We start from the raw sequence: 56,954 nt of genomic DNA on the forward strand, positions 1-56,954 counted from the left end.
CCACCATCTCCAGATAAAAAGTGCCGCTAGCGCTGATGAAATAGGCGGGCACAGCTCCTAAAACAATAGCTACTGTGTTTTTACACAGCCTTCGGCTATAGTCGCTGCATGGCCAAAGACAAAACCATCTACACCTGCAATGAATGCGGTGGCACCTGCCCCAAGTGGCTGGGCAAGTGCCCGCACTGCCAGGCCTGGAACACGCTGATCGAATCCGTGGCCGAGCCGGTGGCATCGACCAAAAACAACCGCTTTGCCGCGCTGGCCAAAACCGCCGAGGTCATGGCCCTGGCCGACATCGAAGCGACGGACATGGACCGCACGCCCACCGGCCTGGACGAGCTGGACCGGGTGCTGGGCGGCGGCATTGTGGAGGGCGGTGTGGTGCTGATTGGCGGCGACCCCGGCATCGGCAAATCCACGCTCTTGCTGCAGGCGCTGGATGCGCTGCAACGCTCCGGCCAGAAGACGCTGTACGTGACCGGCGAGGAGAGCGGGGCGCAAGTGGCGCTGCGTTCGCGCCGCTTAGGGATTGTGAACAGCCAGGTGCAGGTGCTGGCCGAAATCCAGCTGGAAAAAATTCTCAGCACCCTGCAAACCCACCGCCCACACATCGCGGTGATCGACTCGATCCAGACCGTGTATTCCGACCAGCTCACCTCGGCACCCGGCTCGGTGGCACAGGTGCGCGAATGTGCGGCCCACCTGACGCGCGCGGCCAAGGCATCGGGCGTGGCCATCGTGCTGGTCGGCCACGTCACCAAAGAGGGCGCGCTGGCCGGGCCGCGGGTGCTTGAGCACATGGTGGACACGGTGCTGTACTTCGAGGGCGATACGCACAGCAGCTTCCGTCTGGTGCGCGCCATCAAGAACCGCTTTGGCGCAGTCAACGAGATTGGGGTGTTCGCCATGACGGAGCACGGCCTGAAGGGCGTGAGCAACCCCAGCGCCATCTTTTTGAGCCAGCATCCCGAGCCGGTGCCCGGCAGCTGCGTGATGGTGACGCTGGAAGGCACGCGCCCGCTGCTGGTCGAGATCCAGGCGCTGGTGGACAGCGGCGGCCCCAGCCCACGCCGCCTGAGCGTGGGCCTGGACAAGGACCGCCTGGCCATGTTGCTGGCCGTGCTGCACCGCCACGCGGGCATCGCCTGCATGGACCAGGACGTGTTCGTCAACGCGGTGGGCGGCGTGCGTATCAGCGAACCGGCGGCTGATCTGGCGGTGTTGCTGGCCATCACCTCCAGCCTGCGCGGCAAGCCGCTGCCCAAGGGCTTCATCGCCTTTGGCGAGGTGGGTTTGGCCGGTGAAGTGCGCCCCGCGCCGCGCGGGCAAGAGCGCTTGAAAGAAGCCGCCAAGCTGGGTTTCAGCGTGGCCATCGTGCCCAAAGCCAACGCCCCCAAGAAGCCCATCGAAGGCCTGACCATCCACGCGGTGGAGCGTGTGGAGCAGGCGATGGAAGTGGTGCGGGGGCTGACCTGAAGTCTTAACGTGAAAGTTAGTTGGCGACGGCGCGCACGGTGGTCAGTGCCGATGGCAGGTCCGCTCGCTTCCATGCCTCCATGCCGCCGCGGTACCACAGCACATGGGTGTAGCCGGCTTGCCTGGCGCGCAGTGCGGCGTTGGCGGACAGCCAATTGCGCCCGTTGCCAAAAATCACCAGCGGCCGGTCGGCATTGGGTGCCAGTAGTTTCAGCAGTGCGGTAAACCGGCTGTGGAATGCAGACGCCAGCTCCGGGGCATCAAAGGCATTGCCGCCAAAAAACAGGGTCGACGTGCTGGGGATGGTTTCTTCGGCACCGCTGATGTCGATGGCCGCAGGCGGCGTATCGGATTTCAGCATACGGGCCAGCTCCTGGGTGCCGACCGTTTGCACACCTTGTACTTGCATCAGGGGCATATCCATAGGCTTCTCGATGCGGTAGACCTGGGCCGTGCCAAAGCCGCCACCAAACTCTTCGCTGGCATAAAACTTTTCGGTCGGCACCTGGAGCTGCGCAAGCTTGGCACGGTGCTCTGCCTCAGCCTCGGTGTAGAAATGCCGCAGGTCAAAGCTATTGGCCATTTCTGCGGTGCATAGCTGCACGGGCCGGTCCAGGATATGGTTGCAGCTGTAGACCGCCGCCAGTACCGCGTTGGCAATACTGGGCTGTTTGGACGACCATCCCGCTCCCGCACCGGCGTCGCGCACTGCCAGTGCCTTGCTGTCGTCGAGGCCTTGCAGGGCGGTCACGTTGTCTTTGCAACGCGCGCTGATGCAGTGCTGCTGGGCGACGGCTTCCAGGTAGGCGGCGGGGTTGGCCAGCAGCACCGTTTGCGCACGGCCCAGCAGTTGGGTGGATGGCTGGAACGCACTCGGCAGCACCAGCGTGACCAGGTCGTTGTGGGTGATGACCCCCAGGCTGAGTGCATCCGTATCCGGGTACGGCGTGCAGTCTTTGGGAAGTGTTTGGCCCGACTTGCAGTGAAAGATGGGTGCGCGGGGGTTGCGGATGTTGTCCGGCACCACCATCAACCCGTTGCTGTCGTCCATCTGGTAGAGGGCGGTGTTCACGATGCTGGCGTTGAACTTTGTCCCCATGGCGGTTTTCAGCAGCGCATATATCTCGGGGTTGGCCTGCATCTGCAGCGATCCGTCGCTACCGTTGTGAGCGCCATGGATGCCGATGTAGGTCCAGCCAGGGTCGAACGCGTTGGAAAACCGCCGCTCTTTGCCGCCCATGAAAAGCAGCGAGCATGCAGAGCTGCAAGAGCCTGCCGCCACGGTGTTGTAGCCCTTGTTGGCAATCAGCTTGCTGATGCGCAGGCCATCCCACAGACTACCCCCTGGCGAGTTGACCAGCACCACGGTGTCGATGGCGGGGTCGGTAAAGGCCTGGTTGAAGTTCAACCAGTCGTCGCCGCCCACGATGTCAGTGGCAAATAGCTGGTGGCCTCGCTTTTCAAGCGTCATCCCGTGTGCGTGGAGCGACAGCAGCATTCCAAAAATAGTCAAAAAAGCGCGTATCGATCGTGTCATAGGCTGGCCGGTGGCCTCTTGTTTGCAGTGTGAGTCTCAAAAGACTGTACTCCCAGCCCAGTTTGGCCAAGGTCTCCAAGAAGCCGATCGAGGGTCTGACCATCCACGCGGCGGCCCGATTGCTGGAGTGCGTGGATGCCTCCGGGTGTTTGAAAAATGCAGTTTGCCGGGCTACTGCCGCGCCGACCGTCCCGCCACCACCGCCCCCAGCACCATCAGCACGCTGGTGGCCAAAAACACCGCCCGCATGCCGATGTGCCCACCCACCAGCCCGCCCAGCAGTGGCCCGGCCACCTGCCCGGCGTACTGCGATGAGGTGGCGTAGCCCAGCACGCCGCCCGCTATGGCGGCTGGCACGCTGTGGCGGATCACGCTGGTGATGCAGGGCAGCAGCCCGGCGAGGGCTGCGCCCATCAGCAGCGGTAGCACAATGAGCTGCCAGACATCGGTGACAAAGGCTTGCGGCACCAGCAGTACCGCGGCGGCCAGCAGGCAGCCGACGATCACCCGGTGGTAGCCCACGCGGTCGGCCAGCTGGCCCAGGCGCGGTGCGGCCACGATATTGCCCAGGGCACCCGCCGACATCGCCAGACCGGCATACCAGGTAACCGGCCCCTCGGGAGGCAGCAGCTGCGCGATGTAGACGGTGATGATGGGCTCGACCGACATGTGCGCCAGGGTCAGCAGTAGCCCGGTGAGCAGCATCGCCAGCACCGGGCGGCGGTCGGGAATCTGCGCCCACAGGCTGGCGCGCGGGGGCTGTACGCCGGAGGTCGTGGGCGGGCGCACCGGGCGCTGCTCCTTGATCAAAAAGCAGGTGGCCAGAAAGGCGATGAAGATCACCCCGCCGGCCAGGAAAAAGGTGGCGCGGATGCCGATCAGCGGCGGCAGGCTGCCACCCACCAGCGGCCCCAGCAGGTTACCCGCCATGAAACCCGACGACAGCGTGCCCAGCGCCCAACCGGTGCGCGCCTTGGGTGTTTGCGTGGCCACCAGCACCATCGACCCGGAGGCGTAGCCGCCCACCAGTCCGGCCAGCAGCCGCAGCCCTACCAGTTGCCAGGCGGTGGCGACCACGCCGATCAGCCCCATGGTGATGGCCATGCCCAGGCTGGCGCGGACCAGCATCAGCTTGCGGCCATAGCGGTCGGCCATGCGGCCCCACAGCGGTGCGGCCAGCCCGGCGCTGAGGAAGGTGGCGGCAAACGCCGCGCCCGACCACTGCGCCAGCGCTGCGTGGCCCTGTACGCCCAGTTGCTCCAGGTACAGCGGCAAAAACGGCAGCAGCAGGGTCATCGCCACCCCGGTGGTGAAGGAGCCAAACAGGCAAACATACAGGTTGCGCTGCCAGTGGGGAAATTCGGCATCAACCGGCAGGGGCATGGTGAGGGTGGGCATGCTTGAAATTTTAGGAGTGGCAGGCCCCCGCCACGCTGCCGATTGGCGATTGCCGCCCCCGCCATCCACGGGGGCTGGGCTGCGAAAGCAGCATGGTGTGGTGGTGGGGCGACCAGCCCGTAAAATTGAATGCTCAATCCCCCACAACGCCCAAGGAACCGCAATGTCCCCGCTACCCCCTTCGATGTCAGACCGCGACGGCAAAATCTGGATGGACGGCCAGATGGTCGAGTGGCGCGATGCCAAGATCCACGTGCTGACGCACACCCTGCACTACGGTTGCGGCGCGTTCGAAGGCGTGCGGGCCTACAACACGGTCAACGGCCCGGCCATCTTCCGCCTGCAGGAGCACACCGAGCGCCTGTTCAACAGCGCCAAGATCCTGCGCATGCAAATCCCGTTCACCCAGCAAGAAGTGAACGACGCGCAGTGCGCCGTGATCCGCGAAAACAAGCTCGAATCCGGCTACCTGCGCCCGCTGACCTGGATCGGCGACAAGAAGCTGGGCGTTTCCCCCAAGGGCAATACCATCCACCTGATGGTCGCCGCCTGGCCCTGGGGTGCTTACCTGGGCGAAGAGGGCATGCGGCGCGGCATCCGCGTAAAGATTTCCAGCTACACCCGCCACCATGTCAACATCACCATGACCCAAGCCAAGGCGGTGAGCAACTACACCAACTCCATCCTGGCCAACATGGAAGCCGTGGACGACGGCTACGACGAAGCCATGCTGCTGGATGCCAGCGGCTTTGTGTCCGAAGGCGCAGGCGAAAACCTGTTTGTGGTCAAGGGCGGCGTGGTCTACACCCCCGACCTGTCGGCCGGTGCGCTGAATGGCATCACCCGCAACACCGTGTTCTACATCTGTAAAGATCTGGGCCTGGAAGTGGTGCAAAAGCGCATCACCCGCGACGAGGTCTACATCGCCGATGAAGCCTTCTTCACCGGCACCGCCGCCGAAGTCACACCCATCCGCGAACTCGACCGCATCGAACTCGGCCGCGACGACTACGTCGGCAGCCGCGGCCCGATCACCGAAAAAATCCAAAGCGCCTTCTTTGACATCGTCAACGGCCGCAACCCTAAATATTCACATTGGCTTACAAAGGTCTGAACATGTCCATCGAACTCCTAGCCAAAGACCTGAACGCCCAAGGCGGCGTGTTCTGTCCCAGCCAAAAAGCCCACATGGCCCTGTGGAACAGCCACCCCAAGGTCTACCTCGACGTAGCCCACACGGGCGAGGCCAAGTGCCCTTACTGCGGCACCGTCTACGCACTGAAGGCCGGTGAACACTTCGGCGGTGGCCACTAATTCCCTCGTCATCGCCCCCCAATGGATTGGGGACGCGGTGATGACCGAGCCGCTGATGCGCCGCCTGCAGGCGCGGGGCGAGCGGCTTACCGTGGGCGCGCTGCCCTGGGTGGCGCCGGTGTACCGGGCCATGCCGCAAGTGGCCGAGGTGGTGGAGTTTCCGTTCCAGCACGGGGGGCTGCAGTGGCAGGCGCGGCGGGCCATGGCGGCGCAGCTCCAGGGCCGGTTTGACGCGGCCTATGTGCTGCCCAATTCGCTGAAAAGCGCGCTGATTCCGTTTCTGGCGCGCATCCCACGCCGTGTGGGCTACTTCGGTGAAGCCCGCATCGGCCTGCTGACCGAGCGGCTTAAAAACCCGCCGCGCGATGAGCGGCCGCCGATGGTGGCCTTCTATTCCGCGCTGAGCGGTGAAACCGGTTTGGACGGCGACCGTCCGCAGTTGAAAATGGACCCGCGCGTCGTCGCGCAGTCTCTGTCCGATCTGGGCCTGCAGCCGGGCGGCTATGCGGTGTTTGCGCCGGGGGCCGAGTACGGCCCGGCCAAGCGCTGGCCCGCCGGCCACTTTGCCGCCCTGGCCCAGGAGCTGGACGTGCCGGTGGTGTTGCTGGGCTCGGGCAAGGAGCGGGCGCTGTGCGAAGAGATCGCCGCACCGGTCAATGCAATGCGTCCGGGCTGGGCCCTGAACTTTGCAGGAAAAACGACGCTAGCCCAGGCTTTGTCTGCGATAGCAGCCACTAAAACCATAGTGAGCAACGATTCGGGCCTGATGCATGTGGCCGCCGCCTTCGGTGTGCCGCAGGTGGCTATTTTTGGCTCCAGCAGCCCGCTGCACACACCGCCGCTGAACGACCGCGCCCAGGTGCTGTGGCTGAAAAACGATGCCAGCTACCAGCCGCCGCTGGACTGCGCGCCCTGCTTTCAGCGCGATTGCCCGCTGGGCCACACACGCTGCCTGGTGGACGTGACACCGCAGCGGGTGCTGGCGGCGCTGTAGAACAGCGTTCTCACATCCAGCCTTCCGTTTCCACGGAAAGTCTTTCTTGCCCGTGGCTGAAGACCAGCCGCTGGGCGCTGACCTTGATAACCCAGGTTTCCTGCGCGTGCGGCGCCACCACGGTCAGGGCCTGCGGGTCGAACACGGCAGCGCAGAAACCTTCCGGGCTGCGCGCCGAGGGGTAGCGTATCCATTGCACCGGCTTGGCAGGGGCCAGCGCCAGCGCGGCCAGGGCCTGGCAGGCGCGGATGTCGGTGGGGTGCTTCCAATGCGCGGCCAAATCGTTCCAGGGCGGGCTGTCCAGGTTCAGGCAGTGGCCGGCCACCACGGCGTGGAACAGGGCGTAACTGCCCAGCAGCGCGCAGGGCTGCAGGCCCTCGCTGTCCACCAGAAAACGCCAACGCCAGTAGCCGATTTCGGCACAGGCCACCTCGGGGGAGTCGGCGCCGTACCAGATCCCCGGTGCCTGGGCGGGCCGAAAGCGCGATGGGTAGGGGGCGGTAAAGCGAAACGGCGTGTTCAGCAAGGGGTGCAGGTGCGCGGTATCGGGCGGCAGGGGCGGCAGGCTGTCGGCCAGGATCTGCTCCAGCACCAGCAGCTCATCCAGCGTGTCGACCAGCCGCAGCGTGGCTACGGCATCCAGGGAGTCCACGGCGCGCCAGACATCGCTTTCCAAACCATGCTCGTGCTCCGCCAGCGACTGGGTGATCCAGTCGGGGTCGATGTCCACCGGGCTCATATTTTGGTCCGCATGCTGTCCAGATAACCGGTCACGAGGACCAGGCCTTGCACGGTCTGCATCAGTTCTTTGGGGGTGCCGTTCAAGGCCTTGTTGTGGCTGGTCAGCCAGGCGAGGCGGCGCTGCGGGTCGTTGCCCACCATCGCGTCCAGCGCGCTGAAGGCCCGCACCAGCAGTGCGGCCAGCTCGCCTTCCTTGCTGTTGGGCTGCAGGGGCCGGCCGCCCATGCCGATGCGCGAGATCGAGGCTTCGCTCAGGCCAATCACCTTGCCCAGCACCGTGCCGGTAAAGCCCAACAGGGTGGCGGCTTTCAGGGTGGCTTTGGCCAAGACGATGCCGGGGTCAGGCTGGGTGGTCGGATTGGGCGCGGTGGCGAGCATGGACATTCCTGGAGTTTCACATGAAATAATATCAATAAATTATGCAATTTGCAAGCAATTGCTTCGACCCGGTCGCTTAGTACACGTATGCTATATTTTTAGTAGCTACTTGTGCAGACGGAATAAGAGCTAGCGGCTTGTTGGATGCCTAAATACGGTCAATCCGCAAATACCGTCTGGTTGCGTCCCGCCACTTTGGCCTGGTAGACGGCGGTGTCGGACTGGTGTACCAGCCGTTGCAGCAGCGCCGGGTCGTGGGCCAGGGTGGCGGTGGCCACGCCGATGCTGACGGTGATCGGTTGGCCGCCGTCCTGCAGGCTGCGCACGTGTTCGTGCACCCGCAGGGCGGTGTGGGCGGCGCCCGGGCGGTCGGCGTTGGGTAGCCACAGGGTGAATTCTTCGCCGCCGTAGCGCACGGCCAGGTCGCTGCTGCGGATGCTGGCCTGCAGCTGGCGGGCCAGGGTGGCCAGCACGAGATCGCCTTCGTCGTGGCCGTACTGGTCGTTGACAGCTTTGAAGTGGTCTACATCCACCATCAGCACCGAGGCGCAGGCACCCGGCTCGGCCAGGGCCTGCCAGTGGGCGACGGCCTGGGCCAGGGCGCGGCGGTTGCCCAGGCCGGTCAGGGGGTCGGTCTGGCTGAGTTCGGCGAGTTCACGGTTTTCCGACTCGACCACGTGGGTGTGCTGGGTCAGCTTTGCGTGCATGGCCCGCAGTTCGGCATTCGCCAGGGCCAGGTCGGCGGCCAGGGTTTGGGCCCGGGCGCGGGCCTGCACCAGCTCGGCTTCAAACCGGCTGCGCTCCAGCGCCACAAAAAACACCCAGTAGCAGCCCTCGGTACCACCGTCTGGGCCGTCTTCACCGTACAGGCCGCGCTGGCAGTTGACCATCACGGGCACGCGCGGACCCTGCGCGCCGCACAGGTGCAGGTAGATTTCGCGCACCCCGCCCTGGTTGAGCATCATGGGCCAGACGTGGGTTTGCAAAAAGATGCGGCTGGCCGGGGGCATCAGCATGTCCATGGTCTGCTGCAGCCACTGCGCCTCGGTGCCGCCCACCACCGCCAGCAGGTCGGCATTGGCCGCCAGGATCCGGCCATGGATATCTGTCACCAGCACAGGGCAGGGCAACTGGTTCAGCGGTGCCGCGCAAGCTTGGGTGTCAGGCGGCAACAGGTTGTGCATGACGGAGGTAATTCCGGATCGCAGCGATGACCTCGACCGGGTGGCTCATGTGGCCGCAATGGCCGGTGATGTCTAGCACTTGCAGCGTACTGCCTTGCAGATGCTGGTGCAGGTACTCGCCCACCGATGGCGGTGCCAGCGCATCCACCCGGTGCTGCAAGACCAGGCAGGGCCGGGTCACTTTGGGCAGATCAGCCCGGTGGTCAGCAAAAAAGGTGGTTTGGGCAAACACCCGGGCGACGACCGGGTCGGTGGAGCAAAAGCTGTCGCTCAACTCGGCGGTGGACACACTGGCTGCGGCACCACCGGCTTCGCCCGATGCGACAGGTGCCAGGTACTGCGCCCAGCCGATGTAGTTTTGGTCCATCAGCTCCAGCAGGCCTTCCAGGTCCTCGCGCTCAAATCCGCCCAGGTAGCCGGGTGGGTGGTTCAAAAAGCAGGGCGAGGGGCCCAGCAGCACCAGCCGGTCGAACAGACCTGGCAGGGCAATCGAGGCCAGCATGCCGACACTGCAGCTCACCGAATGGCCGATAAAGGTTACGCCGCTGTGCAGGCCCAGCGCGTCGCAGACTTCCAGCAGGTCTTGCGCATAGCCGTGCAGGCTGCTTTAGCGCTGGCTGTCAAACGCCGCCAGGTCCGACTTGCCGCTGCCCACGTAGTCGAACAGCACCTGCCGGTAGCCGTCGGCAAACGCCGGGGTGATGCGGCTCCACATGGTTTGCTGGCAGCCAAAGCCGTGGGCCTACAGCAGCACCGGGTCGCTGTCGCCCAAGACATGCACATTGTTGCGTTGCAGGATGTCCAAAATGCACTCCGAATGCCCTGTGGATAAGCCCTCATCCTAACGTAACAATACGCAACATCAGCGAAACCTATAGCAGGTCAGGGATGCCAGCACCCCCCAGTTTTATCCGCGTACGGCCGCTGGATAGTCGGTGTAGCCCTCGGGTCCCTGGCTGTACCAGGTGGCAGGTACATCGGGGTTCAGTGGCAGGCCATGGGCGAAGCGGTAGGGCAGATCGGGGTTGGCCAGAAACGGGCGGCCAAAGGCCACACCGTCGGCCTCGCCTGCGTCCAGAGCGGCCTGGGCCCGGGCCTGGCCGTAGTCCGAGTTGAGAAACAGCGGGCCGCGGAAGGCCTTGCGGATCACCGGGTGCACGGGGGCCCGGTCGGCTTTGCCGAAGGTGCCGTTCAGCGGCGGCTCGCGCAGTTCCAGGTAGGCCACGCCCACGCCGTCCAGCGCCCGGGCGGCGGCCCCGAACAAGGCCTCGGGATCGCTGTCGTTCGCACCCTGCGAGTCGCCGTTGGGCGACAGGCGCACGCCGGTGCGTCCGGCCCCGACGGTGTCGGCCACGCGCTGGGTCACTTCGGTCAGCAGGCGGATGCGGTTTTCTACCGTGCCACCATACGCGTCGTCGCGCAGATTGCTGTTGTCACGCAGAAACTGGTCGATCAGGTAGCCATTGGCGGCGTGCACCTGCACCCCGTCAAAACCTGCCGCCATGGCGTTGCGGGCGGCGTGGGCATAGTCGTCCAGCAGGCGCTTGATCTCGTCCAGGGCCAGGGGCCGTGCTTCGGCATAGCGCTGCTTGCCGCTGTAGGTGTGGGTGTCGCCGGGGGCCGTGGTGGCCGAGGCCGAGACCGGCTGCGCGCCGCCCAGAAAGCTGGGATGCACGATCCGGCCCATATGCCAGAGCTGCATGTGGATGCGCCCGCCCGCGGCGTGCACCGCGTCGGTCACCGGTTTCCAGGCCTCGACCTGCGGGGCAGTCCAGATGCCGGGGCCATAGGGCCAGCCCATGCCTTCGCGGCTGATGCCGGTGGCCTCGGTGATGATCAGGCCCGCCGTTGCCCGCTGCGCGTAGTAGGTGGCCATCATCGCGGTGGGCACATGTTCGCGGGTCGCCCGCCCGCGGGTCAGGGGTGCCAGCAGGATGCGGTTGGGGGCAGTGAAGTTGCCGATCTGGATGGGGTCGAACAAGGAGGGCATAGGGGCCATTTCAAAAAGAGGGTTGTACCGGTAGGGACAGGCCGCACGCGGGCGGGCCTGTGTACTTTAGGTGGGGGGCTGCGGGGGTACCGGTAGGGCCTGGAAATGAACCGCTGTGTTGGTGGATTGGAAACAATCGTGTGTCCAGACCTTTGCCACTCTTGCGTCAGTCCCCGTAAGACGCAAGCTCGATCAGATTGCCATCCGGGTCGCGAAAGTACACCGAGGTGATCGGCCCCAAGGCTCCGGTGCGTGGCACCGGGCTTGGCTCGATGGCTCCATCGCAGAGCCCTGCGAAAGGGGTCCGGTGGTCTGTCTGCATGGTTTCACGTGAAACGGAAATTTGCTATTATTTAAATAGCTACTAGCGTAGGCGCTAACTACGCTAGAGGCATTTTTTACTTAAATTTTGCCGTACGTGTTCAAGCCAGCTGCTGGTCGGTCGAAGGCCGCTTCCACAGGTTGATGCCGCCGTCTACTGCGTGCTGGTCGATGGCGGCCAGTTCGGCGGCGCTGAAGTCCAGCTTCTGCAGGGCACCCACCAGTTCCACGATCTGCTCGGGGCGGCTGGCTCCGATCAGGGCCGAGGTCATGCGCGGGTCGCGCAGCACCCAGGCGATGGCCATCTGCGCCAGGCTTTGGCCGCGGGCCAGGGCGATGTCGTTCAGCGCGCTGACGTGGGCCAGGTTTTTCGGACTCAGGTGCTCGCTCTTGAACGAGCCGCCACCGGGCTGGTTGATGCGGGCGCTGGCGGGAATGCTGTTGAGGTATTTGTTGGTCAGCAGGCCCTGGGCCAGCGCGCTGAAGGCGATGCAGCCCATGCCGTTGTCGGCCAAGGCATCCAGCAGGTCTTCTTCGATCCAGCGGTTCATCATGCTGTAGGACGGCTGGTGAATCAGGCAGGGCACGCCCATTTGCTTGAGCAGCGCGGCAGCTTCGCGGGTTTTACCGGCCGAGTAGCTGGACACGCCCACGTACAGCGCCTTGCCCTGCTGCACGGCGCTGGCCAGTGCGCCCATGGTTTCTTCCAGCGGGGTGTCGGGGTCGAAGCGGTGCGAGTAAAAGATGTCCACATACTCCAGGCCCATGCGTTTCAGGCTTTGGTCCAGGCTGGACAGCACGTATTTGCGCCCGCCGCCGCCCTGGCCGTAGGGGCCGGGCCACATGTCGTACCCGGCCTTGCTGGAGATCACCAGTTCGTCGCGGTAGGGCCGGAAGTCGCGGCGCATGTGCTCGCCAAAGTTGCTCTCGGCGCTGCCGTAGGGCGGGCCGTAGTTGTTGGCCAGGTCGAAATGGGTAATGCCCAGGTCAAATGCGGTGGTCAGCATGGCGCGCTGGGTGGCCATGGGCGTAGTGTCGCCAAAGTTGTGCCACAGGCCCAGGGTGATGGCGGGTAGCTTCAGGCCGCTACGTCCAGTGCGGCGGTATTGCATTTTGTCGGCGTAGCGGTCGGCTGCGGCGTGGTAGCTCATGGGTTTTGTCTCCGGCGTGTTGTGGATAGGGTTGCAGCATTCTAGGGAAGAATGCCTGCATTCGTGCGCGCTCCGCACTATCTCTGGGCCGGGTGCACACTGCGCAGCGCTGGAGCTTGCACGGCGACTGAGCCAATAAAGTGGCCGTCGGTTGCCACGGGCCCGCTGTGGTTGGCACCGAAATCGAGCGCCCATACCTGGCATGTTGCCAGTTGTGCCCCTAGCTGTGGGGACCATTCGGTCAAGCCCAGGCCCAAACACTTCAGGCAGGCTTCAAACTGCGTCCACGCCTGCATAAACGCGACCGGACAGTCCGTCGCAGGGGTAGCCTGCAGCCAGGCGGTAGCCTGCGGACCGAGGTAGTCGCGCGCCACGCAGAGCCAGTCCGGATAGGCTTCGGCAGCGTTTTCTATGCGCACCACATCGACCCCAACGCGCGCACCCTGGGCAATGGCGGCCAGGCTGAGTCCCGGGGCGTGGCTGACAGACAGACCCAGGCGCTCCCGTGGCGCATCCACCGCAATGGCCTGGCTCGGTGGTGACACCAGCGCGATCGATGCGGCCGGTTGGTCCAGGAAGGCCCCCAGCGTCTGGCGAAGGGCATCGCGCACCAGCCCGCGGGCTACCGTACGCTGCGTGGTGACCGGTGTGGCCACGCCGACGACTGTGAGCGCCTGGACCGAGCGGATGTCCTGCAGCGCCACGGGCAGGCTGTGCGGCCCGCTCCGCACCGCCAGAACCTGGGTGGCGGGCAGCATGTCAGCTGCGGGCAGGAGCCGCAGGGCAGCCCTTCCAGCTGGTGGCAGCGGGTATGAACTCACCCTTCATCACCAGGGTCAACGCGCCGAGTTGGGCGTTGTCGGCCACCACGGCGCTGTACAACACCGCACTGCGCGGCCCCATGTACACCCGCTGGCCGATGGTGACATGGTCGATCTTCATCACGCGGTCTTCGAACAAATGGGTCTGCGGACATGCCAGGGCGTTCAATTCGCTGTAGTCGCCGATCGACACACAATCGAATTCCGTGATGTCGGTGGTGTCCAGATACACCCCTTTGCCGATATGGCAGCCCAAAAAATTCAAGGCCACCGGGAGTAACGGGGTTCCGCGCAGGTAGCGCAGGAAATTGGGCACCGCAATGCCTTCGTACAAATTCGTGATGGCCTCGGACAGCCAGACAAACGGTGTCCACATGGGGGTACTGCATTTCTTGTAGCGCCGAATGAACAACCACTTGAGTGCAGCGACGAAAAAGAAGGTGCCCACGCTATAAAAAATAGCGGCGGTGGTGAGGTAGACCAACACGGCCATCCAGTTTTCATCGCTGGCGAAGGGCATGGCGTTCAAAATCACGACATAACCCACCGCTGTGACGATCGCGTGCGGGGCAACGATGCGAAAAGCCTCAATGGCTCCGCGCGCCAGGCGGCGAATGGGCGAAGGCCGGTAGGTCAGACTTTCCGCAAACCCGCTGGTGGTTTCGCGCGCGGGCAAATGGATGGGCGGTGACCCCAGCCAGGTCTGGCCGTCTTGCATCAGGTGGTTGGCCGGGACGGTGGAGTGCACGCCGATCAGCACGTTTTCTGGCAGCACCGTGCCGTCGGGAATGTAGGAGCCGTTGCCCACAAAGCTGCGCCGGGACACCACGGTGGCTTGCATCGTCATCCAGCCACCACCGATGTGCTCATCGCCCAACATCACCGCATCCGCGATAAAGGTTTCGTCGCCCAGGGTCAGCATGTCGGGCACCAGTCCCAAAGCCGAAGAAATTTCGGCATCGCGACCGACCTTGGCCCCCAGCAAGCGGTACCAGATCGGCGCGTAGACGGTGGCGTACACGCCGTGCAACACGGCCAGGCTGGATTCCTGGATCTGGCTGACCAGCCATTTGGCGCAGTACAGATTGCTGTGTACCGGCCAACTGCCGGGCTTGAGGCGCGGCAAAACCGTCCAGCGGATACCGGCAGAAAGCAGTGCCGTACACACTACCAACACACCGGTGGCGGGGAAAGCCAGTACAAAGTAATTGACCAGCTGAAACCACACGCCGGTGTTTTCCAGCAGAGGAAAAAGCTCTGTGTCGTCGATCCAGTCGATCAGCATAAAGCTGGGAAATACCGGCAGAAAAAACAGCGTCGCAATCAGCAACGCGCCCAGCACAAAATAGCCCCCCTCCAGCACCCTACGCGCGCGGGAAACCGTGGGCCGTGGGCGGCGGGTGGCGTGGTCGAAGGCACCTGTATCTGCGGCCGGGGAGCCGCTCCAGACGCGGCCCGCAGGCAGTGCTTTGCCGTCGCTCAGTGCCGACTGGCCTCCAAGGTGGCCGTAAGCACCGATCTGCGTGTTGCCTTCCAGCACGGCATAAGACCCCACACCGGCTTCGCGCTGCAGCGTAATGGGCCCCAAGCGCAATTCGCCATGCTCCACGCGCGCGTTTTCAAAATTGACCGCGTTGCCTATGCTGACGCCATCCCCCAGTACCAGCAAATCGGGTGCCCGCAGCGTGATCGATCCGATGGTGACATCGCGCCCGACTTTGGCACCCAGGGCGCGCAGCCACCAGCTGTACATGGAGGAGCCACTGAGCAAGTAAGTGGGCGCGGACTCTATCAGCCTATCTGCCAGCCACCATCGGTAATAGGCCCACCCCCACAGCGGATAGCGCCCGGCCTTCAGGCGGCCGACGATCAGCCATTTACCGGCAATGGCAATGGCGAACTCCAGCAAGGTTGACAGCAAAAACGCCGCTACCGAGGCGGCGATCGCAATGGCTATCGAGTCGCCAGGCTCACCGGTAAAAAAATGGTAGGTAAAGAAGGGTGCCATCCATTGCGTCATGCTCAGGGCCACCAGTCCAGGGACTGCCGCCGCCTGCGCTGCACCGCAGGTCCAGCGCTTTAGGCGAGAGGGGGGCAACCAGCTGACATCCACGCTTGCCGCCGCCGCGTGGGGCTGGCCCAGCACTCCGGCAATACCGCCCACACTGCGGGCCTGGTAGATGTCGCGCACGGTAATGTGCGCGAATTGCGGGTTGGCGCGCAAGGCGGAGGCGAGGCGGGCGGCGAACAGCGAATGGCCACCCAGATCGGCAAAAAAATCCGCCGCGCGGGTGATGGGCTGCCCGGGGAAAAGCTGGCGCAACGCCGCAAACAAGGCCTCTTCGGCAGGTGTTTCAGGCGACTCGGAGCCATCGGCACCTCGCGGATGCTCCGCCAGCGGGCGGGCTTTCAGAGCGTTTCTGTCTATCTTTCCGGAAGTCAGGCGCGGCATCTCGGCCAGTGCTTCGAAGTAGCCTGGGACCATGTAAGAAGGCAAGGTTTTCGAAAGTGCAGCACGCAAATCACTGTGGGGTATGCGCATCCCGCCCTCCAACACCAGGTAGGCAATCAGCTGGTCGATACCGTCTTGGGCACGCAGCACAACGGCCACCGTGCCGACGCCAGGTTGCTGCGCCAAAGCGGCCTCAATCTCGCCAAGTTCAACGCGAAAGCCTCGGATTTTGACCTGGTCGTCGGTGCGGCCCAGGCATTGAACCAGGCCATCGGCACCGATACGGGCCAAGTCGCCTGTGCGGTACAGGCGCGCGTCGTGGGCGTGGCATGACCATGGATTGCGCAGAAATTTTTCTGCTGTCAAATCGGGCCGACCCAGATAGCCATCGGCCAGACCGGGACCGGTAATGCAGAGTTCTCCCACCTCGCCACGCGGCATCAGCTGCAAGCCGTCTTCCAGCGTGGGATGGATGACCAGCAGGCCATAGTTGGGCAGTGGCCGCCCGATGGTCACGGCTTCGGTAGCCTGCAACGCGGCCAAGCTGGCGGACACGGTGGTCTCGGTCGGACCATAGGTGTTGAACACCTGGCGGCCGGGTACGGCCCAGCGCGCCACCAGCGATGGGGGGCACATCTCGCCGCCCAGGTTGATTACACGCAGGCCCGGTACATCCTGGTTAAAAAGCGCCAGCAGGGTGGGCACCGCGTGCAACACCGTGATGCCGTTTTCCACCAATGCCAGCGGCAAGGCCTCCGGATCAGAGGCGACCTCTTTGGGCGCTATCCACAGCGTGGCACCCACCAGATAGCTGATCCATATTTCCTCAAACGACATGTCAAAGGCGAGCGAGAAGCCTTGGTAGACGCGGTCTTTGGCATGCACCCCCAAGACCGAGTTTTCACTGCGCAAAAAGTGGCAAATGCTGCCCTGGTTGATCTCGATGCCCTTGGGCTTGCCCGTCGATCCCGAGGTGTAAATGACATAGGCCGGGTGCGACGGCAAGACACCCGCCCGACGCACCTGCACGGGCGTGGACTCCAGCAAAGATTCTGCCGTCCACACCGGGGTGCGCATTGCCGCCAGCCGCGGCAACCAGTCCTGGCAGCTGACCAAGCCGACGGCACCGGCATCTTCCAGGCATACCGCAATGCGCTCCACCGGCGTATCGGCATCAAAGGGTAGCCACGCGGCGCCTGCCTTGGCAATCCCTGCTTGCATAGTTAGCACGCTGATGCCGCGCGGCAACCACAGACCCACGCGGTGGCCGGGGCGTACGCCTGCCGCAATCAAGTGGGAGGCTATCTGGTCCGCCCGCGCATTCAACTCCTGGTAATTAAGCGTGTTATCGCCAAACACCATTGCCAGCTGCGTTGGCGTGCGCAGGGCCGTCTCTTCCAGAATGTCGGCAAGTACCTCCTCGCGTACCAAATCCGGTCGGCTCTCACCCCAGAGAATGTCCGGATGGGCCAGGTTGTGGAGGGTGGGCGGCGGTGGGGTAGCGAGGGTGGGCTGGGAATCGGGAGACGTGAGGAGCATAAAAAATCGTGGGCCAAAGTCGGAAGAATTTTTTGCCGGGAAGAATAACAGGTGTGAATGGGGCTGGCCGGGACCCCTGGGTGGTCGCGGCTAAGTGCTATGGGTTGCGGCGCACGGGTGGCGTAGGCCGTGGTGGGGGTGCAACCGATTGCTACGACCCCTATTGCACCGCATGTGGACGGGGTGACTGTACGCCCACGCGAAATTTCCTTGCCGCCCGGGGGGGCGTCAGTTCAGCACGGCAACTCGATCACGAAGCAGGCACCGTCGCCTTCGCGGCCTTCGCAGCGCACCGTGCCGCCGTGGCGCTCGGCGATGGACTTGACCAGGGCCAGGCCCAGGCCGACACCGCCGTTGGTTTCGCTGGCGCCGGGCAGGCGGTAAAACGGCTCGAAGATGCGTTGGCGCAGCGCGGCGGGTACGCCGGGGCCTTGGTCGAACACCCGCAGCACGGCGTATTTGCCATGCCGCTGCAGGCTGACGTTTACCGCGCCGGTGGTGTAGCGGCGGGCGTTTTCCAGCAGGTTGCGGATGGCGCGGCGCAGCAGTTTGGCGACACCCTGGACGGCAAAAATCTGGTCTTCCGCACCCTCTTCGCCCACTTCAAACGCGGCATCCATCCGAGCGCATTCTTCGGCTACCAGACCGATCAGATCGACCTCTTCGATGGTGCCCATGTCGGCCTCTTTGGCATCCAGGCGGCTGGCCAGCAGAATTTCTTCGACCAGCTGGTCTAGCTCGGCGATGTTGCGGTTGATCTCGTTTTTAAAGGTGGGCGAGGGCTTGGAGCCCATCAGCTCAATGCCCATGCGGATGCGTGTGAGCGGGCTGCGCAGCTCGTGCGAGGCATTGGCTAACAGCGACTTTTGCGACTGCAGCAGGGTTTTGTGCGAGGCCACCAGGGTTTCAATCCGCTCGGCTGCGGTGTTGAAGCGCTGCGCCAGCAGACCGGCCTCGTCCTCCCCGTGGATCGGCACGCGCACCGACAGATCGCCCGCGCCCCATTGCTCCACGCTGCGCTGCAGCGATTCGAGCCGGCGGGTCAGGCGGCGGATGATGGGGTACATGGCCAGCGCCATCGCCAGGCCTACCAGGCCCAGCGTCCAGAAGAAGCCAAACGGGGGGCGCAGCCAGGCCGCGCGGGTGGGGCGGGGCAGGTGCACCAGCAGCTTCTGGCCGTCTTGCATCAGCACCACAAACTCGGGGCCGCGGCCCTGGGGCGCATCGGGTCCGGGCGGTGTGGCGCTGGACTCTTCGGCATCTTCGGGCTCGTCGGGGGCGCTGGCCGCTATGTGCGGATAGCGTTCGCCATCCGGCCCGCGGGTGATGCTGCGCAGCCCGCGTGAGGTACCTTTGCCAATGATTTCGCCGGATTTGTTGCGAATTTCCAGATCGCGCAGTGGCGGGTCGGTGGCCATGCGCCAGGCCCAGCCCACCAGCAGCGTCAGCACCGCCACGGCTAGCAGCACGGCCAGCCAGATGCGGACGTACAGCCGCTGAAGCATATTCGGGAGGGTAGGTTGCATGGGAGGATGCTAAAGGATCAGAACAGAGCCGTCTGCCTCAGGGCGAGCGAAGCAAGGCCTGTTAACGAACAGCGCAGAACTGGCTTTGCCAGGCTGCTGCTGTTGCCCCCTGCAAGGGGGGTGGCGCTACCACACACAGTGGGCAAGCCTGGGGGTGCTCCATCAATCCTGTTGCTTTGCAAATACGTAACCCGCACCACGCACGGTGACGATGCGGCGGGGGTTCTTCGGGTCGGCTTCGATGGCGGCGCGGATGCGGCCCATGTGCACGTCGATGCTGCGGTCAAAGGCTTCCAGCTCGCGGCCGCGCACGGCTTCCATAATCTGGTCGCGGGTCAGCACCCGCCCGGCGCGCTCGGCCAGGGTCACCAGCAGGTCAAACTGGTAGGCGGTCAGATCGCAGGCCTGGCCGCTGACGGACACCGAGCGCGCGTCGCGGTCGATCTCCAGCGTGCCAAAGCGCAGCACCTTGTGTGGTGTGGCGGTGCCGTCCATGCGGCGGCGCAGGATGGCTCGGATGCGGGCCAGCAACTCGCGTGGCTCAAAGGGCTTGGGGAGATAGTCGTCGGCACCCAGCTCCAGGCCGATGATGCGGTCCAGCGGGTCACCCTTGGCGGTGAGCATCAAAATCGGGATCTGCGACACATCGCCCGAGGTGGTGCGGATGCGGCGGCAGACTTCCAGGCCGTCCATGTCGGGCAGCATCAGGTCCAGGATCACCAGCTCGGGCCGGGTGGTGCTGGACGGGCCGTTGAGCATGCCCAGGCCGCCATTGGCCGTGGGCGAATGTGCCACGGTGAAGCCAGACTGGCCCAGGTACTCGCCCACCATACCGGCCAGGCGGGTATCGTCTTCGATCATTAGCAGGTGTGCGCTCATGGGGTGTCCATCGTGGTGTCGGGTTGCAGAAGGTAAATCGCTTTGTAAAGACAATAGTGCGCCTTTGGAAGCAAGCCCGGTTGTATCCACTGTAAAGTTGCGTAAACACTTTACAATCGATTTGCTCCTGAAATAAGAGCTAGTTGCGCTTATTCCATATGCGCTGGCGGTGTTTTTATCCTTGAAGCTAACCCCACCAGGACCAGCACTGGCACACCCAGCAGCGCCGTCATGGTGAAGAACTGGCTATAGCCGTAGGCATCCACAAACCACCCCGAGAACCCGGCCAGCCACTTCGGCGCCAGCAGCATCATCGAACTGAACAGTGCGTACTGCGTGGCCGAGTACTTCACATTCGTCAGGCTGCTGAGGTAGGCGATGAAGGCCGCCGAGGCAATGCCGCCAGCCAGGTTGTCGGCCGACACTACCCAGATCAGGGCCTGCAGATCGTGCCCTTGGCCGCCCAGCCAGGCAAACAGCAAATTGGTGGCCGAGCTCAGGGCTGCGCCCAGCATCAGCACCCGCATCACGCCCAGGCGCATCGACAGCACGCCGCCGATGAACGCGCCCACCAGGGTCATGATGACCCCGAAGATCTTGGTCACCGCCGCCACCTCGTCCTTGGTGTAGCCCATGTCCACGTAAAACGGATTCGCCATGATGCCCATCACCACGTCGCTGATGCGGTACAGGGCGATCAGCGCCAGGATCAGCGCGGCCTGGCCTTTGTAGCGGCGCAGAAAGTCGGCAAACGGCTCGATCAGCACGCTGCGCAGCCATTCGGCGGCGTTGCGGGCGGCGGGCATCATGATGCGGGCGGGTTCGCGGGACACCAACACGGTGACCACGCCCACCAGCATGCTGGCGGCCATCACCAGGTAGGCGGTTTGCCATGCGCCCGGTTGGTACAGCGGTGCCCCGGCCACCTCGGCCCGCGCGGCAATCCACAGCACCCCGGCTCCGGCCCAGATCATCGCTAGCCGGTAGCCAGTCTGGTAGGCCGCCGCCAGCGCTGCCTGGCGGTCGGTGTTGGCCGATTCGATGCGGAACGCATCCAGCGCAATGTCCTGCGTGGCCGAGCCAAAGGCCACCGCCAGCGCACACCAGACTACGCGGTTTAAATCCAGTTGCGGGTCGGTGCTGGCCATGCCCACCAGGCCCAGCATGATGGCCGCCTGCGCCAGCAGCAGCCAGCTGCGGCGCCGCCCCAGCAGCCGGGTCAGCACGGGGATCGGCAGGTGGTCCACCAGCGGGGCCCAAACCCATTTAAAGCCGTAGGCCAACCCCACCCAGCTCAGGTAGCCAATCGTGGTGCGGTCAATGCCGGCCTCGCGCAACCAAAAGCCCAGCGTACCCAGCACCAGCAGCAGCGGCAGCCCGGCCGAAAAGCCCAGCGACAGCATGCGCAGCGTGGCGGGTTCTTTGTAGACCTTGAGGGTGTCGATCCACCGGGTGGGCGGGGCTTGTTCGGGCATCGGGGAGGAAATTGCGGAGCTAGCGGGTCGTGGTTGCGTCATCCGGGAATAATACGTGCTGGGCTACAGGGGATCTGCAATGGACGCAAAGCGTGGATGGAGGGGCTTGCTGCTGGGCGCTGCGCTGCTGGCGGCTCCACTGGCGTGGGCGCGTGACGGGGTGGAGGTGGGCGGTAATTCGGCGTTTTCCAAGCTGGTGCCCGCCGCCTCGGTGGAGCAAACTGCCCGCACGCAGTACCAGCAAACTCTGCAGCAGGCCAACCAGCAGCAGGCACTGGCCCCGGCCAACCACCCGCAACTGCTGCGCCTGCGCCGCATTGCCGCTCGCATCATTCCGTTTGCCGCCGACTGGAACCCGCGTGCCAAAGACTGGCAGTGGCAGGTCAACCTCATCGGCAGCAACCAGATTAACGCCTGGTGCATGCCCGGCGGCAAGATCGCCTTTTACACCGGCATTCTGGACACCCTAAAGCTCAGCGACGACGAAGTGGCTGCGGTGATGGGCCACGAAATTGCCCATGCTCTACGTGAACACGCCCGCGAACGCATGGGCAAGTCCATGGCCACTAACGTGGGTGCCAACCTGCTGAGCCAGTTGCTGGGGGCTGGGGATCTGGGCAACACGGTGATTGGCGGCGGCGCGCAGTTGCTCAGCCTGCAGTTCAGCCGCTCGGATGAAACCGAGGCCGATCTGGTGGGCCTGGAGCTGGCGGCCCGCGCCGGTTTCGACCCACGCGCCGGTATCACCCTGTGGCAAAAAATGGCGGCCCAGAACAAGGGCGCGCCACCCCAGTGGCTCAGCACCCACCCGGCAGGCAGCAACCGCATCGCCGAGATGCAGAAAAACCTGCCCAAGGTGATGCCGCTGTACGAGCGGGCCAAGAAAAGCTAAGTCAGGCGCTTCCCATCACCTATCCACGGATTACATCCATGCTTACTTGCTATTTGCGCTATGTCATTGACCCCTACAAGCTTGCCGAGTTTGAGCATTACGGCAAGCTGTGGATTCCGCTGGTCGAGCAGTTCGGCGGTCAGCACCACGGCTACTTTTTGCCGTCCGAGGGCGCGAACAATATTGCGCTGGCGATGTTCACCTTCCCATCGCTGGCGGCCTACGAGGTCTACCGCGCCGAATCCTTGCAAGACCCGGCCTGCCAGGCGGCGTTTCGCTACGCCGAGGAGACGCGCTGCATCCTGAGCTACGAGCGCAGCTTTTTCCGGCCCGTGTTCGCCTGAAGCGGACGAGGGCAGACCGGGCTCAGGTCACCGGGGCCGGGTTGAATAGCACCAACGCGTTGTGCAGCTTCCAGTGTTCGGCCCAGGTTTTTTTGCGGCCACTGGCCACTTCCAGCATCAGCTTGAACAGCTCCCAGCCCACGTCTTCGATGGTGGCGTCGCCGTCGGCAATCGTGCCTGCGTTCACGTCCATCAGGTCGTGCCAGCGGCGGGCCAGGTCGCTGCGCGTGGCGACCTTGATCACGGGCACCTGGGCTAGGCCGTAGGGCGTGCCGCGGCCGGTGGTGAAGACGTGCAGGTTCATGCCGGCAGCGAGCTGCAGCGTGCCGCAGATGAAGTCGCTGGCCGGAGTGGCGGCATAGGTCAGCCCCTTTTGCTTGATCTTTTCGCCCGGTGACAGCACGCCGGTGATGGCCACGGAGCCGCTCTTGACGATAGAGCCCATGGCTTTTTCGACGATGTTGGACAGCCCGCCTTTTTTGTTGCCGGGTGTGGTGTTGGCGCTGCGGTCCACCTTGCCGCGCTGCAGATACGCGTCGTACCAGGCCATCTCGCGAATCATGGCTTCGGCGACTTCGGGGGTGCTGGCGCGGGAGGTGAGCTGGTCGATACCGTCACGCACCTCGGTGGTTTCCGAGAACATCACGCTGGCCCCGGCGCGTACCAGCAGGTCGGTGCAATAGCCCACGGCGGGGTTGGCCGTTACGCCCGAGAACGCGTCGCTGCCACCGCACTGCACGCCCACCACCAGCTCGCTGGCGGGCACAGTGACGCGGCGGCGGGCGTTCAGCCGCTCCAGGTGCGGGGTGGCCTGGCGCAGGATGGAATCCACCATCGACATGAAGCCCACGTGCGCATCGTCTTGCAGGCACACCAGGTCCAAAGGTGGAGCGGGTGCGCGCTCGTCGATCAGCGGGATGGTGCCGGGCGGCATCAGGCGCTCGGGTTGCAGCTTTTCGCAGCCCAGGCTGACCACCATCACCTCGCCGCCAAAGTTGGGGTTTAGGCTGATGTTGCGCAGGGTGCGGATGGGGATCTCGGCCCCCGGCGCGTCGATGGCCACGCCGCAGCCGTAGCTGTGCTCCAGCGCCACGACATCATCCACGTTGGGGAAGCGGGGCAGCAGCTCGGCCTTGATGCGTTGCACCGCAAAGTCGGTGACCCCGGCCACGCACTGCACGGTCTGGGTGATGGCCAAAATATTGCGCGTGCCCACCGAGCCGTCGGCGTTGCGGTAGCCCTCAAAGGCGTAGCCCTCGAGTGGCGGCTGGGCTTCGGCCTTGACCGTGGCCATGGGCAAGTCGGTCAGTCCGCGCGCATCGGGCATTTGCAGCAGGCGCTCGTGCACCCAGCTGCCAGCGGGAATGTCTTTCAAAGCGTAGCCGATGGGGATGCCGTAGCGCAGCACCGGGCCGTCTGCGGGCAGATCGACCAGCGCCACTTTGTGGCCTTGCGGCACTTTGTCTAACAACACCAGGCCGTTGGGCAACACCGTGCCGGGCGGCAGGCCGCCGTCGTTGGCTACGATGGCGACGTTGTCGCGCACGTGCATGCGGATGGTGTGGGGCGGGCGGGTGGGCGTGGCGAGAGAAGTGGCTTCGGTCATCGTGGCATCCTTTTGCCTAGATTATCTGACAACTTAAAAAGTTGTCAAGCAAACTAAGGCAGAGGCGTGCTCTCGAAAATCCGCCGTTTGGCGTTCAGGATGTGGATGCGGATGGCTTCTGCGGCCTCGGCAGGGGCGCGGCGGGCGATGGCATCCACGATGGCCTGGTGCTCGGCCTGGGTGGCGCGTACGCGGGTCGGGCTCTTCTTGTCGGTGACGTTGCGAGCCAGTTCGATGAACTGCCTAATTGGGGCCACGCTGGTGGCGATGGTGGCCACAAAAAACGGGTTGTGCGAGGCACTGGCGATGGCCAGGTGGAAGCGCACGTCTTCCTCGGCCCCAGAGTGACCGCCCTCCATGGCGGTGTTCAGCGCGGCAAAGGCGGCGTGCAGGGCTTCCAGGTCGTCCGCGTCGCGGAACTTGGCGGCCCCGGCGGCAGCCCCCATTTCAATACAGCTGCGAAACGCGTAATAGCGCTCGATGTCGGCCAGGTTTTTGATTGGCGTGGCCACCACCATCGGAGTGCCCGGCGCGCGGATGACGGTGCTGCCCGCGCCGCGCTTGGAGTCGATGATGCCGTCCGAACGCAGCCTCGCCAGCGCCTCGCGCACCGTGGGCCGCGACACGCCAAACTGGGCACTCAAAGCGCCCTCGGTGGGCAGCTTGTTGTGCGGTGCAAAGTCGCCACGCAGGATGGCCTCGACCACGCGGGCGTAGATGCGGTCCGGCAGGGAGCCGACTCCGTCGTTTTGCAGCAGGGTGGGGGTCATGGAGATGCGGGTTCGGGTGGTACTGCACGGCATTGTGACAGGTGCACCGTATTTGCCTAACAGATGAGCGTGGTTTGGCTTAAGTTGTAAGACATGATTACCGTACCAGCCGCTAAGGTCCGTCGCTAGAGCATTGTCGGAAAATATAGCTAAATAGGCTTCTAGCGCATATTAAATATACACTAGTAGCTATTTATTTGATAGCAAATGCTATGGAGCCGGTAGGGGCCGTTCAATCCCCGTCTTCGTCAAAGAAGCTGATGGTGAACTGCAGGGTGGGGCCCAGGTCTTTTTCGGCGAAGTGTTGCAGCTCCTTCAAGGCGGTGATCAGCTGGCGCTGCGGCACGCTGGCGGCGGCCGGGTCGCGGCTGGCCAGCAGGCGCTCCATGGCGTGGTCCACTTCGGCCACGGCTTGCTGCAGGAGCATGGCCTGGGGCGCGTGGTTTTGCGCCAGCAGGTAGCCGTGCACACTGGGCGCATCCGTGGCGGCAGAGGCGCCGATGGCCAGGCTGCGCAAGGCCTGCCAGTGGAGCACCCAGGCCTGTACCGTGTGGCCGCGGGCGCTGCGGTTGAAAGTAGCGAAACGCCCGGTGTTGATTTTTTGCAGCGTGCGGTCGATGTCTTCGCGCCACAGCTTTTGCAAGGCACCGTTCCACAGGTTCAGAAACTCGTACATCGCGTACTCGGCCTCCTGGTCGTCCCAACCGGCTTGCAGGGCGGCGGCATAGGCGCTTTGCAGGGCCAGGGCTTCGGCCACGATGTCGCTGGCCAGCTGTTCCGCGTAGTGGCAGGCGGGCGTGTGCGGGCGCAGCTTGCCGGGCCACAGCAGCCATTCCAGCGCGGGCAGGCCTTTGGGCGGGGCGCTGATGGATTCCAGCGTGGTCGCGTCGGGCGCAACGGTGCGCACCGCCTCGGCAATGGCTTCGGGCCGGGTGGGCATGAAGTCCAGGCTGCGCGGCGAGCGGCGCGCCAGCAGCGCCCCGCCCCGCACGGCCGAGAAGCGCTCCCAGGCCGACACCGTGCGCAGCCACTGTTGCTGGGCACGGGCCAGCGCCTCGGGTTCGGTGGCCGCGTCGGCGGCACACAGCTGTTGCAGCGGGCCGACCAGGGCCTGGCTTTGCGTGGCAAAGTCGTTGGCCCCCGGCAAGTACCACTGGGTGTAGATGCCGCGCACGAAGCGGGTGTAGGCCTCGAACGGCTGGTCGGCGGGGGCCGCCCAGGCCGGGGCGGTGCAGCCCAGGGTGATCCACAGCAACAGGGTGCGCAGCATGGGAGCTCCTACTCAGAACGTACTTTTAGAACTTGTGGCGCAGGGCCACTTCGTAGCCGGTGCCATTGCGAGCGCTGGCTTCGGCACCGGACTTGGCAAAGGTCTTCATGCGCTCCTGGGCCAGTGAGACGGCCACCAGCGTGCGCTTGCTGAAGTCGTACTGGTAGCCCAGGCCCAGGCGCACGCTGTCCTTGTCGCTGGAATGGTCGCCGGTGGTCTTGATCTGGTCGCCATCGATCCAGCGCAGCGAGGCCAGCAACCGGTGTTGGCCCAGCGGCACGATGGTGCCCAGGGTCAGCACCCGTTCGGCCCCGGTGTCGGCCAGGTTCAGCTTGGACGAGCGTGCGTACAGGCCGAGCAGCTTGAAGCGGGTGAAGTCATACGAGCCCGCCAGGGTGACGGTGGTGCGGGCATCGTCACCGGCTTTGTCGGGCGAACCTTCGACATAGCTCTCGCGCTGGTACGAGCTGCTGAGCGACAGCGGGCCCTGGTCGTACAGCGCCACCAGACCATAGGCGCGGGTGTGCACGCCTTCGCCGGGGGCGGCACCCACACCCAGCTTTACACCGCTCCAGCGCGGGGTGGCGTAGTAGATGGCGTTGTTCCATTTTTGGAACACGCGGGCGGTGCGGCTGCCGTTGGCGGCCAGGCTGTCGCCGTCAAAAGCCTCAAAGCGGCTGGCATTGGCCTCGTCGGCCGGGCTGGACTGTTTGCCCAGGGTGATGCTGCCCAGCTTATGGCTTTGCAGGCCGACGTAGGCGTACTGCTTGAAGAGCTGGCCGGTGGCGTTCTTGTCGGTTTGCACCACGCCGGTGTCGGCATCGAAGCGTGACTCCAGCCGGAACACGGCAGCCAGGCCGCCGCCCAGGTCTTCCTTGCCGATGAAGCCAAAGCGCCCGGCCGAGCTGTTGCCCACCGACCACTGGCGGTCGTCGTTTTTGGACAGGTCGGTGGGCGTGTTGCGCAGACCCACGTCGACCCGGCCATAGAGCGTGTAACTGGATTTTTCGCCAGATGTTTGGCTATAGGCCGCAGTGCCCAGTAAGGCCAGGCCGATGGCGGCCAGGGTGCGCAGATGGGTGCGGTGGGGGGGTTGTGGGGGAAGTGGTGTTGCATAGTTGTCTCCTCGTTGTTGTTGGAAAGTCAGGGTTAGGGAAAGGGAGTCAAAATTTCAGGGCCCGGGCCAGGCTGGTGGCCTTTGCATCGCGGCTACCCAGTGGGGCCAGGCCAAAGCGGTCTTCGATCAGTTTCAGGATGGAGACGGTTTCGTACTGGGTGTGGTCGATGTGGCCACCTTCGCTGAACGGCGACACCACGATGGCGGGAATGCGCGAGCCGGGGCCCCAGCGGTCGCCCTTGGGCGGGGCGGCGTGGTCCCAGAAGCCACCGTTCTCGTCGGTGGTGACGATGACCACGGTGTTCTTCCACTGCGGGCCGGCCATGATGGCGTTGACGATCTCGGTGGCTTCGGCATCGCCTGCGGCCACGCTGCCGCGGCCCGGGTGCATGTTCATGCCGCCGGTGGGTTTGTAGAACGCCACCGGGGGCAGGGTGCCGCCGCGTACATCGGCCATGAAATCTTCGCGGTCCTTCAGGTGGGCTTTGCGCTCGGCGGCGCTGTCGATGAAGCGCTTGAAGGCGATGAGCGGCTGGTGGTGGTACGAAAAGCTGGCCACGCCTTTACCCGCCTGGTTGGCGGCCACGGCGCGGTTGAAGTCCTGGCCGTAGTAGGCCCAGGGAATGCCTTTGTCGCTCAGGCGGTCGCCAATGGTGGGGGCGGTTTGCGGTGGCAGCAGCGCCTGTTTTTTGGTGGGATCAAACAGCCAGGTGCTTTGCAGGGTGTTGACGGCATAGCCGTCTTGCGTCACATAGGCTTCGGGCTCATCCGGCTCGATTGATCGGCCTTGAGCGTCCAGCGCCACGATGTGGTGGGGCGCGTTGGCGTACACCGGCGTGCAGGCGCAGACCAGCCAGAAGTGGTTCAGGAACGAGCCGCCAAAGGCCGACTGGAAGAAGTTGTCGGCCAGGGTGAAGCGCTGCGCCAGTTTCCACAGGCCCAGCGAGCTGCCGTCGTAGGTGCCCATCAGCAGGCCACCACTGTTGCCGTCGGCCACGAAGCGGTCGTTGCGCCCACCGTTGATTTGCCGCTGGTTGGCCCAGAAGGCGTGGATGGGGCTGAACATGGTGTCGTTCAGGCCGACCTTGGGGTCGAGGCGGAACGGGCCGTTCGGGATGGGGGCGCTCAGGCGCGCATCGGGCTTGCCGGTTTTGTCCGCCAGTGGCGGGGGCAGCACGGCGTAGGGCTGGTTGTTGGCATCCACCTGGACCACGCCTTGGCCCAGCGCCCGGGCATTGGCTACGCCGTTGGCACCGGGGTATAGGCCAAACAGGTGGTCGAAGCTGCGGTTTTCCAGGTAGACCACCACGATCTGGCCGATTTTGGCCAGTTGGGGGTCGGGCACCAGGGCCTGCTGGTAGGTGCTGCAAGCGGACAGCAGCAAGGCGGTCGCCAGGGCGACGGGTCGTAAAGGCAGGCGCATCAAAGTCTCCTGTGGTGTAAGGATAAAAACGCAACGCACACGTGTGCAACGCAGTGCAAAAAAAGGGGTGTGGTGGCCCCTGTGGGCTGGCTTACAGGCTGGTGTGCCCGTAGCAGGTCTTCAATTGGGCGTAGTCGTAGTAGTGGCTACCTGTCGCAAAACGTGCGCTGTCGCACGCGGCCTTGAAGTCGGTTTCTTTCTCGTTGTAGAGCATCTTGACCAGCACTGTGCCGCTGCTGTTCTTCACCACGTCCCACTGCATATTGGCCGCCATGGGTGCCACGTAGTCGCCGCGCCAGGGGTTGTTGGTGTAGCTGTACAGGGTGGCCAAGGGCTGCTGTTGCAACACGTTTTTAAGGCCCATCTTGGAGGCGAAGGGGATGACGATTTCGGCATACGCAAAGCGCAGCTTAGCGACGTGGGCGAGGTTGCCTTTAGCGATGGCATCGACTTCGGTGAAGAAATCGTCTTCCAGGATTTGCGCCATCTTCCAGGTCACGCTGCCTTTCTCGGTGATGCTGGGGCCCATCTTGTAGAAGTCGGCGGCGTCCTGGGTAAAGGCAAAGTACTGGGCCTGTGCCAGCGGCATGTAGCCGGTGAAATCTACGCCCGCCTCGCTTTTCATGGCCGGGGCAATCACGTACAGCTCGTACAGCAGGGAGGCGGCTTCACCCAGATTGGTGATGCCGGTTTTGCCGTCACCCGCCAGGGTGCTGCTGAACTTGCCGTCGTCGCTGGTGTAGCTGAAGCTGCCGGTGTTGGCAAAGCTGTAGGTGCCTGCTTCGATCTTGTCCACAAAGGCTTTGGTGAACAGCCGCTCCAGCACCACGCGCCCGGCGGTTTTGGCCGCGGGGTCGGCCAGGATGGCAGCTTGCTTGGCAGCCAGGTCGCTGTCTTTCAGCCAGTTCTGGAAGGCCTGGCTGTCCTGGTAGGTGGGGTACAGCGGGTCGGCGGGGTTGGTGACCAGGTCGGTGGCGGTCACCAGCTTGTGGAAGTAGAGCAGGAAATGGTTGGTTCCCGCCGGTTGGGCCACGGGGGCGGCTGCCGGGTAGGGCGCGGGTGCGGCAGGGTAGTTCACCAGGCTGGTCAGGTTGGTTTGCGCGGCCAGCAACGACTTGACGAAGAAGGCACCGCTGTCTACCGCGCGGTCCACACCCTAGGTGACCACCACGATCTGGCGGGGACTGCTGCTGGCGGCGGCACCGGCCTGGGTGAACAGGGCCGCGTTGCGGCCCAGCATGCGTTGGGCGAGTTGCGTGTGTTCGGTGATGCCGACCTGGGTTTCATTGCCGTAGCCCGGCTTGCTGATGCCCGCCACGTTGTAGCCGAGCAGAAAGTTGGCCTTCATGATCTTCAGCACATCGGGGCCCAACTGGGCCCCGAGGGCGGTGAGGGCACCGTCGTCCGAGGCTTTTTTCCACATGTTGTAGACGGCCAGGTCGTACTTCAGGCTGGACAGGCCGCGCGAGCCGTGGCGTGCCATGAGCTGGGTGTAGACCGTGCTGTAGCCGCTGGGGGGCGTTTCGTAGGTGGAGGCACTTTGCTGCGGGCTGTACGGTGTCTTGGTTTGGTAGTAGAGGTTGGCGTTGGCGCTGGCTGCGCTATCGCCACCCCCGCAACCGGCCAGGGTAAGGGCGACGCTGCCCAGGACGTAGGCGAGCGGGCGTTGGAGTGCGGTGGTGTGGACCATGGAGTTTCTTCGGTTGTGGGGAGCTTGAATTTAGAAAATCTAGTCGTCGGGCGTTACAGCGTGGTGACCGGATCGATCAACGCCAGCAGCGGCGCATACACGCCAGCGGCGGCGGCGATGATGGGGTTGCCGTCGTGCAGGCCGTTGTTAGCCAGGAAGTCGTTGACTTGGCCACCGGCCTCCATCACCAGCACGATGGCGGCCAGGCAGTCCCAGGAGTTGATGTGCGGCTCGTAGTAGCCGATGAGGCGACCGGCGGCCACATACGCCAGCATCAGCGCACCAGAGCCGTTGCGGATGAACATGCCGCCGCCCGACAGCAGCCGGTCCAGAAACGGCACAAAGGCACTCACCGGCACCCGGTGCGAGAAGCCCACGCCCAGCACGCCTTCGGTGATGCTGCGGGCGCTGTGGACCTGCATGGGTAGCTGGTTCACAAACGCGCCCTGGCCTGCGCAGGCGTGGAACATCTCGTCGCTGTTCGGGTCGAATACCACGCCGATCACCGGCGTGCCGGCATGCATGACCGCGATGGACAGGCACCAGGCGTGCATGCCATTGACGAAGCAGGCCGTGCCGTCGATCGGGTCGATGACCCACAGGTAATCGGCGTCGGCATGGTCAAGCCCGCCTTCTTCGCCCAGAAAGCCGTCGTTGGCAAAGCGTGCCAGCACCTGGGCGCGGATGTAGAGCTCGGTATCTTTGTCCGCCGCACTGACCATGTCCTGCAGTCCCTTGGACTCAATGACCAATTGGTCGCGCTTGCGGAACCATTCCAGAGCCTGCAATCCCGCCTCGCGGGCGATGGTCTGCACCAGCGCGTAGCGCGCGGCAATACCTGCGGTGCTCATGCCCGGCCTCCCACGATGCAGACACCGTGTTTCGCAAAACCGATGCCCACCGAGGAGCCGACGGCCAGCGGCTGCTGCACATCGGTCTGCCGCACAAACAACTCGCCCAGTGGCGACTCCACCGCGTACTGCATTTCGGTACCCAAAAAAGCTGCGTGGCGCACTTGGCCCACCAGGATGTGCTGGCGGGTGGCAGGGGCCAGATGTACCGCGTCGGGCCGCACCGCAATGCGGATCTCGCCACGGTAGGCACGGGGGTTCGCCAGTTGCACTGCCAGGCCGCCAACCAGACAGTCGGCCTGGCCCGCGGACACGTGGCCGAGGATTTCGCCGGTGACGCGGTTGGCATCGCAGATGAAGTCGGCCACGAACTCGTCGGCCGGGGTGTCGAAGAGCTCGCGCGGCGTGCCCTGCTGGGCGATGCGCTGGTGGTTCATGACGATGATCTGGTCGGAGACGGCCAGGGCTTCTTCCTGGTCGTGGGTGACGTACACGGCGGTGAGCTGCAGGCGCTGCTGGATTTCGCGGATTTCTTCGCGCACCCGGCGGCGCAGCTTGGTGTCCAGATTCGACAGCGGCTCGTCCAGCAGCAGCACCTGGGGCTTGAGCACCAGGGCGCGGGCCACGGCCACGCGCTGTTGCTGGCCGCCCGACAGCTCGCTGGGCAGGCGCGGACCGTAGTCGTGCAGGCCGACCAGGCGCAGGCCTTCCAGGGCCTGTTCACGCGCATCGGCCTTGCGGGCACCGCCGACCTCCAGGCCGTAGGCCACGTTTTCCAGCACCGTCATGTGCGGGAACAGCGCGTACGACTGGAACACCATGCTGACATTGCGCTCGATGGCCGACTGCTGGGTGACATCCTGGCCGCCTATGAAGATACGGCCCTGGCTTACATGTTCCAGCCCGGCGATCAGCCGCAGTGTGGATGTCTTGCCGCAGCCGCTGGGGCCGAGCAGGGTGACCAGCGTGCCTTGCGGAATGCTGAAGGACACATCGTTGACGGCGACGACCTTGCCGTATTGTTTGGTGACGCGCTCAAAGACCAGCGCGCCTTGCGTTGTTGCAACACTCATGATTCAACCTTTAAGGAATAGACAGGGGCCGGGGCGGAGCCCTCAACCCGTTCGACGCGGCGCAAGCGCCGTTTGCCGACCAAACTTTGTGCCGCCAGCACGATGACCAGCATCACCACGATCAAGGCGCTGGAGTAGGCGATGGCGATGCCGTACTGGCCGTTTTCCACCAGCCCGACGATGTAGGCCGTGGCCATGTTGTATTTCGCGCTGACCAGAAAAACCACCGCGCTGATCGAGGTGATGGAGCGCACAAAGCTGTACACCAGCGCTGCGCTCAGGGCCGGGCGCATCAGCGGCAGAATCACCCGCCGGGCGGTGGTGAAGCTGTTGGCACCCAGCATGGTGGAGGCTTCGTCCAGGCTGCGGTCGAGCTGGCTCATGGCCGCCATGCCGCCGCGCAGGCCCACCGGCATGTTGCGGAACACAAAGCACAGCACCAGGATGGCGGCGGTACCGGTCAGCTCGATCGGCGGCATGTTGAAGGCCAGGATGTAGCTGATGCCGATGACCGTACCGGGGATGGCAAAGCTCAGCATGGTGGCGAACTCGAATGCGCCTTTGCCCGCAAAGCGCTGGCGTACCAGCAGCCAGGCGGCCATCAGGCCCAGGGCGGCGGTCAGGGGCGCGGAGATCCCGGCAATCATCAGGCTGGTGAACAGCGAGTCCCAGGCCGTACCGATCCAGCGCAGCCCGTGGCCGTCAGATTCGATGCCGAACGCACTGGCGTAGTGGCGCAGGGTGAAGCTGTTGTCACGGCCCCATTGGTTGACAAAGCCACCGCCCAGAATCATGCCGTACAGCACCAGCGTGAAACCGGTCCATAGCGTGGCGACGACCGCCAGCACGGCAGACAGACGGCGGTCCAGCCCGGCGTGCTGGCCATTGTCGGCCTTGCCGGTCACCGTGGTGTAGGACTTGTTGCCCAGCCAGTGGCGCTGCGCCATGAAGGCACTGACCGCGAACACCAGCAAGATCAGGCCTAGCCCGGCGGCGCGGCCGCCATCGTTCTGCGCACCGACAATGGCGAAGTAGATTTCGGTGGACAGCACACCGTAGTTGCCGCCCAGCACCATGGGGTTGCCGAAGTCGGCCATGCTCTCGATGAAGGCCACCAGAAAGGCATTTGCCAGGCCGGGCCGCATCAACGGCAGCGAGATGCGCCAGAAGGTGGTCCAGCGCGTGCCGCCCAGGGTTTGCGAGGCTTCTTCTACCGAGGGGCTCACGCCTTCGACCACGCCGATCAGCACCATGAAGGCGATAGGCGTGAACGACAGCAGCTGCGCCAGCCAGACACCGTAAAAACCGTACAGGCCGCGCCCGGCGGGCACATCGAAGGCACTCGCCACCCAGGCCGAAACCACACCGCTGCGCCCAAATAGCAGAATCAGTGCCAGGCCGATAACGAACGGTGGCGTGATGATGGGCAGCACCGTCAGCGCCCGCAGAATGCGTTTGAAGCGGAAACCGGTGCGCGTCACCACCAGGGCAAAAGTCAAGCCCAGCAGGGTGGAACCGGCCGCGGTGCACAGCGCCAGAAACAAGGTGTTCCAGGCCACGCCGCAACCGCGGGCACCGCCCAGGCAGCCCAGCGACCAGATGCGGCCATCGGCCACACGGTTCCACGCGGCCTGGAGGCTAAAGCCTGCTTCCTGTTCGAAAGCGCCAGCCAATACCCGCAACACCGGGAACATCACAAACAACCCGACGAGGGCGGCCAGCATGGCGATCACGCCGCACACGAAGACATCGCCCCGGCAGGCGCCCATCCAGGCCGCACCGTTGCTCAGTACAAACACGGCACTGGCCGTGAACAGCAGCGCGCCCCAACCCAGGCCTGGCAACCCTGCACCGGCAGGGCCCCAGCCCAGATAGGCCAGCCATACCAGGGCGGCCAGTGCCAGCCCACCCACAGCGCCGCCCCGTACACGGCGTTGCAAGGGGGCCAGACTGAGCAGGCCCGCGGCGATGGGCCACAGCACCAGGGGCAGCAGGCCCCAGCGTTGGAACTGCAGCACCTGCCACAGTGCGGAGGCGGTGGTGTCGCTGCCGGGCCAACCGGCGGCCAGCCATTCGCCGCCAAAGAAGCCCGTTTCTTGGGCGTGCCAGGGCACCAGCACGCTGGCGACTAGGGCTAGCAATAGCCAGCCACGTAAAGACTTATTCACAAGCCGTATCTCTCTGTTGGGTGGTGTGTCGGGGGCTCAACGGGGCAGCGAGAAAAGCTCGTCGTCCCAGTGTTTGAGCAGGCGCTTGCGTACCTCTTCGCTGCCGTATTTGGCAAAGTCGTAGTTGATGGTCTTGATCGATTCCAGGCGCGGTGCCTTGGGTGGGATGCTGGCTGCCTTGTTGGAGGGCACTTGGTACGAACCTGCTTTGACCGCCAGAGATTGCACGTCGGCCCGCAGTGCAAATTCGTAGAAGCGCTTGGCCGTGGCCATGTTCTTGGCACCTTTGACCAGGCTCATGGAGCCGATCTCGTAGCCCGTACCTTCGCAGGGCGAGACAATTTCGACCGGGAAACCGGCTACGGTTTCCTTCAGCAGATCGTGCTGGAAGGTGATGCCGATGGCGGTTTCACCGCGTGCCAGGGCTTTGGAGGGGGCCGAGCCACTTTTGGTGTACTGGCTTACGTTGTCGTTCATTTTTTTCATGAACGCAAAGGCTTCGTTTTCACCTTGGAGTTGCACCAGGGTGGCGATGGTGGCGTACGCGGTGCCGGAGAAATTGGGGTTGGGGATCTGGATCTCGCCCTTCAGAGCCGGATTCAGCAGGTCCTTCCAGCACTGCGGAGGAGCCAGTTTCTTTTGCTTCAGCAGTTCGGGGTTGTAGCCAGTGCCGAGCAGACCGGCGTAAATACCGACGGTGCGGTAGCCGGAAATTTCGGCCTGCTTCTGCGCCCAAGGCTGCAGTTTATCCAGCAAAGGGGATTTATAGACTTCGGTGAAGCCGGCGGCGGCAGCCTGCAGGTGCGGGTCGCCAGTGCCTGCCCACCAAATGTCGGTCTTGGGGTTGCTGGCTTCGGCGCGGATCTGTGCAAATATTTCACCGGCACTTTTGCGCACCATGGAGACTTCCACCTGCGTCTCTTTTTCAAACGCATTGCGCATCAGCTCGCACCAGTCGTTGTCGGCTGCGCAGAGCACGTTGAGGCGGTCGGCCGCCTGGCTGGCCAGGGGCAAGAGCAGCAGGGAAGATAAGACGAGTTGTTGGGTCAGTTGGCGTTGCATGGTTTGTCTCCAGAGTAGGTCGCACATTTTTTGAAGTGCTTTGCACACGTGTGCAATGTAAAGCGAATGGCGAGAAATGTGATCTAGGGTCTTCCCTGAGACGGGACTATGGGCGCAGGGTAGAGCGCTCGACCAGTGCCACGGGGAGCTGAAGCATGCGGCCAGGCATGTCGGGTTCCTGCATGCGCTCGGCTAGGCAGGTGACGGCCGCTTCGGCCAATGCGTCCACGTCCTGGCGCAGGGTGGAAAGCGCGTAGGCGGACAGGCCCGCCATCGGAATGTCATCGAAGCCGATGACCTGGAAATCCTCCGGTACTTGCAAGCCAAAATGCCGACGCGCACCATCCACCAGACCGCATGCCAGCACGTCGTTGGCGCAAAACACACCGTCAGGCCGGGCCTGTGTATCGGCCAGCAGGGCGTGTGCGGCTTCGAAGCCACCGGCATAGGTGGCCGCCGCCGCTTCCATGTGGCGCAACACCACCCCACCGCGCTCGACCGCCGCCGCCAGTGTCTGCACAAAGCCTTCGCCGCGCACGCTGGCGCTGTAGGTGGCAGTTGCCGAGCTGAGGAATACCAGTGAGCGGGCCCCCTTGGCGAGCAAGGCCCGTGCGGCCATCGCACCCCCTTCAAAATGGTCGCTGTTGACGACATCTACGCCTTCCAGGTCGGGCGCACGGTTGATCATGGCCACGGGAACGCGCAGGCGCAAATACTCTTTGGCCAGCTGGATGGGCGGCGTGCCCGATGTCAAGATCACCCCCGCAATCCGGTACTGCAACAGATGCCGCAAAGACTTGGCCAGTTGCGCGGGCTCGCTGGCATCCATCAGCAAAGGTGCCAGTGAGCGCAGCGCCAGATGGTGGGTAATAGGCCCGAGCAGGCTTTGCAGAAACGGGTCGTCAAAGCCCTTGACTACGACCCCTACCAGATTGCTTTGGCGCTGGATCATGCTGCGCGCCAATATGTTGACTTGGTAGCCCAGGGCCTCTGCTGCGCGCTGGACTTTCTCGCGGGTTTCCGGGGACACGCTGGCACCTTCGGTAAAGGTGCGCGAGACCGCCGAGCGGGACACACCTGCTTTGCGCGCGACATCGGCCGCGGTAATCCAACCGGAGGGGTTCTCTGTGGTCATGGCGGATGGGGGCGCTTACAGCGTCAGTTCGTAGTCCACCGTGATGGGCGCGTGGTCGCTGAACTTCACGTCCTTGTAGATATGTTCCGTGCGCGCCAGCGCTGCCAGGGCGGGCGTGGCCAGGTGGTAGTCGAGCCGCCAGCCCACGTTGTTGGCGTAGGCCTGGCCGCGGTTGCTCCACCAAGTGTAGGCGGTGTCGGTAGCGGTGGGCTGCAGTTGGCGGTACACGTCGACCAAGCCCATACCAGCGGCCTCGGCGGCTTCGGGGTGGGCCAACACGTACGTCATCCAGGCGCGCTCTTCGGGCAGGAAGCCGCTGTTCTTTTGGTTGCTGCGCCAGTTTTTCAGGTCAATCTGCTGGTGGGCGATGTTCACGTCGCCGCACAGAATAAATTCGCGGGTTTTCTTCAGATGGGCGAGGTAGGGGCCCATCTCGGCCAGAAAGCGGAACTTGGCCAGTTGCCGATCTTCGCCCGACGAGCCACTGGGGAAATAGCAGCTGATGATGGACAGCTTGCGGGTCGGTGTGTCAAAGCGCAGCTCCACGTACCGGCCCTCGGCATCAAATTCGGTAGAACCGTAGCCAATCACCACATCGCTGGGCGTATGCCGGGTGTACACGCCAACGCCCGAGTAGCCCTTTTTTTGCGCAAAGTGAAAGTGTCCCTGCAAGCCCGCCAGTTGCTCGAACTTGCCCTGCACATCGGCGGCCTGGGCCTTGACTTCCTGGACACAAATACAATCCGGAGCGATGGCGGCAATCCAGGCTTCAACGCCTTTGCTGGTAGCCGAACGGATGCCGTTGAGATTCAGGCTGGTTAATTTGAACAAGGATTTTCCCCATGGTGATTAGCAATGCGCCCACTAGCTTAGCGCAGGAATTTGTACAGTTTGCGGTGGAGTCCGGGGTGCTGCGCTTTGGCGAATTCAAAACCAAGGCCGGGCGCATGAGCCCCTATTTCTTTAACGCCGGGCTGTTTGACGACGGTGCCCGCATGCAGCGCCTGGCCGAATTCTATGCACAGGCCTTGCTCCACAGCGGCATTGAGTTTGACATGATTTTTGGCCCCGCTTACAAAGGCATTCCGCTGGCTGCCACGGTGGCGGTAGAGCTGGCGCGGCGTGGCCGCAATCTGCCGTTTGCCTATAACCGCAAGGAGGCCAAGGACCATGGCGAAGGCGGCAGCTTGGTGGGCGCACCGCTGAAGGGCCGGGTGTTAATCGTGGACGACGTGATGTCGGCTGGCACCGCCGCCCGCGAGTCGATTGCGCTGATCCAGGCTGCCGGTGCCACGCCCCACGCGGTGGTGATTGCGCTGGACCGCCAGGAGATGGCCACCGAGGACGGCCGTGATGTTCCGCACAGTGCGGTGCAATTTGTGCGCAACCAGCTGGGAATGCAGGTCTGCGCTATTGCCAAGCTTGCTGACTTATTACAATACTTGCAACAAAATGATACAAATGAGCTTCGGGCGCATTACCCACGGGTGCTAGCCTACCGGCAGCGTTACGGAGTTGACGAAGGAACCATGTGATATGTCGGGCTAAGGTTTGGGGCATTAGCGTGCTGTGCAGTGGTCTGCTCAGCACTGCTTCTGCGCAGGGCATTTTTACCTGCACCGACAGCCGGGGCAAAAAAATCACCTCCGACCGGCCCATCCCCGAATGTATGGACCGCGAGCAAAAAGAGCTCAATGCCAGCGGCACCGTCAAACGCAGCCTGGGCCCTACCCTCACCGCCCAGGAAATCAGCGCCCAGGAAGTACGCGACAAAAAAGAGGCCGAAGACCGTGCCCGCGTCAGCGATGAGCGCCGACGCAACCGCGCCCTGCTCACCCGCTACCAGAACCAGGCCGCCCATGATGCCGAGCGCGCCAGTGCCCTGACCCAGGTGGATGCCGTCATCCAGACCGCCAACAAGCGCATGGCCGAACTGGCCGAGCAACGCAAAGTTCTGGACAGCGAGTTGGAATTCTATAAAAACGACCCCAGCAAAGCACCGGTCTACCTCAAGCGCCGCGTTACCGAGTTCCAGGAGAACCTGGTCGCCCAGCAACGCTTCATCGCTAACCAGCAGCTAGAGAAAAAGCGTGTCAATGACCGCTTCGACGAAGAGCTGTCCCGGCTCAAGCCGCTGTGGGCCGGGGTGGTCAATTAGTTTAAGCTATGTATTTAATAGCTTCTAGCCTATATTCCATATAGGCTAGAGCCATAAAAAGCATATAAGCTGAGGACTCAGCCCGCCAGTTTGACCTTGAGCAGTGCGTTGACCTGGCCCGGATTCGCTTTGCCCGCACTGGCTTTCATGATCTGGCCGACCAGGGCATTCAGCGCCTTCTCATTGCCCGCCTTGAACTCGGCCACGTTCTTGGCATTGGCGGCGATCACCGTGTCCACGATGGCCTCCAGCGCGCCGGTGTCGTTCATCTGCTTCAGGCCCTTGGCCTCGATGACCGCATCCACCTCGGCATCCGCGTCGGTCCACAGCACATCAAACACCTGCCTGGCCGCGTTGTTGGAGACGGTGCCGTCGGCAATGCGGTCCAGCAGCTTGGCTAGCTGGTCGGCCGCCACCGGGGCCTGGGCGATGTCCAGGTCTTGCGCGTTCAGGCGGCGGGCCACCTCGCCCATCACCCAGTTGGCCGCCAGCTTGGGTTGCGCGGGTTGGCCTGCGGCAATCGCGGCCTCGAAGTAGCGGGCGATGCCCTTGCTTTGCGTCAGCGCCGTGGCATCGTATTCGCTCAAACCATAGTTCGCCCCAAACCGGGCCGCCATCACCCGCGGCAGCTCGGCCATCTCGGAGCGCACGCGCTCCACCCATTCCGGGGCCACCACCAGTGGCGGCAAATCGGGGTCGGGGAAGTAGCGGTAGTCGGCGGCATCTTCTTTGGTGCGCATGGCGCGGGTCTCACCCGTGTCGGGGTTGAACAGCACGGTGGCCTGCTGGATCGCATGGCCGTCTTCGATCTGCTCGATCTGCCAGCGCACTTCAAAATCGATGGCCTGCTGCATGAACTTGAAACTGTTCAGGTTCTTGATCTCGCGGCGCGTGCCCAGCTCGGCCCCGGGCTTGCGCACCGAGACGTTGGCATCGCAGCGGAACGAGCCTTCTTGCATGTTGCCGTCGCAGATACCGATCCAGGTGACGATCTTGTGCAGCTCCTTGGCGTAGGCCACGGCCTCGGCGCTGGAGCGCATGTCGGGCTCGGTGACGATCTCCAGCAGCGGCGTACCAGCGCGGTTCAGGTCGATGCCGGTCTGGCCGATGAATTCTTCGTGCAGCGATTTGCCTGCGTCTTCTTCCAGGTGCGCACGCACCAGGCGCACGGTCTTTTTCTCATCACCCAAAAAGAACTCCACCGAGCCGCCTTGCACCACGGGGATCTCGAACTGACTGATCTGGTAGCCCTTGGGCAGATCAGGGTAGAAGTAGTTCTTGCGCGCAAACACGCTGCGCGGCGCGATGGTGGAGCCCAGCGCCAGCCCGAGCTGGATGGCGCGTTCGACCGCGCCCTTGTTCATCACCGGCAGCGTGCCCGGCAGGGCCAGGTCCACGGCGCAGGCCTGGGTGTTGGGCTCGGCCCCGAAGGCGGTGGAGGCGCGGCTGAAAATCTTGCTGGCGGTAGACAGCTGGGTGTGGGTCTCGAAGCCGATGACGACTTCATAGCCCTGGACCAGCAGGGAAGGGAGTGCTTTGCTCATATTCAGAAACCGGCGGGTTGTTGGCGGTGGAAATCGGTGGCCTGCTGGAAGCGGTGCGCAATGTTTAGCAGCTTGGCTTCTTGCAGGTAGTCGCCAATCAGTTGTAAGCCGACGGGCATACCGCCTTCACCCAGGCCGGCCGGGATGCTCATGCCGGGCAAACCGGCCAGGGACGAGGGCAGGGTGAAGATGTCGGCCAGGTAGGCCGCTACCGGGTCGGCCGACTTGTTGCCCAGCTTCCAGGCTACGGTGGGGGCGACCGGCCCGGCAATCACGTCGCACTGCTTGAAGGCTTGCTGGAAGTCGTCGGCGATCATGCGGCGGATTTTTTGTGCCTGCAGGTAGTACGCGTCGTAGTAGCCGTGGCTCAGCACGTAGGTGCCGATCATGATGCGGCGCTTGACCTCGTCGCCAAAGCCTTCGGCGCGGGTCTTTTTGTACATGTCGATCAGGTCGGTGTATTGGTCGGCGCGGTGGCCAAACTTCACACCGTCGAAGCGGCTCAGGTTGCTGGAGGCCTCGGCCGGGGCGATCACGTAGTACACGGGAATCGCCATCTCGGTGCGCGGCAGGGCGATGGGCACCAGTTTCGCACCCAGCTTGACATACTCCTGCAAGGCGGCATCCACAGCGGCGCGCACGTCGGCACTGAGGCCTTCGCCGAAGAACTCGGCGGGGATGCCGATGCGCAGGCCGTCGATGGACTCGTTCAGGCTACGGCTGTAGTCTTCGGCGGAGATGTCCAGCGAGGTGGAGTCGCGGTCCAGGTCCGGGCCGCACAGGGCCGACAGCAGCAGGGCGCAATCTTCGGCGCTGCGGGCCATGGGGCCGGCTTGGTCCAAGCTGGAGGCAAATGCCACCATGCCGTAGCGGGAGGCGCGGCCATAAGTGGGCTTGATGCCGGTGATGCCGCAAAACGAGGCCGGTTGGCGGATGGAGCCGCCCGTGTCGGTGCCGGTGGCGGCGGGTACCAGGCGCGCGGCCACGGCCGCCGCACTGCCGCCCGACGAGCCGCCCGGAATGCGCGTGGTGTCCCAGGGGTTCAGCACCGGCTTGAAGGCCGAGTTCTCGTTGGCCGAGCCCATGGCGAATTCGTCGCAGTTCAGTTTGCCCAGCGTCACGATGCCCTGCTGTGCGAGCTGCTTGACAACCGTGCTATCGAAAGAAGAGCGGTAGCCGTTCAGCATTTTGGAACCAGCGGTGGTCGGGAAGTCTTTGGTGACAAAGATGTCCTTGTGCGCCATGGGCACGCCTTCCAGCGGGCCGGCCGTGCCGTTGGCCAGCCGTGCGTCGGCAGCGAAGGCCTGGCGCAGGCTGACGGCTTCGTCCATTGCCAGGTAGGCGCCCAGTGGTGCGTGGGTTTCGGCGCGGGCCAGAAAGTGTTGGGTGGTCTCGACGGCGGATACCTTGCGGGCGCGCAGCAATGCCGCCAGTTCGACCACGCTCAGGTCGTGTAGCTGTGTAGGGAGGCTCATGGGGTTGCGGGCGCTTTATTCGATGACTTTGGGAACGAGGAACAGGCCCCGCTCAACGGCGGGCGCGGTTTGCTGGTTGGCTTCGCGCTGGTTGGTTTCACTGACCACGTCGTCGCGCAGGCGCAGCACGATGTCGTGCATCACCGCCACCGGGTGGGCCAGGGGCTCGATGCCGGTGGTGTCTACCGCGCGCATGGTTTCGACGATGCCGAAGAAGCCGTTGAGCTGGTTCAGCAGGCGGTCGCGCTCAACGGGTTGGAGTTCCAGGCGGGCCAGGTTGGCGATGCGGTCGAGTTCAGGGAGGGTCAGGGCCATGTCTTAAACAGGGTTGCGAACGAAAGTAAAGCGGGGTTTCCGCGCAGTTGGCGCAGGTTAGCCACAGGAGATGCGGTATTATCCCGCCTTTGGTCGCGCGGTCGCTTCGCGACATTGTTTTGCACCAAGAAACCTATCTAAGACTTTTGCAGAACCCGGGTGGCGGGCCTGTTGACCACAATATTGCCCACAACCTGGGCACTGCAAGAGTCATGACTATCTAGAACCGTATTACACGGCGATGGCGTGCCGATGCGCAGGCCATGCCCGAGAGGACTTTGCATGTTTGGGACTTTCCGTCGGTATTTTTCTACCGATCTGGCCATCGATCTTGGCACCGCCAATACCCTGATTTACGTACGCGGCAAAGGCATTGTGCTGGACGAGCCGTCCGTGGTCGCCATCCGCCACGAGGGCGGGCCGCAAGGCAAAAAAACCATCCAGGCCGTGGGCAAAGAAGCCAAGGCCATGCTGGGCAAAGTGCCGGGCAACATCGAGGCCATCCGCCCGATGAAAGACGGCGTGATTGCAGACTTCACCGTCACCGAGCAGATGCTCAAGCAGTTCATCAAGATGGTGCACCCCCGTGGCGTGTTCCGTCCCAGCCCGCGCATCATTATCTGCGTGCCCTGTGGCTCCACCCAGGTCGAGCGCCGGGCCATCCGTGAGTCCGCTTTGGGCGCGGGTGCCTCCGAGGTCTACCTGATCGAAGAACCCATGGCTGCGGCCATTGGTGCCGGTTTGCCGGTGTCGGAAGCCAGCGGCTCCATGGTGGTGGACATCGGCGGTGGTACCACCGAAGTCGGCGTGATCTCGCTGGGCGGCATGGTCTACAAGGGCAGTGTGCGCGTGGGCGGCGACCGTTTCGACGATGCCATCATCAACTACATCCGCCGCAACTATGGCATGCTGATTGGCGAGCCTACCGCCGAAGCCATCAAGAAGAACATCGGCTCGGCCTTCCCCGGCTCCGAAGTCAAAGAGATGGAAGTCAAGGGCCGCAACCTGTCTGAAGGCGTGCCGCGCAGCTTCACCATTTCCAGCAACGAAATCTTAGAGGCTCTGACCGACCCGCTGAACAACATCGTCGCCTCGGTCAAGAACGCGCTGGAACAAACCCCGCCCGAACTCGGTGCCGACATTGCCGACCGCGGCATGATGCTGACCGGTGGCGGCGCGCTCTTACGCGATCTGGACCGCCTGCTGGCCGAAGAAACCGGTCTGCCGGTGCTGGTGGCCGAAGAGCCGCTGACCTGTGTGGTGCGCGGCTGCGGTATTGCCCTGGAGCGCATGGAGCGTTTGGGCTCGATCTTCACCAGCGAATAATCTTCGCGGAACACGCCAACCAGAGGTAGGGCGATGCCACTCGGTACGCTGGACAGGACCCCGCCCCCGTTCTTCAACCAGGGCCCCTCGGCCCTGACCAAACTCATCTTTTTTAGCGCGCTGGCCCTGTTTCTGATGGTGGCCGATGCGCGCTTTGCGCTGATGCGCCCGCTGCGTGCGGGCTTGGCCACGGCCCTGTACCCGGTGCAGTGGGCGGTGATTGAGCCCATCCGCCTGGTGCTGGGCGGCAGCGCTTACTTCTCCAGCCAAGCGAATTTGCAAGCTAAGGCCGATGCCGCCCAGCGCCTGCTGACCACCCAGTCGGTACGCGCCGGGCTGGTAGAGCAGCTCACCCTGGAAAACACCCGCCTGCGCCAGTTGCTGGAGTTGCGCGCCCACATCACCACCCCGGCCCAAAGCGCCGAAGTGCTGTACGACGCTGCCGACCCCTACACCCACAAAGTCGTGATCGACAAAGGCACGACCCACGGTGTGGTGGCGGGCTCGCCGGTGCTCGACGGGCTGGGCGTGCTGGGCCAGGTCACCCGCGCCTACCCGATGGTCAGCGAGGTCACCTTGCTGATCGACCGTGACCAGGCCATTCCTGTGCTCAACACCCGTACCGGCGCGCGCAGCGTGGCCTATGGCGACCCGGCCTCGTACGGCGGCCAGCTGGAGCTGCGTTTCATGGCGGGCAACTCCGACGTGCAGATCGGCGACGTGCTGACCACCAGCGGCGTGGACGGCGTGTACCCGCTGGGCCTGCAGGTCGCCAAAATTGCCAAGATCGAGCGCCGTGCCGACTCGGCCTTTGCCCGTATCTATTGCACGCCGGTGGCCCAGGTGGCCGGTCCACAGCATGTGTTGGTGCTGCAGCCGGTGGCCTCGCAGATCCCCGACATGCCACCCGCTCCCGAAGTGGTTGCTCCTAAAAAAGGCGCTAAAAAATGATGCTGAACGCGCGTGGGAGCTTCCCATGATCATGCGCCCCGGCCAGCAGTTGCTGCTGCCTGCCAACCCGGTGTTCATTGGTGTCAGCCTGGTGCTGGCCTTGCTGTTCAACATGGCCGAAAACATCGGCCTGTGGGGCCGTGCGCCCTGGGTGCCCGACCTGCTGGCCGTGCTGCTGGTGTTCTGGAGCGTGCACCAGCCGCAGCGCGTGGCCATCGGCACCGCCTTTGTGTTTGGCCTGCTGATGGATGTGCACCAGGTCAGCCTGCTGGGCCAACATGCGCTGTCGTACTCGGTGCTGAGTTTTCTGGCCATTGCCATGCACCGCCGCCTGCTGTGGTTCACTGTGCCTTCGCAGGCCATGCAGGTGCTGCCGTTGTTTGTGGCGGCCCACCTGGTGGAATTTGTCCTGCGCATGCTGGGCGGCGGCACCTTCCCCGGCTGGTCGCTGCTGCTGGCTCCGCTGCTGGAAGCCGTGCTGTGGCCGCTGGTCAGTATCTTGTTGTTGGCCCCGCAACGTATGGCCCCTGACCCCGACAAAACCCGCCCGTTGTGACCGAACTTAAAGATGTAGGCGCCGAGATCTACCGTTTTCGGCTGCGGCTGGTGGCCGCCGGGGTGGTGGTGGTGCTGGCGTTTGGCGGGGTGCTGGCGCGGCTGTCGTACCTGCAGATCACGCGCCATGACGACCTGCTGGAGCAGGCCGAAAACAACCGCACGGCGATCGTGCCCGTGGTGCCCAACCGGGGCCTGATCCTCGACCGCAACGGCGTGGTGCTGGCCAGCAACTACTCGGCCTACACGCTGGAGATCACGCCCAGCAAGGTGGGCGATCTGGAGCAGACCATCGACGCGCTGGCCCAGGTGGTGGACATTCAGCTGCGCGACCGCAAACGGTTTAAAAAACTGGCCGAAGAGTCGCGCAACTTCGAGTCGCTGCCCATCCGCACCCGCTTGACCGACGTGGAAGTGGCCCGCTTCGCCGCCCAGCGCTACCGCTTTCCCGGCGTGGATATCAAGGCCCGGCTGTTCCGCAACTACCCGTTTGGCGAACTGGCCAGCCACGTGATCGGCTACATCGGCCGCATCAACCAGGCCGAAAAAGCCCGTATCGACGACTCGGACGACGAAGACAACTACAAGGGCACCGAATACATCGGCAAGCTGGGCGTAGAGCAAAGCTACGAAACCCAATTGCATGGTCTGACCGGGGTGGAAGAAATTGAAACCTCGGCTGGGGGCCGCGCGGTGCGCAAGCTGGCCAGCAACCCCGCCACGCCCGGCAACACCGTGGTCATGTCCATCGACATCAAGCTGCAAAAGCTGGTCGAAGACCTGTACGGCGACCGCCGCGGTGCGCTGGTGGCGCTGGACCCGAAAACCGGCGAGGTGCTGGCGTTTGTCAGCAAACCCACCTTTGACCCGAACCTGTTTGTCGAAGGCATTGATGCCGAAAGCTGGGCCGCGCTGAACGGTTCGCCCGACAAGCCGTTGCTCAACCGCGCCCTGCGCGGCACCTACCCGCCTGGCTCCACCTACAAGCCCTTCATGGCCTTGGCTGCGCTGGAAACCGGCAAACGCACGCCGCAGCAAAGCATTTTCGACCCCGGCTACTTCATGCTGGCAGGCCACCGCTTCCGCGACGACAAGGAAGGCGGCCACGGCACGGTGGACATGTACAAATCCATCGTTGAATCCTGCGACACCTATTACTACATGCTGGCCAACGACATGGGCGTGGACCTGATCCACGACGAGATCAGCAAGTTTGGCTTTGGCTCGCTCACCGGCATCGATATCCACGGCGAAGTGCGCGGCATTCTGCCGTCCACCGACTGGAAGCGCCGCGCCTACAAGCGCCCCGAGCAGCAAAAGTGGTACGCCGGGGAAACCATTTCGCTGGGCATTGGCCAGGGCTACAACAACTTCACCATGCTGCAACTGGCCGAGGCCACCGCCGTCATCGCCAACGACGGCGTGAAGATGAAGCCCCACCTGGTGCAGGAGGTGGTGGATGTGGTCACCCGCAAAGTGCAAAAGACCCTGGCCGAGATCAAGGCCGAATCCATCGCCAAACCGGCCAACATCGACATCATCAAAAAAGCCATGGTCGGCGTGAACATCGCCGGTACCGGAGCCACCGCCTTCCGGGGTGCGGGCTACGTGGCGGCGGGCAAGACCGGCACCGCCCAGGTGGTGACCATTGCCCAGGGCGAAAAGTACAACGCCAAAGTGGCCGAACGCTACCGCGACCACGGCCTGTACATCGCCTTCGCCCCGGCCGACAACCCACAAATTGCCCTGGCCATGGTGGTGGAAAACGCCGGTTGGGGTGGTGCCACCGCGGCCCCCATCGCCCGCCGGGTGTTCGACTATTGGCTGCTGCACCAGTACCCCAACGAGCTTGACATGGCCGGTGTACGCCAGGGTCTGGCCCAGGCTCCGATTGGCACGCCGCTAGCGGTGGCCGATGTGCCGGGCCTGCCGGGTAACCCCGCGCTGCCTGCATCGGCAGCGGCCTCGGCGGCCGCCAAACCGGTGTCGGCCGCCAGCGCGGCCAAGCCGGTGCTGCCCGCATCGGCGATGGTGGTGCCAGCCGCCAGCCGCCGTTAACGGTAAAAATACAAGAGAAAAGTGCTTCTAGCGTAGGTGAGATATACGCTATTAGCTATAAATTAAGTAGCAATGGCGAAGAGTGGCTATTTCCAGGGCTTACTGGATGAAAGCGCTGTAGCCGGTTTTCAGAATCAGCGCGCTCACCACCACAATGAAGACGATGCGCACGAACCCCGTGCCGTGCTTCAGCGCCATGCGTGAACCCAGCACGCTGCCCAGCACGTTGGCGATGGCCATGGGCAGCACAAAGTGCCACCAGATGTGGCCGGTGGAGACAAACAAGATCAGTGCCGCCAGGTTGGTAGCGGTGTTGAGCAGCTTGGCCGAGGCCGAGGCGTGCAAAAAGTCGTAGCCCAGCCAGCGCACCATCAAAAACACAAAGAAGCTGCCCGTGCCGGGGCCAAAAAAGCCGTCATAAAAGCCGATGGTCAGGCCAATCGCGCTGGCGATCAGCGCCTCTTGCGTGCCGCTGAAGCGCGGCGCGTGCACGGCACCCAGCTCTTTTTTTGCCAGGGTGTAGACCAGCACCGCCAGCAGAATCACCGGCAGCAGCTTGCGCAAAAAGTCGCTGGGCACCACCGTCACCAGCCAGGCCCCGAACATCGCCCCGGCAAAGCCTGCGGCGGCGGCCGGTAGCAGGCTTTGCCAGCGCAACTGCACCCGGCGGCTGTACTGCCAGGTGGCAAAGCCCGTGCCCCAGATGGAGGCCCCTTTGTTGACCCCGAACAGCGTGGCCGGGTGGGCGTTAGGAAAGGTGGCAAACAACGCTGGCACCAAAATCAAACCGCCGCCGCCCACAATCGCATCGACAAAACCAGCCAGCAGCGAGGCCAGCGAGACAAAAATAAGTTCCATGCGAAGATTGTCCCATCCAAAGCGCTATGGGTTTAGGAGCTGTCACCGAAGGCAGCATATGCGCCAGCGGCCTAAAAAGCATAAACCCAAGGCAACGACACCCCTTCCAGAGATACCGTGGAACCGGCTTTGCCGGACCACTGGTGCCGCTCCCTGCAAGGGGGGTGGCGTAGCGAAGCGCAGCCTGGGGGTGAGCCACAAAAAGAAAAAGCGCCGGGGTGAAGCGGCGCTTTTCAAAAACATCTCGTAGCGGATGTCTAAATAAATTTGTTGATCATTCTGCTGTGTGTCTCCCCGGACCCTCGCTGGGAGAAGCGCTGGGCCCCTCTGCAAGTTGAGGAGACTGTATACGGATGTGTCACCAAAAGTATTAGGACTTACCCTTTCTGGTGCGCGTTGTGTCAGTGGGCTACTTGGCGGTGCGCCAGCATTTGCTCTTCGGCCATGAAGTCGCTGTAGGTGAAGTCGGCGTGGCCGATGTCGACCTCGTCGTGTTCGTCCTTCAGGGACTGGGTCAGCAGTTTGCGCAGCACCATCAGGCTGCCGGGGTCGAGGGCTTTTTCGGTCTCGGCCAGGGCGTTCTGCAGATCGACGCTGCCCATGTGGGCCTTGTGCGGGTTCAGGGTTTCGATGCCACGCGTGAGGCGCTGGGCCAGTTGCCGGGTGGCGATGAAGCGGCTGGCGGCAAATGCGGGGTGCACCCGGCTCAGCACCAGTTGCAGGCCGCCGAGCAAAATCTGCAGCTCCAGCAGCTTGGGGTTGTCGGTCACCCGGGGCAGCATCAGCTCGGCATTCCAGGGCGATTCTTGGCGCAGGTCGGGTGTATTCATAGCGCCAAAGTTTATAGATTGCTATGGTTTTGAATCACCGCAAAGCGGCATAAACGCCCGGCAATTGCGGGCTTCGCTAGGCCGCCCGGAGTTCCTTGGGATGTTCGAGCCGGCGCACCACTTCCTTGACCACGGCCAGCATCACCGCACGGTCGGGGTGGGGGTGGTCGGCAAAGTGCTGGGTGGTGCTGCCCGCCTGCACCCAGGCACCGGCAGCGTCCGTCCCAAAGTGCAGCGCGATGCGGTGGGCCGTCAGCAGCGGGCCGCAGGCGCTCCAGCTGCGGCTCCACTGCGGCAGCTTGGTGCGCCCCTCCCACAGCGTGCCCGCGGTTTCATAGCATTCCTCGATCTGGTGGTGGCCCAGCAGATGGGCCAGTTGCCGCTCTTTGGCAACGCAACTGCGAAAGTACTCTTCGTCGGTCATGCGCATGGTGGGCTCCTGGTCGTGGTGAAAACACTATAGGCCTACGGACTGGGAATGTCAGGCGGGGCATCCAGTACCTGCAAGGCATGTGCATAGCCGCGCTGCACGATGTTTTCCAGCCGCCGCCACTGCAGCATGCCGACCCGGTGCAGGGGCGGGTTGAAGTACAGGTCGCACTGCTGCTGGGCACTGTGCTGGCGCGACATGCTGTAGAGAATGGTCACCGTCTGCAGGTAGCTGGGCAGCGACGGCAGGCGGTAGCGGCGCTGGGCCAGCGGGCGCAGGCGGTCGCGCAGCAAGGCCCAGCTGCCCGGCATGTCGTCAAAGTCCACCCGCACCGGGGTGCGCACATTCAGGTCCACACCGATGACCCGGCCCACGCCGCGCATGCTGCGCACCACGTCCACCGGGAAGTTGTTGAAGCTGCCGCCGTCGCACAGCAGGTCGCCGCCGTGCGCCACCGGGGGCAGCGCGCCGGGGATAGAGGTACTGGCCAGCAGCGCGTGGGCCAGGTTGCCGTGCTGCAGGCGCTGTTCGCTGGCGGTAGAGAAATTGGTGGCCACGCAGAAGAAATTTTTCCACAAATCTTCGATGTCGGCATCAAAGCCCACCAGTTCTTCCACCGCGGTGCGCAGGATGCGTTTCAGGCGCAGGCCCTTGATCAGCGACAGCACCGGAAACAGGTTGAAGTCGCCGGTGGGGTTGGTGGCAAAGGCGCGGCGGGCGTTGGCCATCACCGTGTCCAGCGGCTGGTCCGACGCGGCATACGTTGCCATCACCGCGCCGATGCTGGTGCCGCCCACCCAGTCCACCTCGATGCCGCGCTCGTGCAGGGCGCGCAGCACGCCCAGGTGCGCCAGGCCGCGTGCGCCGCCACCCGCCAACACCAGGCCCACGGCGGTGCGGCTCTGGATGCGGGCCAGCCGGGCCATGTCGCGGGACAAATCGGGGCGGATGTGGATGTGCCCGGCCACGGGGCGGCGCGCCAGCCAGAGCGCGGTGCCGCGCGGCGAGGGCTGGTCGGCAGGGTGCAGCAGCACCAGGATGTCGGCAATCACTGTCAGCGGCGGGCGGTTACTTAAAAATTGCACCTCGCTAGGGTGCAGCACCGGCGGCTGGGTGGCGTCGGCCAGCAGCAGCAGCTCGTCGCAGTGGCGGCAGCAGCGCTGCGTCCAGGGTGTGGGCGTGGCATCGGCCAGCAGCAGCACAAAGTCGTGCTCGGCCTCGATCTGGTCCAGCAGCATGGCGATGCGGCGCTGGGTTTCCTTGTCGGTGTTGTCGCTGGGGCCCAGGCCCAGTTGCTCCAGCCGCTGGTCGATGTCGTGGCGGCTGACCACGCACACCCGGCCCAGGGGCTTGAGCTGGGTGGCCAGCCGGGCGGCAAAGTCGGGCAGGTCGATGCCGGTGGTGATGGGCAGCAGGCCCATGGTGACCAGTTTGTCGGCGGGGGTAGCCTGTTTGCGGTCTTTGAGCTTGTGGATGATTTGCGTGGTGAAGGCCATTGACACCTGGGTGCTGCAGGCCAGCAGGCGCTGGAAGGCCGGGCGGTCCAGCCGGGCCAACACTGCATCGCGCACGGCCACCACGGTGGCGGCGCGTGGCTCGCCGGTGTACAGGCTCATTTCACCCACCACCTGGCCGCGCACGATGTCGCCCACCCGTTGCGGGCCACCGCCCTCGGCCTGCACAAAGGCGCGGAGTCGGCCGCTGACCACCAGGTACATCGCGTCGCCTGCCTCGCCCTGGGTCAGCAGGGTGTCACCGCCGCTGATCTCCAGCCATTTCAGGCTGTGCCGCAGCAGTTCCATGGCCGCGGGCTCCAGCGCGCCAAAGAAGGCTTGGAGGTGGCGCACCAGCAGGGCATCTTGGGATTTCTGGCGGGAGTGGAAGCTTGGCATGGCTATATTTTTTAAATGAAATCGGCACTTTGCGTAGATTGCACTAGCGCAAGTAGCTATTGTTTTAATAGTGACAGGGCTTGTACTATCAGCCCCCATGACTTCCCCTGCTTCCCCCTCGGCTTCGCCACGTTTTGTTACAGGCCCATTGTTCCGGCATGTGGCGGTGATGTCCACCACCTCGGCCATCGGCTTGGTGGCGGTGTTCATCGTGGATCTGATCAACCTGTTCTACATCTCCCAGCTGGGCCAGCAGTCGATTGCGGCGGCGGTGGGGTTTGCGGGGGTGGTGGGCTTCTTCCATGCCTCGCTGTGCATCGGGTTGACCATCGGCATCACCGCGGTGGTAGCGCGCACGGTGGGTGCGGGCCGTGCGGTGGATGCCAAGCGCCTGGCCACCTCCAGCCTGCTGCTGATGGTGCTGCTGGCTGCACTGATCGGCAGCGGCACTGCGCCGTTTTTGCGCCCGCTGCTAGAGGCCCTGGGCGCCACCGGCGAGACCGAGCGCCTGGCCGTGCGCTACCTCAGCGTCACCGTGCATTCGCTGCCGCTGCTGGGCATCGGCATGGCTTGCTCGGCGCTGATGCGCTCGGTGGGCGACGCGCGCGGAGCCATGGCAGTGACGCTGGGGGCCGCGGTGGTAACCGCCGTGCTGGACCCGATTTTGATTTTCGGCCTGCACATGGGGCTGGACGGCGCGGCGGCCACGTCGGTGGTGTCGCGCAGCATTCTGGCGGCGGTGGGCCTGCGCGGCGTGCTGCGCCATGGTCTGCTGGGGCGCTGGGACCGGGCCGCCCTAGGCAGCGATGCCAAGCTGCTGGCGGGCGTGGCCGGCCCGGCGGTGTTGACCAACCTGGCCACCCCCATCAGCGCCGCGTTTGTGACCCATTCCATCGCCCAGTTTGGCGCGTCCGCCGTGGCCGGGCAGGCCATCATCGACCGCGTGACCCCGGTGGCGTTCGGGCTGATTTACGCGTTGAGCGGCGCGGTCGGCCCCATCCTGGCGCAAAACCTGGGTGCGGGCCATTTCGACCGGGTGCGCCAGGGCCTGCGTGACAGCCTGCTGTTCATGGTGATCGCCGTGGGCACCGCCTGGCTGCTGCTGGCGCTGGGGCAGAACGCGCTGGTCTGGGCCTTCAGCGCGCACGGCGACGCGGCGCACCTGATCCACATGTTCTGCTCCTGGCTGGCGGCCAGCTTCTTTTTTGCCGGGGCGCTGTTTGTGGCCAATGCCGCCTTCAACAACCTGGGCAAGCCGCTGTGGTCCACCGGCTTCAACTGGGCCCGCGCCACCCTGGGCACCATCCCGTTCGCCTGGTGGGGAGCGCAGTTTGGCCCGGTGGGCGTGCTGGCCGGGGCGGCCATCGGCACGGCGATTTTTGGCACGCTGGCGATGGTGGTGGCGTTCCGGCTGGTGGGGCGGATGGGGCCGCGCGCCTAGCTGTCGCTACGGCTCTGATCGACCCACACCAGCTGGTCCACCGCCAGCCCTAGCTGCTGCGCCTTGGCCAGCAACTGGGCGCGGATCTCGGCAGGCAACTGCTTGTCGCGCGCCAGAATCCACACGTAGCTGCGGTCGGCCCCCACCACCATCGCCCAGCGGTAGGCCGGGTCCAGCGCCACCACGTGGTAGCCACCGTAAAACGGGCCGAAGAACGACACCTTGAGGGATGCGGTACGCGGGTCGCCGGTGAACTTGGCTATGCCCTCGGCTTCTTTCCAGGTGTTCTTCTCGCGGCTGAAGCCCCGGTTGATAACCTGCACGCTGCCGTCCGGCTGCAGCGTGTAGCGGGCGCTCACATTGTCCAGCCCACGTTCAAACGAATGGTCCAGCCGGGCAATCTCAAACCACTTACCCGCATAGCGCGTGGCATCGAAGGGCGTCACCGCCGTGATGCCCTCGGGCAGCGAGGTGGAGCAGCCGCCCAGGGCGAGCAGCAGAGCGCACAGGCTGGCGCGACGGATGTGGGAGACGGCGTGGGTCATGGTGTGGTCAGGCAGTACTTAGTGCCCAAGAGTACAACTTTTGGCCAGCACGACAGCGGGTTGCTGTTATGGCTCATAGAAAGATAGAAGTAGCTCACCATAAGTTCGCTATCTAGAAATACTTCCTCACAAATAGACCGTAAAAATCTATTTCAAGAAACATTCAGTTTCTCTGTAAATTCAATTTGGGTCCTACGTCACAAATTTTCTGACGGCGTGTAGAAGATGATTCCATCTGAACACGCGGGCCATTTTGCAGCCAGCGGTTGGTTGGGAGTCCTGCTTTTGCCGCTATTTCGCCCCGAGGTCCAGCAAGCCCAGTCCGCCCAATGGCTGGGCGTGGTGCGTATCAGCCACCCCATCCGCTACACGGTGGTGGCGGGTGTGGCGCTGGTTCTGGGCGGGCTGCTGGTGGCCTTTGCTGCATGGGGTAGCGTGACCCGCAAAGTACGGGTGACGGGCGTGCTGGTGCCCACGGGCGGCAGCTTGAACATCAGTGCGCCCCAGAGCGGCGTGATCGCCGAACGCCGGGTGGCCGAGGGCCAAACCATTGCCGCCGGAGCCGTGCTGCTAGTGCTCAATACCGAGCGGCAAAGCGTGCAAGGCTCCGGTGTGGGCAACACCAGTGCCCAGGTGGCCGAGCAAATTACCGCCCGCCAGCACAGCCTGGACCAGGAGCGCAGCCTGCGCCAGCTACTGGCCCAGCAGCGCAGCCAGGTGCTCACCGACCTCATCCGCACACTGGATGCCCAGTTGCGCCAGGCCGCCAACGAAATCATCCTGCTGGAACGCCGTGTCGCCCTCAGCCAGACCAGTGTGCAGCGCTACCAGCAGTTGGCCGCAGAGGGCTTTATGTCCGACATCCAGGTGCAAGGCAAGCTGGAGGACCAGCTTGATGCCCGTGGCCGTTTGCAGTCGCTGGAGCGCACCCGTTTGGCCTTGCAGCAAGACCGCCAAACCCTGGCCGGTGAGCAGCAAACCCTGAAAGCCCAGCTGGATACCGACGAGGCGCAGCTGGCCCGCAGCCAGTCCAGTCTGCGCCAGGAAGCCAGCGAAAACGCCGCCCGCCAAACCGCCGTACTGACCGCCCCCAGTGCGCCTGGTACCCGCTACCGCGTAACCGCCCTGAACCTGCAACCCGGCCAAGCTGTGCAAGCAGGTCAAACCGTGGCAACCCTGGTGCCCGAGCAAATAAGTGCTGACACGCCCAGCGTGGAAGCCCAGCTCTACGCCCCTAGCCGCACCGCCGGTTTTGTGCAGGCAGGCCAGTCGGTCTACCTGCGCTACGCCGCCTACCCCTACCAAAAGTTTGGCCTGCACACCGGGCGCATCACCTCGGTATCCGCCACCCCGTTTGCCGCCAACGAGTTGCCGCCCAACCTGTCCCAGCAACTCATGGCCCAGGCGGGCAGCACCGAGGCGCTGCACCGCATCCGGGTGCAACTAGATGAACAAACCATCCAAAGCCATGGAAAGGTCGTGGTTTTAAAGGCTGGCTTGACCTTAGACGGTGACGTGCTGCAAGAACGGCGAAAAGTATGGGAGTGGGTACTGGAGCCGTTATTGACAACGCGAACACAACTCAGCTTACTGAATACGCCGCCAAAACAGCCTTGATGAATGGCCGACAACTGTAAATATTAGAAATATAAAAACCCTGTTAAATGAGATTTAATATTTAAATGGACAAAATATTGTTTGTATGGGAGCTTGGTGATAATTTTGGACATCTTTCTAGGAATATACCAATAGCTAAAGCTTTGAGGAGTGTTGGATATGATATCAATTTTGTTTGTAGAAATTTGCGTATTTCTGCGCAATTACTTCAAAAAAATTTATTTGGTTATTTTCAAGCTCCATTATCTTTATATTTTAATAATCCGAATCTTCCGGAGACGGCAAGTTATGGAGAGATGCTATTTAGATTGGGGTACGCAGATGTTGGAAATTTACTTGGAGTACTCGAAGGCTGGATAAATTTACCCTACGTGCTAAATCCAAAAGTAATTATTCTTGATTATGCGCCGATTGCGTTGTTGGCTGCCCGTATTACAAAAATACCGGTTGTTGCCATTGGAGCCGGATTTGAAATGCCTCCTTTTGTCACACCATCTCCGTGGAGAATTACCGACCAAAATGTAGATGAAGATCGCATATTTAAAGCAGAATCTTGTGTATTGAATACATTTAATTCAATTTTATCTATGATCAAGCAGGAACCATTAAATTGCTTGGCCGACCTTTATAAGAATATCCCTATTGCTCTTACAACATTTTCGGAATTAGAGCATTACTCCGCAATTGGATTTCCCCGGGATGAATTGCCACATATCGGTCATATTGAATTTGATATATCTGGATCAAAATTTTTCGACTGGCCTGTCAATATACAAAATTTTCCAAACACTCGGCCAAAAATATTTGTTTATCTCAGAAATTTTGTAAAAGGAATTAACAATATTTTAATTGCCTTGTCTGAATTAAATGCAGATATTTTGTGTTTTATTCCTAATATTACAGATGAACAAAATGAAATGAAAAACGATAGATTCTTTATTTCCAATGAAAGTCAAGTGCTTTCAGCATTGCTTCCAAATTTGGATTTGGTCGTAAATTACGCTGGTGCCGGAACAGTTGCGAATACTTTGCTTGCGGGAGTTCCAATGTTGTTGGTTCCTCATTACAGTGAACAAAAATCAACTGCGAGCCAAGTGAGCAAGATGGGGGCAGGTATTTGGTTAGATGAATCAAGTACTAGAGCTGATTTTATTAAAAATTTAAATTCAGTACTTGAGGATATTTCTTATCAAAATAATGCGCGAAAATTTCAACGGAAATATTGTGATTTTTCTCAAGAGAAGGCAGTGAATTTTGTTGTGAAAATGATTTCAGAAGTATCTAAATAAAATTAAATTATATGAATACAGAAAATAATATTCGACCAACTGATTGTATTCATATGAACAATCTTTCGGAAATTGTTGGAGGACATGCATTTGCAGTATTTGATTTAAAAATTTTAAGTCATGTAACAAAAGAGTTGGAAAAAATATTTATTGAATTAGAAAAAAATTGCCGGAAATATATGGCTTACCAGACAAAAATTCTCCGTACAAAGGACTCACTTGGTATTTTCAGTTTGTCAATATTATAATTTTTCCATATCCAGAGTTTCGCTTGTTAAGATCACACATACTACATTGCGTAAACATGTATTGCAAAGAATTTAATATAAGTAAATCTCTTGGTTTTTTTAAAACATGGGGTAATATTTATAGAAAAGGAAGTGGAATTCTTCCGCATAATCACAAGAATGGTATTGTTTCGGGTGTTCTATATATTTCTGGCCCATTTTTAAAGGAAACCGGGGACACAAGCTACCTTTTTCCTAAAAATAGAAACCAATCAATACAGGTTACTCGTCCTTTTGTTAGTGGTAATTTAGTGCTTCATTCATCGAAGATTTTTCATTATATGCCACCATATGAAGCTGAAGCGAATAGAATTTCTTTAGCAATTGACTTTTCAGAAAATGAAATAAATTCACTTTACCTACCATTTTTAAAATTATGCGAAGAAAATATCACTTGATTAAATAGCAGGATTTTGTTTATCTATTTGAATATTATTTAATATTTTAGTGTTTGTAGAAATAATTTATTTTAAATTAACTACATACTAAAAGTGGAAAATCTGACCACAATTTCGGATCGTTAAGTTAAAAATAAAATAAATAAATTAATTTCTTGTGAGTTAGGATTGGTTTCGGGTGGCGGTAATGGTTATGAGCGACCTTTTAGTTATGGTCCTGCACTACAAGCTGCTTTCTCAGGTGCGGATACTTCTGTAGTGGCAGCACTATTTATGATGGCTAGTTCTAATAATTATGGTGTCTATGGAACCCCAGGCGGAAATTCTTCTGGCAGTTCAAGTGGGCCAAATGGTAATGCTTCTGGTGGAAACCATAGCTATTAATGTTTGGTAGAGATTAAGTCT

At 62.7% G+C, this 56,954-nt stretch carries 49 protein-coding genes and 2 pseudogenes; 17 read left to right on the forward strand and 34 right to left on the reverse strand.

Going from position 1 to position 56,954, the window contains the following annotated elements; translation table 11 throughout:
• Window positions 1-108 precede the first annotated feature (108 nt).
• Window positions 109-1,479: a DNA repair protein RadA gene (gene radA, locus Q0T48_RS04005; RefSeq protein ID WP_295952750.1), complete on the forward strand. Its 1,371-nt coding sequence runs from the start codon at window positions 109-111 to the stop codon at window positions 1,477-1,479.
• Between the two features lie 16 nt (window positions 1,480-1,495).
• Here radA and Q0T48_RS04010 read toward each other — a convergent pair whose 3' ends face one another.
• Entirely contained in the window at window positions 1,496-2,950 is a 1,455-nt protein-coding gene (locus Q0T48_RS04010; protein ID WP_295952752.1) for a rhodanese-like domain-containing protein, read from the reverse strand.
• Window positions 2,951-3,187: 237 nt separating this feature from the next.
• Window positions 3,188-4,414, reverse strand: a complete 1,227-nt coding sequence (locus tag Q0T48_RS04015) for an MFS transporter (protein ID WP_295952754.1) — start codon at window positions 4,412-4,414, stop codon at window positions 3,188-3,190.
• Between the two features lie 163 nt (window positions 4,415-4,577).
• On the opposite strand from Q0T48_RS04015, the gene Q0T48_RS04020 reads away from it, so the two are divergent.
• The 3 genes from Q0T48_RS04020 to waaF are packed head-to-tail and all read left to right on the forward strand — an operon-like array spanning window position 4,578 to window position 6,722.
• Entirely contained in the window at window positions 4,578-5,528 is a 951-nt protein-coding gene (locus tag Q0T48_RS04020; protein WP_295952757.1) for a branched-chain amino acid transaminase, read from the forward strand.
• Between the two features lie 2 nt (window positions 5,529-5,530).
• Window positions 5,531-5,728 carry a zinc-finger domain-containing protein gene (locus Q0T48_RS04025; RefSeq protein WP_295952761.1) on the forward strand — a complete coding sequence of 66 codons (198 nt, stop codon included), beginning with the start codon at window positions 5,531-5,533 and terminating at the stop codon, window positions 5,726-5,728.
• Window positions 5,718-6,722, forward strand: a complete 1,005-nt coding sequence (gene waaF, locus Q0T48_RS04030) for a lipopolysaccharide heptosyltransferase II (protein WP_295952764.1) — start codon at window positions 5,718-5,720, stop codon at window positions 6,720-6,722. The genes Q0T48_RS04025 and waaF overlap by 11 nt, the downstream gene beginning before the upstream one ends.
• Window positions 6,723-6,732: 10 nt before the next feature.
• On the opposite strand, the gene Q0T48_RS04035 is transcribed toward waaF, so the two are convergent.
• The 12 genes and pseudogenes from Q0T48_RS04035 to Q0T48_RS04090 all read right to left on the reverse strand — a co-directional run bounded on the left by Q0T48_RS04035 (window position 6,733) and on the right by Q0T48_RS04090 (window position 21,221).
• Window positions 6,733-7,461 (reverse strand): RES family NAD+ phosphorylase, encoded by a 729-nt coding sequence (locus Q0T48_RS04035; protein ID WP_295952766.1) that lies wholly within the window; start codon window positions 7,459-7,461, stop codon window positions 6,733-6,735.
• Entirely contained in the window at window positions 7,458-7,841 is a 384-nt protein-coding gene (locus Q0T48_RS04040; protein WP_295952770.1) for an MbcA/ParS/Xre antitoxin family protein, read from the reverse strand. The genes Q0T48_RS04035 and Q0T48_RS04040 overlap by 4 nt, the downstream gene beginning before the upstream one ends.
• Before the next feature lie 158 nt (window positions 7,842-7,999).
• A complete protein-coding gene (locus Q0T48_RS04045) occupies window positions 8,000-9,025 on the reverse strand; it encodes a sensor domain-containing diguanylate cyclase (RefSeq protein WP_295952774.1) in 1,026 nt (341 codons plus the stop codon).
• Entirely contained in the window at window positions 9,003-9,626 is a 624-nt protein-coding gene (locus Q0T48_RS04050) for an alpha/beta hydrolase (RefSeq protein ID WP_366887927.1), read from the reverse strand. The genes Q0T48_RS04045 and Q0T48_RS04050 overlap by 23 nt, the downstream gene beginning before the upstream one ends.
• A 306-nt stretch (window positions 9,627-9,932) precedes the next feature.
• Window positions 9,933-11,015, reverse strand: a complete 1,083-nt coding sequence (locus Q0T48_RS04055) for an alkene reductase (protein ID WP_295952776.1) — start codon at window positions 11,013-11,015, stop codon at window positions 9,933-9,935.
• A gap of 166 nt (window positions 11,016-11,181) precedes the next feature.
• Window positions 11,182-11,292 (reverse strand): annotated as a pseudogene (locus tag Q0T48_RS04060) (VOC family protein); the annotation flags it as partial.
• A gap of 145 nt (window positions 11,293-11,437) precedes the next feature.
• The gene (gene mgrA, locus Q0T48_RS04065) at window positions 11,438-12,487 is read right to left on the reverse strand and encodes an L-glyceraldehyde 3-phosphate reductase (protein ID WP_295952777.1); all 1,050 of its coding nucleotides are present in this window, start codon (window positions 12,485-12,487) and stop codon (window positions 11,438-11,440) included.
• A 77-nt stretch (window positions 12,488-12,564) separates the two neighbouring features.
• The gene (locus tag Q0T48_RS04070) at window positions 12,565-13,245 is read right to left on the reverse strand and encodes a 4'-phosphopantetheinyl transferase superfamily protein (RefSeq protein ID WP_295952780.1); all 681 of its coding nucleotides are present in this window, start codon (window positions 13,243-13,245) and stop codon (window positions 12,565-12,567) included.
• Window position 13,246: 1 nt separating this feature from the next.
• A complete protein-coding gene (locus Q0T48_RS04075) occupies window positions 13,247-17,299 on the reverse strand; it encodes a Pls/PosA family non-ribosomal peptide synthetase (RefSeq protein ID WP_295952783.1) in 4,053 nt (1,350 codons plus the stop codon).
• A gap of 233 nt (window positions 17,300-17,532) precedes the next feature.
• Window positions 17,533-18,825 carry a HAMP domain-containing sensor histidine kinase gene (locus Q0T48_RS04080; protein ID WP_295952786.1) on the reverse strand — a complete coding sequence of 431 codons (1,293 nt, stop codon included), beginning with the start codon at window positions 18,823-18,825 and terminating at the stop codon, window positions 17,533-17,535.
• 162 nt (window positions 18,826-18,987) lie between these two features.
• Entirely contained in the window at window positions 18,988-19,704 is a 717-nt protein-coding gene (locus Q0T48_RS04085) for a response regulator transcription factor (RefSeq protein WP_295952787.1), read from the reverse strand.
• A 149-nt stretch (window positions 19,705-19,853) separates the two neighbouring features.
• Window positions 19,854-21,221 carry an MFS transporter gene (locus Q0T48_RS04090; protein ID WP_295952790.1) on the reverse strand — a complete coding sequence of 456 codons (1,368 nt, stop codon included), beginning with the start codon at window positions 21,219-21,221 and terminating at the stop codon, window positions 19,854-19,856.
• A gap of 37 nt (window positions 21,222-21,258) precedes the next feature.
• On the opposite strand from Q0T48_RS04090, the gene Q0T48_RS04095 reads away from it, so the two are divergent.
• Both Q0T48_RS04095 and Q0T48_RS04100 read left to right on the forward strand, forming a co-directional pair.
• Window positions 21,259-22,071: a M48 family metallopeptidase gene (locus Q0T48_RS04095; RefSeq protein WP_295952792.1), complete on the forward strand. Its 813-nt coding sequence runs from the start codon at window positions 21,259-21,261 to the stop codon at window positions 22,069-22,071.
• A gap of 38 nt (window positions 22,072-22,109) precedes the next feature.
• Window positions 22,110-22,415 (forward strand): NIPSNAP family protein, encoded by a 306-nt coding sequence (locus Q0T48_RS04100; protein WP_295952794.1) that lies wholly within the window; start codon window positions 22,110-22,112, stop codon window positions 22,413-22,415.
• Window positions 22,416-22,437: 22 nt separating this feature from the next.
• On the opposite strand, the gene garD is transcribed toward Q0T48_RS04100, so the two are convergent.
• From garD to Q0T48_RS04160, 12 genes and pseudogenes are all read right to left on the reverse strand, one after another.
• The gene (garD, locus tag Q0T48_RS04105) at window positions 22,438-24,021 is read right to left on the reverse strand and encodes a galactarate dehydratase (protein WP_295952798.1); all 1,584 of its coding nucleotides are present in this window, start codon (window positions 24,019-24,021) and stop codon (window positions 22,438-22,440) included.
• A 53-nt stretch (window positions 24,022-24,074) separates the two neighbouring features.
• Complete coding sequence (locus tag Q0T48_RS04110) at window positions 24,075-24,791, reverse strand: FadR/GntR family transcriptional regulator (protein ID WP_295952800.1); 717 nt, start codon at window positions 24,789-24,791, stop codon at window positions 24,075-24,077.
• 232 nt (window positions 24,792-25,023) lie between these two features.
• Window positions 25,024-26,061 carry an imelysin family protein gene (locus Q0T48_RS04115; RefSeq protein ID WP_295952803.1) on the reverse strand — a complete coding sequence of 346 codons (1,038 nt, stop codon included), beginning with the start codon at window positions 26,059-26,061 and terminating at the stop codon, window positions 25,024-25,026.
• Between the two features lie 25 nt (window positions 26,062-26,086).
• The gene (locus Q0T48_RS04120) at window positions 26,087-27,208 is read right to left on the reverse strand and encodes a porin (RefSeq protein ID WP_366887928.1); all 1,122 of its coding nucleotides are present in this window, start codon (window positions 27,206-27,208) and stop codon (window positions 26,087-26,089) included.
• A 16-nt stretch (window positions 27,209-27,224) separates the two neighbouring features.
• The gene (gene acpA, locus Q0T48_RS04125; RefSeq protein ID WP_295952806.1) at window positions 27,225-28,601 is read right to left on the reverse strand and encodes an acid phosphatase; all 1,377 of its coding nucleotides are present in this window, start codon (window positions 28,599-28,601) and stop codon (window positions 27,225-27,227) included.
• A 91-nt stretch (window positions 28,602-28,692) separates the two neighbouring features.
• A pseudogene (locus tag Q0T48_RS04130) lies at window positions 28,693-30,291 on the reverse strand (histidine-type phosphatase).
• 53 nt (window positions 30,292-30,344) lie between these two features.
• On the reverse strand, window positions 30,345-31,142 hold the full coding sequence (locus Q0T48_RS04135) for an inositol monophosphatase family protein (RefSeq protein ID WP_295952809.1): 798 nt from the start codon (window positions 31,140-31,142) through the stop codon (window positions 30,345-30,347).
• Window positions 31,139-32,215 carry an ABC transporter ATP-binding protein gene (locus Q0T48_RS04140; RefSeq protein WP_295952812.1) on the reverse strand — a complete coding sequence of 359 codons (1,077 nt, stop codon included), beginning with the start codon at window positions 32,213-32,215 and terminating at the stop codon, window positions 31,139-31,141. Before Q0T48_RS04140 ends, Q0T48_RS04135 begins: the two co-directional genes overlap by 4 nt.
• Complete coding sequence (locus Q0T48_RS04145; RefSeq protein WP_295952815.1) at window positions 32,212-34,383, reverse strand: iron ABC transporter permease; 2,172 nt, start codon at window positions 34,381-34,383, stop codon at window positions 32,212-32,214. Before Q0T48_RS04145 ends, Q0T48_RS04140 begins: the two co-directional genes overlap by 4 nt.
• Before the next feature lie 36 nt (window positions 34,384-34,419).
• A complete protein-coding gene (locus tag Q0T48_RS04150) occupies window positions 34,420-35,445 on the reverse strand; it encodes an ABC transporter substrate-binding protein (protein ID WP_295952818.1) in 1,026 nt (341 codons plus the stop codon).
• 106 nt (window positions 35,446-35,551) lie between these two features.
• Window positions 35,552-36,580 (reverse strand): LacI family DNA-binding transcriptional regulator, encoded by a 1,029-nt coding sequence (locus tag Q0T48_RS04155; protein ID WP_295952820.1) that lies wholly within the window; start codon window positions 36,578-36,580, stop codon window positions 35,552-35,554.
• A gap of 15 nt (window positions 36,581-36,595) precedes the next feature.
• Entirely contained in the window at window positions 36,596-37,411 is an 816-nt protein-coding gene (locus Q0T48_RS04160; protein ID WP_295952823.1) for an exodeoxyribonuclease III, read from the reverse strand.
• A gap of 11 nt (window positions 37,412-37,422) precedes the next feature.
• Between Q0T48_RS04160 and pyrE the strand changes: the two genes are divergently transcribed.
• Together pyrE and Q0T48_RS04170 are read left to right on the forward strand one after the other, a co-directional pair.
• The gene (gene pyrE, locus Q0T48_RS04165; RefSeq protein WP_295952826.1) at window positions 37,423-38,115 is read left to right on the forward strand and encodes an orotate phosphoribosyltransferase; all 693 of its coding nucleotides are present in this window, start codon (window positions 37,423-37,425) and stop codon (window positions 38,113-38,115) included.
• Between the two features lie 29 nt (window positions 38,116-38,144).
• Complete coding sequence (locus tag Q0T48_RS04170; RefSeq protein ID WP_295952829.1) at window positions 38,145-38,738, forward strand: DUF4124 domain-containing protein; 594 nt, start codon at window positions 38,145-38,147, stop codon at window positions 38,736-38,738.
• Window positions 38,739-38,815: 77 nt separating this feature from the next.
• Here the strand turns inward: Q0T48_RS04170 and gatB are convergent, their stop codons facing one another.
• Genes gatB through gatC form a run of 3 tightly spaced genes read right to left on the reverse strand, consistent with a single transcriptional unit; the run spans window position 38,816 to window position 42,072 of the window.
• Window positions 38,816-40,282, reverse strand: coding sequence for an Asp-tRNA(Asn)/Glu-tRNA(Gln) amidotransferase subunit GatB (gene gatB / locus Q0T48_RS04175; RefSeq protein ID WP_295952831.1), 1,467 nt, complete (start codon window positions 40,280-40,282; stop codon window positions 38,816-38,818).
• A 2-nt stretch (window positions 40,283-40,284) separates the two neighbouring features.
• Window positions 40,285-41,757: an Asp-tRNA(Asn)/Glu-tRNA(Gln) amidotransferase subunit GatA gene (gene gatA / locus Q0T48_RS04180; protein ID WP_295952833.1), complete on the reverse strand. Its 1,473-nt coding sequence runs from the start codon at window positions 41,755-41,757 to the stop codon at window positions 40,285-40,287.
• A gap of 15 nt (window positions 41,758-41,772) precedes the next feature.
• Window positions 41,773-42,072: an Asp-tRNA(Asn)/Glu-tRNA(Gln) amidotransferase subunit GatC gene (gene gatC, locus Q0T48_RS04185; protein WP_295952836.1), complete on the reverse strand. Its 300-nt coding sequence runs from the start codon at window positions 42,070-42,072 to the stop codon at window positions 41,773-41,775.
• Window positions 42,073-42,354: 282 nt separating this feature from the next.
• Here gatC and Q0T48_RS04190 point away from each other — a divergent pair, with 282 nt between their 5' ends.
• From Q0T48_RS04190 to mrdA, 4 genes are read left to right on the forward strand one after another with little or no spacing between them, the layout of a single operon-like run.
• On the forward strand, window positions 42,355-43,398 hold the full coding sequence (locus tag Q0T48_RS04190) for a rod shape-determining protein (protein WP_295952839.1): 1,044 nt from the start codon (window positions 42,355-42,357) through the stop codon (window positions 43,396-43,398).
• Between the two features lie 33 nt (window positions 43,399-43,431).
• Window positions 43,432-44,349, forward strand: coding sequence for a rod shape-determining protein MreC (gene mreC, locus Q0T48_RS04195; RefSeq protein WP_295952841.1), 918 nt, complete (start codon window positions 43,432-43,434; stop codon window positions 44,347-44,349).
• Between the two features lie 25 nt (window positions 44,350-44,374).
• Window positions 44,375-44,905 carry a rod shape-determining protein MreD gene (gene mreD, locus Q0T48_RS04200; protein ID WP_295952845.1) on the forward strand — a complete coding sequence of 177 codons (531 nt, stop codon included), beginning with the start codon at window positions 44,375-44,377 and terminating at the stop codon, window positions 44,903-44,905.
• Window positions 44,902-46,962 carry a penicillin-binding protein 2 gene (mrdA, locus tag Q0T48_RS04205; protein WP_295952847.1) on the forward strand — a complete coding sequence of 687 codons (2,061 nt, stop codon included), beginning with the start codon at window positions 44,902-44,904 and terminating at the stop codon, window positions 46,960-46,962. The genes mreD and mrdA overlap by 4 nt, the downstream gene beginning before the upstream one ends.
• Before the next feature lie 99 nt (window positions 46,963-47,061).
• Here mrdA and Q0T48_RS04210 read toward each other — a convergent pair whose 3' ends face one another.
• The 4 genes from Q0T48_RS04210 to Q0T48_RS04225 form a co-directional block, all read right to left on the reverse strand.
• Window positions 47,062-47,820, reverse strand: coding sequence for a TSUP family transporter (locus Q0T48_RS04210; protein ID WP_295952850.1), 759 nt, complete (start codon window positions 47,818-47,820; stop codon window positions 47,062-47,064).
• Window positions 47,821-48,221: 401 nt separating this feature from the next.
• Window positions 48,222-48,650 carry a hypothetical protein gene (locus Q0T48_RS04215; protein ID WP_295952853.1) on the reverse strand — a complete coding sequence of 143 codons (429 nt, stop codon included), beginning with the start codon at window positions 48,648-48,650 and terminating at the stop codon, window positions 48,222-48,224.
• Between the two features lie 76 nt (window positions 48,651-48,726).
• The gene (locus Q0T48_RS04220; protein ID WP_295952856.1) at window positions 48,727-49,080 is read right to left on the reverse strand and encodes an aminoacyl-tRNA synthetase; all 354 of its coding nucleotides are present in this window, start codon (window positions 49,078-49,080) and stop codon (window positions 48,727-48,729) included.
• A 35-nt stretch (window positions 49,081-49,115) separates the two neighbouring features.
• On the reverse strand, window positions 49,116-50,972 hold the full coding sequence (locus Q0T48_RS04225; RefSeq protein WP_295952860.1) for a patatin-like phospholipase family protein: 1,857 nt from the start codon (window positions 50,970-50,972) through the stop codon (window positions 49,116-49,118).
• A gap of 97 nt (window positions 50,973-51,069) precedes the next feature.
• On the opposite strand from Q0T48_RS04225, the gene Q0T48_RS04230 reads away from it, so the two are divergent.
• Entirely contained in the window at window positions 51,070-52,413 is a 1,344-nt protein-coding gene (locus tag Q0T48_RS04230; RefSeq protein ID WP_295952863.1) for an MATE family efflux transporter, read from the forward strand.
• Here the strand turns inward: Q0T48_RS04230 and Q0T48_RS04235 are convergent.
• Window positions 52,410-52,958, reverse strand: a complete 549-nt coding sequence (locus Q0T48_RS04235; RefSeq protein ID WP_295952866.1) for a lipocalin family protein — start codon at window positions 52,956-52,958, stop codon at window positions 52,410-52,412. The genes Q0T48_RS04230 and Q0T48_RS04235 overlap by 4 nt on opposite strands.
• A 285-nt stretch (window positions 52,959-53,243) precedes the next feature.
• Between Q0T48_RS04235 and Q0T48_RS04240 the strand changes: the two genes are divergently transcribed.
• The 4 genes from Q0T48_RS04240 (at window position 53,244) to Q0T48_RS04255 (ending at window position 56,549) form a co-directional block, all read left to right on the forward strand.
• Window positions 53,244-54,575 (forward strand): HlyD family efflux transporter periplasmic adaptor subunit, encoded by a 1,332-nt coding sequence (locus Q0T48_RS04240; protein WP_295952868.1) that lies wholly within the window; start codon window positions 53,244-53,246, stop codon window positions 54,573-54,575.
• 65 nt (window positions 54,576-54,640) lie between these two features.
• On the forward strand, window positions 54,641-55,864 hold the full coding sequence (locus Q0T48_RS04245; RefSeq protein WP_295952871.1) for a nucleotide disphospho-sugar-binding domain-containing protein: 1,224 nt from the start codon (window positions 54,641-54,643) through the stop codon (window positions 55,862-55,864).
• Between the two features lie 11 nt (window positions 55,865-55,875).
• The gene (locus Q0T48_RS04250; RefSeq protein WP_295952874.1) at window positions 55,876-56,112 is read left to right on the forward strand and encodes a hypothetical protein; all 237 of its coding nucleotides are present in this window, start codon (window positions 55,876-55,878) and stop codon (window positions 56,110-56,112) included.
• Window positions 56,113-56,168: 56 nt separating this feature from the next.
• Window positions 56,169-56,549, forward strand: a complete 381-nt coding sequence (locus Q0T48_RS04255) for a putative 2OG-Fe(II) oxygenase (protein ID WP_295952877.1) — start codon at window positions 56,169-56,171, stop codon at window positions 56,547-56,549.
• The last annotated feature ends 405 nt before the right edge of the window (window positions 56,550-56,954 follow it).

Origin of the sequence: Rhodoferax sp. (assembly GCF_025354435.1) — a bacterium.
In the GTDB taxonomy this organism is placed as follows: domain Bacteria; phylum Pseudomonadota; class Gammaproteobacteria; order Burkholderiales; family Burkholderiaceae_C; genus Rhodoferax_B.

Excerpts from the sequence above, each read along its gene's own strand:
- radA (WP_295952750.1), top strand. The coding sequence starts at position 109 with ATGGCCAAAGACAAAACCATCTACACCTGCAATGAATGCGGTGGCACC.
- Q0T48_RS04010 (WP_295952752.1), bottom strand. The coding sequence starts at position 2,950 with ATGACGCTTGAAAAGCGAGGCCACCAGCTATTTGCCACTGACATCGTG.
- Q0T48_RS04015 (WP_295952754.1), bottom strand. The coding sequence starts at position 4,414 with ATGCCCACCCTCACCATGCCCCTGCCGGTTGATGCCGAATTTCCCCAC.
- Q0T48_RS04020 (WP_295952757.1), top strand. The coding sequence starts at position 4,578 with ATGTCCCCGCTACCCCCTTCGATGTCAGACCGCGACGGCAAAATCTGG.
- Q0T48_RS04025 (WP_295952761.1), top strand. The coding sequence starts at position 5,531 with ATGTCCATCGAACTCCTAGCCAAAGACCTGAACGCCCAAGGCGGCGTG.
- Q0T48_RS04035 (WP_295952766.1), bottom strand. The coding sequence starts at position 7,461 with ATGAGCCCGGTGGACATCGACCCCGACTGGATCACCCAGTCGCTGGCG.
- Q0T48_RS04040 (WP_295952770.1), bottom strand. The coding sequence starts at position 7,841 with ATGCTCGCCACCGCGCCCAATCCGACCACCCAGCCTGACCCCGGCATC.
- Q0T48_RS04045 (WP_295952774.1), bottom strand. The coding sequence starts at position 9,025 with ATGCACAACCTGTTGCCGCCTGACACCCAAGCTTGCGCGGCACCGCTG.
- Q0T48_RS04055 (WP_295952776.1), bottom strand. The coding sequence starts at position 11,015 with ATGCCCTCCTTGTTCGACCCCATCCAGATCGGCAACTTCACTGCCCCC.
- mgrA (WP_295952777.1), bottom strand. The coding sequence starts at position 12,487 with ATGAGCTACCACGCCGCAGCCGACCGCTACGCCGACAAAATGCAATAC.
- Q0T48_RS04070 (WP_295952780.1), bottom strand. The coding sequence starts at position 13,245 with ATGCTGCCCGCCACCCAGGTTCTGGCGGTGCGGAGCGGGCCGCACAGC.
- Q0T48_RS04075 (WP_295952783.1), bottom strand. The coding sequence starts at position 17,299 with ATGCTCCTCACGTCTCCCGATTCCCAGCCCACCCTCGCTACCCCACCG.
- Q0T48_RS04080 (WP_295952786.1), bottom strand. The coding sequence starts at position 18,825 with ATGCAACCTACCCTCCCGAATATGCTTCAGCGGCTGTACGTCCGCATC.
- Q0T48_RS04085 (WP_295952787.1), bottom strand. The coding sequence starts at position 19,704 with ATGAGCGCACACCTGCTAATGATCGAAGACGATACCCGCCTGGCCGGT.
- Q0T48_RS04090 (WP_295952790.1), bottom strand. The coding sequence starts at position 21,221 with ATGACGCAACCACGACCCGCTAGCTCCGCAATTTCCTCCCCGATGCCC.
- Q0T48_RS04095 (WP_295952792.1), top strand. The coding sequence starts at position 21,259 with ATGGACGCAAAGCGTGGATGGAGGGGCTTGCTGCTGGGCGCTGCGCTG.
- Q0T48_RS04100 (WP_295952794.1), top strand. The coding sequence starts at position 22,110 with ATGCTTACTTGCTATTTGCGCTATGTCATTGACCCCTACAAGCTTGCC.
- garD (WP_295952798.1), bottom strand. The coding sequence starts at position 24,021 with ATGACCGAAGCCACTTCTCTCGCCACGCCCACCCGCCCGCCCCACACC.
- Q0T48_RS04110 (WP_295952800.1), bottom strand. The coding sequence starts at position 24,791 with ATGACCCCCACCCTGCTGCAAAACGACGGAGTCGGCTCCCTGCCGGAC.
- Q0T48_RS04115 (WP_295952803.1), bottom strand. The coding sequence starts at position 26,061 with ATGCTGCGCACCCTGTTGCTGTGGATCACCCTGGGCTGCACCGCCCCG.
- acpA (WP_295952806.1), bottom strand. The coding sequence starts at position 28,601 with ATGCGCCTGCCTTTACGACCCGTCGCCCTGGCGACCGCCTTGCTGCTG.
- Q0T48_RS04135 (WP_295952809.1), bottom strand. The coding sequence starts at position 31,142 with ATGAGCACCGCAGGTATTGCCGCGCGCTACGCGCTGGTGCAGACCATC.
- Q0T48_RS04140 (WP_295952812.1), bottom strand. The coding sequence starts at position 32,215 with ATGAGTGTTGCAACAACGCAAGGCGCGCTGGTCTTTGAGCGCGTCACC.
- Q0T48_RS04150 (WP_295952818.1), bottom strand. The coding sequence starts at position 35,445 with ATGCAACGCCAACTGACCCAACAACTCGTCTTATCTTCCCTGCTGCTC.
- Q0T48_RS04155 (WP_295952820.1), bottom strand. The coding sequence starts at position 36,580 with ATGACCACAGAGAACCCCTCCGGTTGGATTACCGCGGCCGATGTCGCG.
- pyrE (WP_295952826.1), top strand. The coding sequence starts at position 37,423 with ATGGTGATTAGCAATGCGCCCACTAGCTTAGCGCAGGAATTTGTACAG.
- gatB (WP_295952831.1), bottom strand. The coding sequence starts at position 40,282 with ATGAGCAAAGCACTCCCTTCCCTGCTGGTCCAGGGCTATGAAGTCGTC.
- gatA (WP_295952833.1), bottom strand. The coding sequence starts at position 41,757 with ATGAGCCTCCCTACACAGCTACACGACCTGAGCGTGGTCGAACTGGCG.
- gatC (WP_295952836.1), bottom strand. The coding sequence starts at position 42,072 with ATGGCCCTGACCCTCCCTGAACTCGACCGCATCGCCAACCTGGCCCGC.
- Q0T48_RS04190 (WP_295952839.1), top strand. The coding sequence starts at position 42,355 with ATGTTTGGGACTTTCCGTCGGTATTTTTCTACCGATCTGGCCATCGAT.
- mreC (WP_295952841.1), top strand. The coding sequence starts at position 43,432 with ATGCCACTCGGTACGCTGGACAGGACCCCGCCCCCGTTCTTCAACCAG.
- mreD (WP_295952845.1), top strand. The coding sequence starts at position 44,375 with ATGATCATGCGCCCCGGCCAGCAGTTGCTGCTGCCTGCCAACCCGGTG.
- Q0T48_RS04210 (WP_295952850.1), bottom strand. The coding sequence starts at position 47,820 with ATGGAACTTATTTTTGTCTCGCTGGCCTCGCTGCTGGCTGGTTTTGTC.
- Q0T48_RS04215 (WP_295952853.1), bottom strand. The coding sequence starts at position 48,650 with ATGAATACACCCGACCTGCGCCAAGAATCGCCCTGGAATGCCGAGCTG.
- Q0T48_RS04220 (WP_295952856.1), bottom strand. The coding sequence starts at position 49,080 with ATGCGCATGACCGACGAAGAGTACTTTCGCAGTTGCGTTGCCAAAGAG.
- Q0T48_RS04225 (WP_295952860.1), bottom strand. The coding sequence starts at position 50,972 with ATGCCAAGCTTCCACTCCCGCCAGAAATCCCAAGATGCCCTGCTGGTG.
- Q0T48_RS04230 (WP_295952863.1), top strand. The coding sequence starts at position 51,070 with ATGACTTCCCCTGCTTCCCCCTCGGCTTCGCCACGTTTTGTTACAGGC.
- Q0T48_RS04235 (WP_295952866.1), bottom strand. The coding sequence starts at position 52,958 with ATGACCCACGCCGTCTCCCACATCCGTCGCGCCAGCCTGTGCGCTCTG.
- Q0T48_RS04245 (WP_295952871.1), top strand. The coding sequence starts at position 54,641 with ATGGACAAAATATTGTTTGTATGGGAGCTTGGTGATAATTTTGGACAT.
- Q0T48_RS04250 (WP_295952874.1), top strand. The coding sequence starts at position 55,876 with ATGAATACAGAAAATAATATTCGACCAACTGATTGTATTCATATGAAC.
- Q0T48_RS04255 (WP_295952877.1), top strand. The coding sequence starts at position 56,169 with ATGTATTGCAAAGAATTTAATATAAGTAAATCTCTTGGTTTTTTTAAA.